This window comes from Pseudonocardia sp. D17, from assembly GCF_036984265.1.
GTDB lineage: Bacteria > Actinomycetota > Actinomycetes > Mycobacteriales > Pseudonocardiaceae > Pseudonocardia > Pseudonocardia benzenivorans.
This window is the reverse complement of the sequence record NZ_BPRG01000216.1, coordinates 1-53354: the sequence shown is the minus strand read 5'-3', so window position 1 is coordinate 53354 and position 53354 is coordinate 1. Positions and strand designations below refer to the sequence as shown.

Sequence of the window (53354 nt, the reverse complement as noted above, 5' to 3'; positions counted from 1 at the left end):
TTCCGGCGTGACCTGCGCGTCCGGGACCAGCCGATCTTCCTCGCCGCGGCCGACAGCGGTCCCGCGGCCCTCGCGCTGTTCGTCCTCGACCCTGCGCTGCTGGACCCGTCCGGTCCCGCCCGCCGCACGTTCCTCTATGGCTGCCTGCGCGCGCTGGACGATGCGCTCGGGGGCCGGCTGCTCGTCGTGCGCGGCGATCCCGCCGACGTCGTGCCCCGCGTCGCCGCGGCCGTCGGCGCCGGCACCGTGCACGTCGCGGCCGACTTCGGGCCCTACGGGACCCGCCGCGACCAGGCGGTCGAGGAGGCGCTGGCCGTCGACGGCCGCGAGCTCGTCCGCACCGGGTCGCCCTACGCCGTCGCGCCCGGCCGCGTCACCAAGGACGACGGGGACCCCTTCAGGGTCTTCACCCCGTTCCGCCGGACCTGGTCCCGGCAACGCCGGCGGGGCCCCGCCGACACCTCCGCCGCGACCGTCCGGTGGATCGACCCCTCCGACGAGGGCTCCGGCCCCCGCGCGGTGCGCATCCCCGACGACGAGCCCCTCGACGCCGCCCTGCCCGACCCCGGCGAGGACGCCGCGCACCGGCAGTGGAAGGCGTTCCTGTCCGACGCCGTCGACCGCTACGGCGAGGACCGCAACCGGCCCGACGTCGAGGGCACCTCGCGGATGTCGGTGTACCTGAAATGGGGCTGCATCCACCCGCGGACGATGCTGCACGACCTGTCCCGCCACCGGTCCGGCTCCGCCGAGACGTACCGCACCGAGCTGGCGTGGCGCGAGTTCTACGCCGACGTCCTGTTCCGGCGGCCCGACTCCGCCCGCCACAACTACGACCGGGCGTTCGACGCGCTGCCCAGCGCCTCCGGGAAGCGGGCCGACGAGCTGTTCGCGGCCTGGCGCGAGGGGCGAACGGGCTTCCCGATCGTCGACGCCGGGATGCGACAGCTGCGCGCACAGGCGTGGATGCACAACCGGCTGCGGATGATCGTCGCGAGCTTCCTGGTCAAGGACCTGCACCTACCGTGGTGGTGGGGCGCCCGGCACTTCATGCAGTTGCTGGTCGACGGTGATCTGGCATCCAACCAGCACGGTTGGCAGTGGACGGCCGGCAGCGGCACCGATCCCGCGCCGTACTTCCGGATCTTCAACCCGGTCACGCAGGGGGAACGCTTCGACCCCGACGGCGATTACGTCCGACGCTTCGTCCCGGAGCTCGCCGACGTCCCCGGCAGGGCCGTCCACCAGCCGTGGAAGCTGCCCGACGGGATTCCCGACGGCTATCCCGAGCCCATCGTCGACCACCGGGCCGAGCGCGACGAGGCTCTCGCCCGCTACGAGCGGGTCAAAGCCGCGCGCCGCTGAAGGAGCCGATCACCGCCCCTTTAGGCTCGGGTGACGTCCGGAACGGAGGCACCCATGGCCGACGAGTCGAACCGGCGCCGACGCCGGTGGATCATTCCCGCGTTGTTGATCGGTGCCGGCGGCGGCTGGCTGGCGTACCGACGTTTCTCGACGACGACCCCCGCCCCGCCGAACCCCGGCGACGGCGTGGCCGCCACGGCCTCCGGTGCTCCGTCCCCGGCCGGTCTGCTGCCACCCGAGCCCACGTCGCGGGCGGCGTCCGAGAACGCGGCCACACCGCTGCGCGCGACCTCGGCGGTGCCGACCGCGACGGCACCGGCCGCGGACCGACGCACCGGGGACCAGCACACCGACGGAGCCGCGCACGAGACGGCGTCGGGAGCGCCGGCCGCGGGGGAGTCGGTCGGGGAAGGGCCGGCGCCCGAGGAGTCGGCCGCTGGAAAGACGGCGGCCGCGGAGAAGACGGCCGCGGAGAAGACGGCCGGGGAGAAGACGGCCGCGGAGAAGACGGCTGCCGACAGGGCGGCCGAGCAGGCCGCGGTGCAGAAGGCCGCGGCGGCGGAGAAGGCCGCGGAGACGACGGCCGTGGAGCCGACGGCGGCGGAGAAGACGGCCGCGGAGAAGGCGGCCGAGCAGGCCGCCGTGAAGAAGGCTGCGGCGGCGGAGACGGCGGCCGCTGACGACGGCGTCGCGAAGAGTGCCGCTCCCGCGGCTGCCGCGTCCCGGACGCCGGAGCCCGCCTCCGACCGCGGTTCCGCCGCCAAGGGTCCGTCCGGCAGGGCTGCGTCCGGCACGCGTGCTTCTGACAAGGCCGCGTCCGGCACAGCGGGGTCCGGCACGGCGGGGTCCGGCACGGCGGGGTCCGGCACGGCGGGGTCTGGCACGGCGGGGTCCGGCACGGCGGGGTCCGGCACGGCGGGGTCCGGCACGGCGGGGTCCGGCACGGGCGCGTCGAGCACGGCTGCTGCCGGCAGGGCCGCGTCGGGCAAGGCCGCCCCGGACGACACCGCGTCCGGCACGGGTGCATCCGGTGCGGCCGCTTCCGAGACGTCGGCGTCCGGCAGGGCCCCGTCCGGCAGGGCCGGGTCGGGCAAGGCGACCTCCGCGCCGACCCGACGCGGCAAGGGCGCGCGCACGGCTGCGGCGCAGCCTCTCGCCTCGGCGCCGGTCGCGGTGCAGGAGGCCGAGTCCGCACCCGGGGCCCCCTACGGACCGGGCTCGGCGGCGCCGCTGCCCGACGGCTCCGCGCCGGGCCCCGAGTACACGATCAAGGGCAACGCCGGGTCGATGCTCTTCCACACCCCGGAGAGCCCGTACTACGGCCGGACCAAGGCCGAGGCCTGGTTCTCCTCGCCGGAGGCCGCGACCCGGGCGGGCTTCACCGAGTGGAAGCCCAAGCGTCGCAAGGGATGACCCCTTCGTCGGGCAGCCGCCGGCCGATCGCCTGGGCCCTGCGCCGCGCTGCGGCTCCGCGGCCGGCCGAGCCGTGCGCCGTCGTCGGCCGGGTACACGAGCGCCTCGACCCGTCGAGCGCGTCGGGGAGCAGCGCGTGCCCCGCCGTGCCCGGGAGCCGCGCGCTCCCGGACGACGCGCGCCCGACGTCGGTCACCCTCACGGTCGGCCGCCCACACGGCGTGCTGTCACAGGATCTCGAGCCTGCCGCGCTGCGACCGTCCTGTCCCCGCTCGCATCGGTGAGCGCGCGGACGAGCACGCGGCTCCGGCGCGATCCCGGCCGGACCCCGGCGCTCACGACGAGGGGCGGGCGAACGGCGCGCAGCCCCCTTCGAGCAGGTCGTAGGCCTGCTGGGTCTCGGCGATCGCGGTGGGCACGACGTCCTCGGTGCTCGCGCCCGCGAGGATCCGGCGCTGCGACGTCTCACCGAGCACCCGCTCGGTCACGACGACCTGCGCGGCGACGACGGCGGCGACGGTGCGCCCGGCCTCGGGCGCCGCGTCGTGCAGTGCGGTGGTGAGGGCCGCCTCCGAGGCCTGGGTGTAGGCCACCATGCCGGCCAGCAGGGCGGGCGTGGCCTCGAGGAGCCGGTAGAACGCGACGACGCCCGGGTGGTCGTTCACCCCGGCCGCCGGGTCGCGGCGGTCGATCGCCGCGAGGCGGCGACGACGCAGGGCCGCCAGTGGGGACTCGCCGGGCGCCCGCTCGCGGACGGCGACGGCCGTGTCGTCGGCGTGGTCGGCGAAGCGGTGCAGGACGAGCGCGTCCTTGGTGGGGAAGTAGGCGAACAGGGTCCGCTTGGACACCTCGGCGGCGTCGGCGATCTCGGCGACGGAGACGTCGTCGTACCCGCGCTCGAGGAACAGCGCGATCGCCGCCTCGGAGATCGCCGTCCGCGTCCGGGCCTTCTTCCGCTCTCGGAGTCCGGGTTCCGCCACAGCCGAACTGTACCCGGTTGAATTCTGCACTCGGTTTACTTATCCTCCAGGTGTGGAAATCCTGGAGACGGACGTACTGATCGTCGGAGCCGGCCCGACCGGTCTGATGCTGGCGATCGAGCTGGGCATGCCGGGCGTTCAGGTCGAGATCATCGACCGGGCACCGCAGCCCCACGGGCAGTCCCGGGGCGGCGGGGTCAGCGCGCGGACGTGCGAAATCCTGGACATGCGTGGCCTGTACGCGCCCATGGAGGCGCGGGCACTCCCGCGCGAGGGCGCGACCGGCCACTTCGCGGGCCTACCGCTCGACCTCGACGTCGCCGCGTGGGCCACCCGGCACCCGGGCGGGCTGGCCATCCCGCAGGACCGGGTCGAGGCCGTTCTGGCCGAGCGGCTCGACGAGATGGGCGTCCGCGTACGCCGCGGCGCCGAGCTTGTCGCGCTCTCCGTCCAGGGCCCCGAGGGCGCCGCGGGCGTCGCCACGATCGGCGACCCCGACGGCACGACCACGACGGTCGCGGCGCGCTTCGTCGTCGGTGCCGACGGGGCGCACAGCCGGGTCCGGTCGCTCGCCGGGATCGACTTCCCCGGCCACCCGGCGACGATGTCCGCGGTGAGCGCCGACGTCGAGCTCGACGTCGTGCCCGACACGATCCCGCGCACCATCGGCCACATCGCCGGTCACACGCGGATCGCCGGCGGCTACTGGATGATGGCGAACTCGCTGATGGAGCCGGGCGCCGACGCGTTCCGGGTCGTCTTCGGCATCGCGGGTCCGGCCGTGGAGCCCGAGCGTGACCGGGCCGTCGACCCCGAGGAGGTGCGGGTCGCGCTGGCGGCGGTCCACGGGCCCGACGCGCGGCTCCGGCGCGTCCGGTGGGCCACCCGGTTCGGCGACGCGACGCGCATTGCCGCGACCTACCGGCGCGGGCCGGTCCTGCTCGCGGGCGACGCCGCGCACATCCACCCGCCGCTGGGCGGGCAAGGGCTCAACCTGGGCGTGCAGGACGCGATGAACCTCGGTTGGAAACTGGCGGCAGAGCTCACCCGGGCCGCGCCCGAGGGCCTGCTCGCCAGCTACGAGGCCGAGCGCCGCCCCGTCGCCGAGTCGGTGATCAGGTCGGTCCGCGCGCAGCGTCTGATCATGTCCCCGACGCCGGGCACGGACGCCGTCGACATGCGCGAGCTGTTCGCGCGCATCGCCGCGCTGCCCGAGGCCAACCGCTACCTGGCCGGCATGGTCAGCGGGCTCGACATCCGCTACCCGATCGAGGGCCCGCCGCCGGTCGGCTCCCGGATGCCGGATCTCGACCTGCGCACTCCGGACCACACGCGGGTCAGCGACCTGCAGCACGACGGGGCGGCCCTGCTGCTGGACCTCGGCGTCGCCGGGGACGCGGTGCCGGGGGCGCGCCACGTCGTCGCGACGACCGAGGACCCGCAGTTCACCGGCCGCCGTTTGCTCGTCCGCCCGGACGGCTACGTGGCGTGGGCGGGCCACTCCGGCAGCCACCCCCGGACCCTCGACGACGCCCTCGCGACGTGGTGCGCCCCCCACTCTCTCGCGAGTGGCAATGGTCGCCATGGCGACCGTTGCCCCTCACGGGGTCAGGCGCGGGTGCGCAGGGCCTCGCGCAGCCCGACACGGGAGCCGGTGCGCAGCACGGAGTTCTTGTAGATCCGTGCGGCCAGCAGCACGACGCCGACGATCGCCAGCACCGTCAGCGCGATCGCCACGAGCACCTGCCACATCGGCGCGACGCCCATCGCCGCGCGGGCCGGCATCAGCGTCGGCGAGAACAGCGGGATGAACGAGAGGATCGCGCCGAGGGTGTTGCGCGGGTCGTTGGGCAGCACGCTGACGGCGAAGATGAACGGGATGAACAGCGGGAACATGATCGGCGCGACCGTGGACTGCAGCTCCTCCTGCCGCGAGACGAGCGAGCCCGCGGCCGCGTAGATCGACGCGTAGAGGAAGAACCCCAGCAGGTACCACACGACGGCCGAGACGAGTGCGCCCGCCGCGGCGGTCGGGATCGTCAGGATGCCGACACCTAGCGCGCCGACCAGCCCGATCCCGCTGAGGATCAGCAGCTGCACGAGCCCGACGAGCCCCAGCCCGAGGACCTTGCCGCTCAAGAGGTGGACGGGTCGGATCGTCGACAGCAGCAGCTCGACGACGCGGCTGGACTTCTCCTCGACGACGCCCTGCGCGACCGCGTTGCCGTATCCGATCAGCGACATGAACAGCAGCACGGCGACGACGATGGCCAGCACGAGGCGTTGCCCGCGTTCGGGATCGACGGGCACCTGGGTGTCGATCGCGACGGCCCCGCGGGCCGCGACGGCAGCCGGATCCTGGCCGGCGGCGGTGAGCGCCTGGGTGAGCGTCGTCTGTTGCACGGCGGTGGAGACGAGCCGCTGCAGGTCGGAGTCGACGGTGTCCTTGCCCAGCAGCGAGTACGTGCCGGGCCCGCCGTCGAACAGCGCGTCGAGGTCACCGTCGGCGACCTGGGCCTCGCCCGCGGCGCGGTCGACCTGCGTGATCGTGAGCGTGCGGTCCTCGGCCCGGGCCGCGGCCTGCAGCGCGGGTTCGAGCGACACCGTCGACGAGGTGACGCCGAGGGTGTTGCTGGAGCTCTGGCTGCCGATGAAGCTGAACAGCGCGATGTAGATCGCGAAGATGACGATGGTGACGACGAGCCCGATCGCGAAGCTCTTCGACCGGATCTGGGTGGTGAACTCGCGGCGGGCGACGAGCAGGACGGCCCGGCCGGGCGTCAGCGGGGCGGTCACGACTGCTCCTCGGTGGCGACGGGCGCCGCGACGACGTCGCGGTACAGCTCGGTGAGCGGTGGCCGGAACGGGCCGAACTCGTGAACGGGCCCGGCGGCCAGCGCAGCCCGCAGGACGTCCTGGTCGGAGGCCCCGGTGAGCTCGACGCGGGTCGTCCCCGGCGCGGTGGCGACGACCCGCACCCCCGCGAGCCCGTCGGCCCACCCCGGCGGGGGACCGGTGACGTCGATCCGCTCGACGGAACCGGTGCGCAGCTCGTCGACGGTGCCGACGGCGACCATCCGGCCCCCGGCGATGATGCCGACGCGGTCGCACAGCCGCTCGACCAGGTCGAGCTGGTGGCTGGAGAAGATCACCGGCACCCCCGCGTCGGCCTTCTCGCGCAGCACGGCGCTCATCACCTCGACGGCGACGGGATCGAGCCCGGAGAAGGGCTCGTCGAGGACCAGGACCTCGGGATCGTGCACGAGCGCCGCCGAGAGCTGCACCCGTTGCTGGTTGCCCAGCGAGAGCTTCTGCACCTCGTCGCGGATTCGTGACTCGACGCCCAGCCGTGCCGTCCACCGCTCGACGGCGGCGCGCGCGTCGGCGGCGCCGAGGCCGTGCAGGCGGGCGAGGTACTCCAGCTGCTCACCCACCTTCATCTTCGGGTAGAGCCCGCGCTCCTCGGGCATGTAGCCGATCCGGCGACGCACGTCCGCGTCGATCGGTCTGCCCTTCCAGCGGACCTCCCCGGCGTCGGCGGAGAGCACGCCGAGCACGATCCGCATCGTCGTCGTCTTGCCGGCGCCGTTGCTCCCGACGAACCCGAAGAGCTCGCCCGGCTGTACCGCGAAGGTGACCCGGTCGAGCGCCTGGACCTGGCCGAACCTCTTGCTGATCCCCCCGATCTCCAGCATGCAGTCGACCTTAACGAGGGGAGGCGCCCGGTGCGGCCCGGGTGTCAGAGGCTCTGCCGGACCGTCCGGTCGAGCAGCGCGGGGAAGTGGTCGCGCCAGTACGAGCGGGCCTCGACCAGGTGCACGCGCATCGCCTCGGTCGCGGCGGCGGCGTCGCGGACCGCGATCGACTCCACGATCGCGTCGTGGGCGTGGCCGAGTGCCTGCCGACGTGACGCCGGGTAGTCCACGGTCAGGCTCGCGTCCTCGAGCAGTGACTTGACGGAGTCGATGAAGACGCGCAGCACGGCGTTGCCGGACAGGTCGGCGATCCGGGCGTGGAAGAAGGCGTTCTCCCGCAGCATCACGTCGTGGTCGTCGGGTGCCTCGAGGATGCGTGCCGCCGATCGCCGCAGCTCGTCGACCGCCTCGTCGGGGCGGCGCAGCGCCGCGAGCCCGGCCGCCGCCGGCTCGATCGCCTCACGGGCGACGAGGATGTCGTCGAGCGTCGCCCGCTGGAACGCCAGGACCAGCGCGAGCGGCGCCGCGAAGTCGGCCGTCCCGGGATGGCGGACGACCGGTCCACCGTTGCGGCCCAGGCGGATCTCCAGTACGCCCCGGTCCTCGAGCAGCCGCAGGGCCTCACGCAGGGCGGGCCGGCCGACACCGAGATCGTCCATCATCTCCCGCTCGGTGGGCAGCGGTGCCTCGGCGGGGAGCTCGCCGTCGAGGATCGAGAGGGTCAGCTCCCGGGCGACCACCTCGGCCACCTTCCGCCGCCGGGCCTCCGGCGCACGCCCGTCGGTCACCGCACGCCCTCCCTCGTCACCGCTCGACCGTAGCCGCGTGGACGTCGACGGGTCGGCGTCGCCGCGACAGCAGGACCACGGCCACGACGATCACGCCGGCGACCGCAGAGAGTATGACCGAGCGCAGCAGCACGAGGACGACCGGCGCGATCATCGTGACCCGTGCCCACGTCGGCAGCCGGCCGAGCAGCCAGCCCTGCGTCGCCGCGACGGTCGCCACCACGCCGACCACGGTCGACAGCACCGTCAGCCCGGTCTCCGCGAGGGAGAACGGTCCCTGCAGGACGAGCGTCGGGTAGAGGGCGAACAGCAGCGGGACGATGTAGGCGAACATGCCCACCCTCGTCGCCGTGAGCATCGTCTTCCACGGGTTCTCACCCGCGATCCCCGCGGACACGACGACGGTGACCGCGGTCGGCGGCGTGAGGTCGGCGAGCACCCCGTAGTAGAAGATGAAGAAGTGCGCCGCGAGCGGCGGGACGCCGAGCTCGATGAGCGCCGGCGCGAGCAGCACCACCAGCATGATGTAGGTCGGGACGGTGGGCAGCCCCGCGCCGAGGATGAGCGCGGCGACCATCGTGATGATCAGCAGGACGAGCAGGTTCCCGCCGGAGACGGCGACCAGCAGGCTCGCCAGGCGGTCTCCGATCCCGGTGAGGCTGAGCGCTCCGACGACGATGCCCGCCGTGGCGACCGCCGCGACGACCGGCAGTGTCAGCAGGCTCGTCGCCCGGCAGACGGCGAGCCCGAACCGCAGGACGTGCCGCCGGACCTCGGGCAGGGTCAGGGCCAGGACGATGGTCAGGCCCGCGGCGTAGAGCGCCGAGAGTCCGGCCGGGAGCTTCAGCACCGCGACGAGCAGGATGAGCACCAGGAGCGGGGTGACCCGGAACCAGTTCTGCGCCAACGTGTGCCGGGCCGTGCGGATCTCGTCGGTGCCGATCGGGGGGATGCCCTGGGCGCGGGCGTAGGAGTGCACGTAGAGGAACGTCGCGACGTAGTAGATCGCCGCCGGAATCGCGGCCGCCGCGATGATCTCCCCGTAGGGCTTGGCGAGCAGCTCGGCGATGATGAACGCGGTGGCGCCCATGACCGGCGGCACGAACTGGCCGCCGACGGAGGCCACGGACTCGATCGACGCGGCCACCCGGGGCCGGATGCCGGACCGGATCATCATGGGGATGGAGAACGGCCCGATGGACGCGGCGTTGGCCACGGACGAGCCCGAGATCGTCCCGTAGAGGCTCGAGCCCACCACCGCCACCTTCGCCGGGCCGCCGCGGAAGCGGCCGAAGGCGGCCGTCGCGAACGACGACAGCGCCGCCGACGCCCCGGCGCGCTCCAGCACGACCGCGAAGAACAGGAAGATGAACACGTAGTCCACGGAGGCGCCCGTCGGCGTCCCGAATATCCCGTCCGTGCCGAGGTACATGGTCGACACCGCGCGGTTGAGTGAGTACCCGCCGTGGCCGACGGCGCCGGGCAGGTAGTGGCCCAGGAAGATGTAGGCGAGTGCGAGGCCGCCCAGGATCGTGAGTCCCCAGCCGAGCACCCGACGGGTCCCCTCGAGCACGATCAGCACCGTGACGACGCCGAGGATCGCGTCGGTGCGGTCGACCAGACCCGTCTTCGTGAGCAGCCGCGACGCCGACTGGAACAGGTGGACGGCCTGGGCCACGGCGAAGACCGCGATGCACACGTCGAGGACGTCCAGCGCGGTACGCAGCGCGCGGCGGCGGCCGTCGACGGCGATCGGGAACCACAGGAACAGCAGCGCGAACCCGCCGCCGATGTGCAGCGCCCGGCGTTGGAAGGGCGCGGGCCAGCCCTTGTACGCGATCCACAGGTGGAACAGGGTGTATGGGACGGCCAGGGCCACGAACGCCACCTGCCGCCAGCGCGGCCGCTCGCGGGCGACCGCCTCGGCCGGGACGTCGTCGGCCCGCGTCTCGACGACGTCTGGTTCCGCGCTGCTCATGCTCGGCACTCCTGGTCGAGGAAGGTCGCGACGGTCGCGGCGAACTCGCCGGGCCGGTCGAGGTGGGACAGGTGCCCGCCGTCCACCGTCGTCACCCGGGCGTCGGGGAGCAGCGCGGCGAGGGCGTCGGTCGCCGCGGCCGGCACGCGGTCGTCGTGCCGGCCCGCCACGACGAGCGTGGGCCGCTCGATCCGCGCGGCGTCCGCTCGCAGGTCGACGGTGTAGACGGCGGCGGCGGCCTCGACGAACCGGGCCGGGTCCATCGCCGTGGCGGCCGCCACGAAGAGGTCGCGGCACTCCCGCGGTGCGTCCGGGCTCAGTACCGCGTCGGCCCGGGACGCGGCCCACACCGCCGGGTCCGGCAGCGCCGCGACCCGGCGCCGCTGGTCGGCGAGCCGGGCGTCGCCGGTCGGGAGGTACGCGAACGTGTGCGCGAGGACGAGCCGGCGGACGGCCGCGGGTACCCGGGTTGCGACGAGCTGCGCGACGACGCCGCCGAGCGACACCCCCAGCAGGTCGACCGGTCGCGCCTGCGAGGAGACCACGGCAGCGACGCGGGCCGCGGCGTCGGTGAGGTCGAACCCGTGGTCGGCGCCCGTGCCGCCGTGCCCGGGGAGGTCGAGTGCCAGGCAGCGGCGGCGCGTGGCGAGCACGCGCACGACCGGGGCGAACACGCGGCCGTCGAGGCCCAGGGAGTGCAGCAGGACGAGCGGGGGCGCGTCGTGGTCGGCGGCGGTCGTCCAGGCCGCCACGGCTCCGCCCGGTGCGTCGAGCCGGGTGCGTTCGGTGCGGGGGTCAGCCACGTCCACCGCGCAGGACCTCCGCGACCTCGCGCCGCAGCTGCTTGCCGGCGGCGGTCTTGGGCAGGCTCTCGACCAGCCGGATCTCGCGCGGGACCTTGTACGTGCTCAGCCGGTCACGGCAGTGCCGGAGCAGCTCGGTGAGGTCCGGCGTGCCACGCGGCACCACGGCGGCGACGACCCGGTCGCCCCACTCGGCGTCGGGGAGGCCGACCACCACCACCTCGGACACCCCGGGATGGGTGTAGAGCACCTCCTCCACCTCGCGCGGGTAGACGTTGTAGCCCCCGCAGATGATCACGTCCCGGCTGCGGTCGACCAGGTACAGGTACGACTCCGCGTCGAGGTAGCCGACGTCGCCGGTGCGGACGTACCCCGCGTCGTCGACGGGCGACCCGTCGCGTTCCCAGTACCGCGACATGGTCATCGGGCCCCGGACGCAGACCTCGCCCGTCTCGCCCGTGGGCAGCTCACGACCCTCGCCGTCGACGATGCGGACGTCGACGGTGCTGTACGGCCGGCCGGCCGAGCGCAGCAGGTGCCTCTCGCCGTTCATCGCGCGCCGGTGGTCCTCGACGGTCAGCGCGCTCACCGTCGCGGGTGCCTCGGTCTGCCCGTACGTCTGCGACAGGATCGGGCCGAACCGGTCGAGCGCGCGGGTCAGCACGACCTCCGGGATCGGCGCCGCGCCGTAGATGATCTGGCGCAGCGTCCCGAGTGCGGCCGGCTCCAGGTCGAGGTGGTCGAGGAGCCGGTGCAGCGCGGTCGGCACGCACTTGACGACGGTGACGCCGTGCTCCGCGATCGTGCGCACGACCTCGGCCGGGTCGAACCGCGGCAGCACGACCTGGGTGCTTCCGCGCATCACGCACGGGAGGACGAACACGTGGGCGCCGTGCGAGAGCGGCTGGGTGTGCAGCAGGACGTCGGACTCGCGGAGGTCGCAGAGGTCGAGCAGCACGTTGGTGGCCACCCAGAGCTGGTGGCCGTGGGTGCGCAGCGCTCCCTTCGGGCGGCCCGTCGTCCCGCCCGTGTAGCGCAGGGCGAGGACGTCCTCGTCACGGACGACGACCGCCTCCGCGCGCGGGCCGGTGGCCGACGGCAGCTCGTCGAGCACAACGCCGACGAGCCGGTCCAGGCCCGCCGCGGCGGCGCGGCGGGCGCTCGCACCGTCCGCGAGCAGCAGGGACGGGCGGCTGTCGCGCAGGACGAACGCGATCTCCTCGTCCGAGGAGCGGGGGTTGACCGAGACGCGGGTGACGCCGGCCAGCGCGCACCCGAAGTCGGTCACGACGCTCTCGACGCTGTTCTCGCGCAGGTCGGCCACCCGGTCCCCGACGCCGAGGCCGCGCGCCCGCAGCCCGGTGGCGAGTCCTTCGGCGCTCGCCAGCAGCCCGGCGAAGGTGACCGACGCGGACGGTGACACGACGGCCGTCCGCTCGGGCCAGCGGCGCGCCGCGCGGCGGAGGTAGTCCGCGTAGGTGATCACGTCGTCTCCGCGGGCAACGCGCTGCGTACCGCCGGGATGACCTCCGTCCCGAACAGCTCGACCGACCGGCGCACCTCCTCGTGGGGCGCGCCGCCGAAGTCCATCTGGGTGATGATCAGGTCGGTGTCCAGCGTCGCATGCAGCTTGACGACCCGCTCCGCGATCTCGTCCGGGGTGCCGAAGAGGGTGCGCTCGCGCAGCTCGGCGTCGGTCGGCTCGTCCTCGATCACGTCGGAGTGCACGATCCCGCGCTCGTACCGGACGGTGTCGCGACGCAGCCTGCGGGCGAGCCGGAAGGTGTAGCGGCACCGGTCGGCGAACACCCGCCAGGCCTCGTCGCGGTCCTCGCCCTGGGCCAGCACGCGCGTCTGCCGGTTCAGCGCGTAGCTCCAGCGGTCGTCGGAGCGCCCTGCGGCCCGGCGTTCCTGCAGGTAGAGCTCATGGTCGGAGAGGCCGCGCTGGTTGGTGACCCAGTTCGCCGAGCCGAACACGTGGAAGTCCGTGGTGGCGGCCCACCGGATGTTGTCGTCGCTGGTGACGGCCACCCAGATCGGCGGGTGGGGTCGCTGCACCGGCTTGGGCAGGACGTTGACGGCCTGCTGGGTGACCCAGGTCGGGCCGGCGAGCTGGAGCTCGTCGGTCGTCCATGCCCGGAGCAGGACGTCGAGCGACTCCTCGAAACGCGCCTGGCGGGTGTCGATGTCCACCCCCAGCCCGCGGAACGCGATGTGCTGGTACCCCTTGCCGATCCCGACGTCGAGCCGCCCGTTGCTGAAGATGTCGAGCAGCGCGAGGTCCTCGGCGAGCCGCACCGGGTTCCACAGCGGCAGCACGACGATGGACAGCCCGATGCGCACCCGGCGCGTCCGCTGCGCGGCGGCGGTCGCGATGAGCACCGGGTTGGGGGAGTAGCCGTAGTTGGTGAAGTGCTGCTCGGCGAACCAGATGCTGTCGAACCCGGCGTCCTCGCAGCCCGTGGCGAGGTCGAGGACCTGGTTGAGCCGCACGTCGTGGGGCATCGAGAAGTCGGGCGTCTGTTGCCAGAACAGGTGACCGAACTGCATGGCGCGTCCTTCCGTCAGTAGCCGGGGATTCCCTTGTCGCGGTAGAAGCGGGCCGCACCGGGATGCGTCGGCAGGACGTCGCTCATCGTGTTCGTCGCGGTGCCGGGGAGGCTGTAGTACGACGCGAGGGGGTGGACCTTCGAGAACTGGTCGAAGTGGGACTCCAGCGCCGTGAGGAACTGGTGGACGAGCTCCTCGCTGGTGTCCGCGCGGGTCACGAGCGTGCCGCCGGAGATCTCCACGGTCGGCACTTCGGCGGTCTGGCCGTCGTACGTGCCGGCCGGCAGCGTCGACGGCTTCCACCACGGGAACTGGGCACTCATCGCCGTGGCCTTGTCGGGGTCGATGCCGACGACGTGCGCCGTCGGCGACCCGGCGAACGCCTGGATCAGCACGGCCGCCCCGGGGCCACCGGCGTACCCGATGACGTCGATGTCGCCTGCCTTCATCCGGTCGGCGCACTCGGTCCACTCCAGGTTGGACAGCGAGAGGTCACCGACCGCCAGGCCGTACGGCGTCAGCAGTTCGCCGAGCATCGCGGTCTGGATCCCGGCGGCCGTGCAGACACGCTTGCCGCGCAGGTCGCCGATCGAGCGGATGTTCGGGTCCAGCGCGGTGACCTGGTACAGGCTCGGATAGCCGTTCATGACGAACCGCAGGTCCTCGGCCGGTGGCTCGTCGGCGAACTCGCCGGAGGCGCGCACCGCGGGATACACGACCCGTGGGTCGGTGAGCCCGAACGTCAGCTCGCCGTCGCGGACCAGCCGGGTGTTCTGCAGGCCTCCCGCGGTGGCCTCGGCGCGGGCGTTCACCCCCTGCAGGTTGGTGTTGACGATCTCGGCCATCCCGGTCGCCAGTACGCCGTAGATCGCTCCCGAGGCCCCGCCCCCGAAGCTGACGTTGCTCGGCAGCCCGCCGTCGGCACCGGTCGATCCGCCGCCGCAGGCCGTCAGCGCGGTCGCCGCCGCGACGGCCGCGATCGCGAGCCGGTACCGCGGTCTGGTCATGGTCTTCATCGAGTGGCCTCCAGGAGCGCCGATGGGGGACGGACGGACGGGCGTGTGCGGGTCGCCCGGGCGTGGGAGAGCGGACGTGGGAGAGCGGACGTGGCGGTGATGCGGGGAAACGGCGGGTCAGGACCGGGGACCGACGGAGATCAAGCGGCCGAGCCCGGGCACGTCCCGCGTCGTCACGCGAACCGTGTCGCCGATGGCGACCACAGCTCCGGGGGGCACCGGAGCCAGGACGAGCGGTCCGTCGTCGAGCTCGACGAGGGCCACCTGGTAGGGCGGTTCGAGGTCGAAGCCGGCGGGCGCGCGGTGCTGCGTCGTCACCGAGTGGACGCGGCCCACGCCGGACGTCTCCGCCCAGTCGGCCTCGCCGCGGGCACCGCACGCCGGACAGACCCACCGCAGGTAGGACGTGCGGTGCCCGCAGCTGCGGCAGCGGGGCGTCACGAGCCGGCCGTCCTGCAGCGCCGCCCAGTAGGGCCCGCCGCGCGGGTCGGCCAACCAGCCGTCGAGGTCGACCGCGCTCATGGCGCCCCCAGCACGAGCGTCGCCTGGGAACCGCCGAAGGCGCCGCCCCCTGCCGCGTGGCAGAGCGCCCAGTCGGCGTCGACCTGGCGGTCACCGGCCTCCCGCCGGAGCTGCCGGACCGCCTCGACGACGAGGAACAGCCCGTAGTAGCCGGGGTGGCAGTGCGACAGGGAGCCGCCCTGGGTGTTCATCGGCAGCCGCCCGCCGGGCAGGGTGACACCGTCGGCGAGCAGCTGACCACCCTTGCCCTTGGGGCAGAACCCGAGGTCCTCGAGCAGGACCAGCGGCAGGATGCTGAAGGCGTCGTAGAGCTGGACCAGGCCGACGTCGTCGACGTCGATGCCGGCCATGTCGAGGGCCGCCGGTCCGGTTCGCGCCGCGAGGGTGTGGGTGAGTCCGGCGGCGCCGAACAGCGAGTACTGCCGGTGTGCCTCGGCCCAGCCGGCGAGCGTGACCGGCCGGGCGTCGCGGCGTCCCGCCCGTTCGACGACGACCGCGGCCGCGCCGTCGGTGATCAGGCAGCAGTCGGCCCGCCGCAGGGGTTCGGCGATCGGGGGCGACGCGGCGATCTGCTCGGGCGTGAGCGGCTCCCGCCTGAGGGCGGCGGGGTTGCGCGTGGCCCACGACCGGTCGGAGTAGGCGACCATCCCGAGCTGGTCGAGCGTGGTGCCGAACTCGTACATGTGCCGGGCGGCGGCGAGCGCGTTGACGCCGATCGGCGAGAGCAGCCCGGCCGCGGCCTCCAGCTGCGCCGAGCGGTGGGCGGCGGGACGGGCGTGTCCCCCGAGGCGGCGCGACCGCGAGGAGGCCTGTGTGCTGGCGTAGACGACGAGCGCGGTGCGGCAGCGGCCGGCCGCGACGGCCTCGGCGGCGTGCATGATCTGCACGACCGGGGACGCGCCGCCGGCCAGCGTCGTGTCGGTCCGGTCCAGGGTCAGCCCGAGGTGCTCGGCGAGCTCCAAGGTCGGCCGGTCGGCCGGGACGAGATCGGCGCCCTTCGCGACGAGCAGCGCGTCGACGTCGGCCGCGGTGAGCCCGGCGTCGTCGAGGGCCTGCAAGGCCGTTTCGACGGCCAGGTCGATCGCCGCCATGCCGCAGTCGAAGGCGACACCGGCCTCCGCGGCACCGGTGATCACGGCACCTGCGGGGAAACCGTCCGAGCTCGGCCCAGGCATGTCCACCTCGTCGTGAGAAAGCCTGTGCAGACTTTAGAAGTCTGTACAGACTTTCGTCAACGCTCGGCGGTGCGCGCCCGGAATCGGATGAGCAGGACGTCTGACGGATCACTGGCCGCGGTCGGCGCCCGGGCGGCCCGTGGCCGCGTTGTCGCAGGGCCCGATCAGGCCCGGTGTGCCGACCCGGCGTTCGCCGTGCCACGAACCGCCCGGATCACCGAGCCCATCGACGGCGGTCCGTCGGACACTCGCTCAGCGGGAGTCGGCCAGCTGCGGCAGCGAGATGCCGTAGCCGCGGATCTTGCGATAGATGGTCGCGCGCGACATGCCGAGCTGGCGGGCCGCCTCGGCCTTGTTGCCGTCGGTGTCGAGCAGCGCGTCGACGATCGCGTCGCACTCGATCGCCTCGAGCGGGGTGAGGACGCGGCGGGTGATCGCGCGGGTCTCGGCCGGGAGGTCGGCCGGGGCGATCGTGCCGGACCGCTTGCGCGCCACGATCTTGCGCAGCACCTGGTAGAGCTGCTCGACGTTGCCGGGCCAGCGGTTGCGCATGAGGACGCGCATCGCCTCCGGGGAGCACGTGAGGTCCGAGCCGCGGGTCAGCCGCGCGATCAGGTGCGGAACGAGCTCGGCGACGTCCTCGATGTGGTGACGCAGCGGCGGCACCTCGATCGTGCGCGGGAACGAGTCCAGCAGCTCGATCATGTCCGCGGCGGTGTCCTCGCGGCCGCGGTCGACCGTCGCCACGAGCCACGGCCGCTCCGGGTCGGTCGACTCGCGGTGCGGCTCCAGCGCGTCGGCCAGCGCACGCATGGCGTCGGGCGGCAGCGTGTCGACGTGGCAGAGCACCAGGGTGCCGCCGTTGCCCGTCTCGAGCTCCTCGCGGACGTCGGCGAGCCAGCGCGGCCCGAAGTCCTGCGCGTCCATGACCCGCAGGTGGGCGGCCGGGTTGCGGAGCTGGTGGGTGGCGCGCGCCAGGGTGCGCTTGCCCGAGCCGGCCTCGCCCTCGAGGACGAGCCACTCCCGCGCCTGCAGGTGCCGGTCGACGGCCTGTACGCACTTGGTCCACAGCGGGCCGGAGCCGACGGCGGCCGGCAGCGCGGTGGGCGGCGGCAGGCTCAGCGACCGGGTCGGGGCCGCCTCCGCCGCGACGAGCTGGACGTGCAGGACGCCGCCGTGGACGCCGTGCTCACCCCAGCTCGGCCGGGTCTGGACGCGGGCGATCGCGCCGCTGGGCAGGTCGACGAGCAGCTGGCGACGGCGGCCGGTCGAGAGCGCCTCGGCGGCGTGCGACAACAGCGAGCTCTGGTCGGCCGGATCGACGAGCTGCCGGGCCTGGTCGTTCATCATCAGCAGGTCGTCGCCGATGGCGAACACCGCGCCGCGGTTGCGCTGGCAGGCGGCCAGGTAGTCGTGCAGCAGGGACAGCTCGCGCCGGCCGGAGTGGTCGAGCAGCGTCTCCTCGATGCGTCGCGCGATGTTGGTCGCGACGGCGACCATCATCCGGTTCGCCTCGCGCCGCCAGCAGGTCAGGTCGATGACGCCGAGCAGCTTGCCGCTGACGGGATGGCGGATCGGGGCCCCCGCGCAGGCGAAGTCCTCGAGGTGCTCGACGTAGTGCTCGTGGCCGAAGACCAGCGCCGGGCCGCGCCCCTCCAGGGCCGTGCCGATGCCGTTGGTGCCGACGTAGCGCTCGGCGTAGCTGAAGCCGGGGGCGAGCCAGATGCGGTCGAGCCCCTGGTTGAGCTTGGTGTCGGTGCTGCGCCGGTCGAGGACGACGCCGTCGTCGTCGCACAGGATGACGCTCACCGGCTCGGTCGCGAGCTGGTCGCTCATCTCGGCCAGGATCGGGCCGGCGGCGCGCGCGAGCAGCGAGTCGGAGTCGAACGCCGTCTCGTACGGCAGATCGAGGTGGTCGACGGGAACCTGGAAGTTCCGCGACCGCGTCCACGAGGCCAGGATGGGGGCGCGCACGACGCCCGGTTCGACGCTCTCGTCGGTCAGGAACGCCGACCGGGCCTCCGCCACACGCGCGGCGGCTGCGCCGACGGGCACCTTGGCTTCCTCGCTTCCGGCGTCCGTCGCCGGCTGCGAGGAGTGGGGGGTCGAGTGTTCCGTCGAGTGGACCAACCGGTTGCCCTCCTGGACGCAGCCACCCGCCACGTTCTTGTGGCAGGAGCCATCGATCCGGACGGTACCGCCCGGACGCCACGAACGATAGGGCCCCCCGAACTGCCCACCGTCTCATATTGAGACCGCAGGTCAGGCCCTGCGGGGGTGTGATTCCCGGCACGAGAGGCACTGCGTTCGGGGACCCGCGAACCCTGATCGCAACCGCTCGTGTCCGAGCCGCCACCGAGGGCGCCCGCGCTGTCTCCCGGTGAACGCCCGGGCTCGCGATCGCAGACGGCCCGCCGGCGCGTCCACGCCGGAAGGCCCGCAGGGGTTGCGAGGGCAGTGGGGTCAGTGCGGTCCACGCATCGAACCCTGAACACCCACCACGTGAGGAGACGACGTGAGTCGGCAGAGTCTGGCTAAGGCTCACCAGAAGATCCAGGAACTCTCCTGGGAGCCGCAGTACCACGAGCCGTACATGAAGTACGGAACCGACTACACCTTCCGCAAGGCCGCGAAGAAGGACCCGCTCAAGCAGGTCCTGCGGTCGTACTTCCCCATGCAGGAGGAGAAGGACCACCGCGTCTACGGCGCCTCCGACGGTGCCATCCGCGGCAACATGTTCCGCCAGGTGCAGGAGCGCTGGCTGGAGTGGCAGAAGCTGTTCCTGAGCATCATCCCGTTGCCCGAGGTCTCCGCGGCCCGGTCGATGCCGATGCTCTTCCACGTGGTTCCGAACCCGGAGCTGCACAACGGCCAGGCCATTCAGATGATCGACGAGGTGCGTCACTCGACGATCCAGCAGAACCTGAAGCGCCTGTACATGAACAACTACATCGACCCGGCGGGCTTCAACAACAGCCTGCGGAACTTCCACAGCGACTACTGCGGCACCATCGGCCGTCAGTTCGCCGAGGGGTTCATCACGGGTGACGCGATCACCGCGGCGTCGATCTACCTGACGATCGTGGCCGAGACGGCGTTCACCAACACGCTGTTCGTGGCCATGCCGGCCGAGGCGGCCGCCAACGGCGACTACCTGCTGCCGACGGTGTTCCACTCGGTGCAGTCCGACGAGTCGCGGCACATCTCCAACGGCTACGCCACGCTGCTCATGGCGCTGTCGGACGAGGACAACCGCCAGCTGCTCGAGCGCGACCTGCGCTACGCGTGGTGGAACAACCACCGTGTCGTCGACGCGGCCATCGGTACCTTCATCGAGTACGGCACGAAGGACCGCCGCAAGGACCGTGAGTCCTACGCGGAGATGTGGCGTCGCTGGATCTACGACGACTACTACCGTGCCTACCTGATCCCGCTCGAGAAGTACGGCCTGGTCATCCCGCACGACCTGATCGAAGAGTCGTGGAAGCAGATCTGGGAGAAGGGCTACGTCCACGAGGTCGCGCAGTTCTTCGCCACCGGTTGGCTCGCCAACTACTGGCGCATCGACGGCATGACCGACGAGGACTTCGAGTGGTTCGAGTACAAGTACCCGGGCTGGTACGACAAGTACGGCAAGTGGTGGGAGAACTACAACCGCCTCGCCACGCCGAACGGGCACAACCCGATCGTCTTCGAGGACGTGGACTACGTCTACCCGGCCCGCTGCTGGACCTGCATGGTCCCGTGTCTGGTCCGTGAGGACATGGTCATGGCCGACGTCGACGGGGTCACCCGTACGTACTGCCACGAGGTCTGCCGTTGGACGGACGTCGAGGCATTCCGCCCGACGTACCAGGGTCGCGAGACCCCGAACATGGGTCGCCTGGTCGGCCACCGCGAGTGGGAGACCCTGTACCACGGCTGGAACTGGGCCGATGTCGTGTCCGACATGGGCTTCGTTCGGGACGACGGCAAGACGATGACGGCGCAGCCGCATCTGAACCTCGACCCCAGCAAGATGTGGACTCTGGACCACATGCGGCGGTGTCCTCCGCTGCAGAGCCCCAACGTGTTGATCAACGAGATGGACGACGCCGGCAAGGCGGCGTTCCACGCTGACTACATCCGTCAGGGGCCCGCCGGACGTCCGGCACCTGAGAACGCCTGAGCGCGGGTCAGGTGAGGGGGAAGGGCCGGCGGCGCCACCGTCGGCCCTTCCTCTGCCAGGCCGAACTCAGTACATGAAGCAGGTCGACCGGTAAAGGAAGTCATGGGCAAAAAGCACATCGTGCGGTTCGAGCCGGTGGGCATCGAGATCGAGGTCGACGAGGACCAGAACATTCTTCGTGCCGCCGCCGAGCAGGGCGTCCAGCTCATGCACGGCTGCAAGGAAGGTCAGTGCGCCGCCTGCAAGTCCTTCGTGCTCGAGGGCGAGGACATCGACTACGACTCGTACTCGACGTTCGCGCTCCCGGACTACGAGAAGGAGGAGGGTTCGACCCTCCTGTGCCGGGCGCACGCGTACGAGGACCTCGTGATCGAACTCCTCAACTACGACGAGGAGATCATCCGGGGTGGCCTCCCGCTGCGGAAGGGTGTCGCGGAGGTGGTCTCCAACGAGGAGGTCACCCACGACATGCGGCACCTGGTTCTCAAGCTCGTCGAACCCGAGGAGATCAAGTTCTTCCCGGGGCAGTATCTCGATCTCATGGTGCCGGGCACCGAGGAGAGCCGCTCGTTCTCCATGGCTAACGTCCCGGGCCGCGAGGGCCACTTCGAGTTCGTCATCAAGATCTACCCCGATGGCCTGTTCTCGGAGTTCCTCGCAACCAAGGTCTCGGTCGGCGACCGGCTCGACGTGGAGGGCCCGTTCGGCACCTTCACGCTGCGCGAGAGCCGTTCCTCTCCGCTGATCTTCGTCGGCGGCGGGGCCGGACTGGCTCCGGTGCTCGGTTTGTTGCGATCGATGGCGGACCGTGGCGTCGAGCGTGAGGCCGTCTTCTACTACGGGGCCCGCGGCCAGCGGGACCTGTGCTTCGAGAAGGAACTGCGGGAGTTGGAGGAACGGCTTCCCAACTTCCGGTACGTCCCAGCCCTGTCGGAGCCGGCGGACGGCGACGACTGGAGCGGCGAGACCGGGCTGATCACCGACGTGGTGAAGCGGCTCGAGTCGGACCTCTCGGGCCGGGATGCCTATGTCTGTGGACCGCCGCCGATGGTGGACGCGGCGATCCCGGTGCTCACGGCACTCGGAGTGTCTGAGCAGAACATCTTCTACGACAAGTTCACCACCACCGGTGAACAAGGAGGCGAGGACGGCCAATGACGACCACTCAACGTCCGGAACGCAGTGTTCCGAAGCCTACTTTCACCGACGCCGAAGCCGGCGCCCAGGAATTCCCCGACTCCGGTGCGAGCGCCCGTCGCTACAACTACTACAAGCCGGCGAAGCGCAAGCAGACCCACTACGAGGACGTCACCGTCGACGTCCAGCCCGACCCGCGCCACTACCTGTCCCAGGGCTGGATCTACGGGTTCGCGGACGGCTCCCGCGGCTACCCGCTGACCTGGACCAAGCTCAAGGCCTGGGGCGTCGACGAGCCCGAGCCCGAGCGCGGCATCGGCTCCGGCGGACGTCACGTCGCGGACTGGCCGGCCCACGGCTGGCACGAGTTCCGTGACCCCAACGAAGAATGGGAGATGACGTTCTACCGTTACAACGCGAACGTCGTCCGCCAGGTCAACCAGAACATCGAGAACGCCCGGGTGCTGAAGGGCTTCGACAACTGGACCCCCAACTGGGTCAACTTCGTCGAGCGCAACGTCGGCGCCTGGATGCACGTCGAGCACATCCTCGGTCTGTACGTGTTCGCCGCCTGCAACCGCTCGGCGCCCACGAACATGCACAACACCGCGATCGCGGTGAACAGCATGCACAAGATCCGGTTCGCCCAGGACCTCGCGCTCTACAACCTGACCCTGAGCGAGGAGATCGACGGGTTCGACGGGAGCGCCCACCTCGACGCGTGGAACAACGACGACGTCTGGCAGGGCGTTCGCAAGGTGACCGAGGCCCTCACGGCCGTCGACGACGACTGGGGCGAGATGATGTTCGCCACGAACGTCGTCTTCGAGCCGCTGATCGGCGAGCTGTTCCGGTCGAACCTGGTCATGCAGGTCGCGGCCGGCAACGGTGACTTCGTCACCCCCACCGTCATGGGTGCCGCGGAGTACGACTACGCCCAGCGTGACCTGCGCTGGACCCAGGCCTGCTTCGGTCCGCTGGTTCAGGACCGCGAGTTCGCCGACCACAACAAGCAGCTCCTGCAGGGTTGGCTCGCCAAGTGGGTGCCGCAGGCACTCGAGGCGGCCCGGACCCTGCAGCCGATCTGGTCGCTGCCCGACGCCAAGCCCCCGCGATTCGAGGACAGCCTCGACCGCGCCAAGAGCCGGTTCGCCGGAATCGTCTCCGACCTCGGACTGGAAGCCCCGAAGGAGCTGAACCTGTGACCAGTTTCAAGACCGCAGAAAGCCCGTTCAAGGCCGACAACACCGCGTCCGGTAAGGCCGGCGTCACCCTGATGAACAACCAGGTCGGGGTCGTCGTCGCGGACGTGATGGCGAAGCAGGAGAACGTCACCGTGACGCACCTGCCGTCGATGATCCGGGTCGACTGCGTGGGCCGCATGGACTTCGTCTACGACGAGATCTCCGAGGCGCTCGGCGAGGAGCCCGGCTTCTACGACGCCGCCGAGTTCGAGGAGAACATGTCCACGCACTACGGCAAGATGATCCACATGGATGACCGGACCGTCATGTTCGGGAATCTGGAGGAGGCCGCCGAGTTCATCGGCGACATGCTCCCGCCCGAGGTGACCCGCTAGTCCAGCGGCGCCTCGCGTCACCATCCCCGGGTCGCCGACCGCGCACGCCGGTGCGGCCGGCGACCCGGGCCGCTCCACAACTTCTCTCACCCCGCGCAGACGTAGAGATCTGAGTCCAGGAGGGCCTAGTGGCCAAGGAACTGAAGTTCGGACAGGAAGCCCGCGACCTGTTGCAGGCAGGCGTCGACCAACTCGCCGAGGCCGTCAAGTCCACGCTGGGCCCCAAGGGGCGCAACGTCATCCTGGAGAAGATCACCGGGACGCCCGAGGTCACGAACGACGGTGTGACCATCGCGCGCGAGATCTACCTGCGTGACCCGTTCGAGAACATGGGCGCGCAGATCCTCAAGGAAGCCGCGATCAAGACCAACGACATCGTCGGCGACGGCACGACGACGGCGACGGTCATGGCGCAGGCCATCGTCCGCGAGGGTATGAAGGCCATCACCTCCGGCGGCAACCCGGTGCTCGTCAAGCGCGGCATCGACATGGCCGTCGCGGCGATCGTCGAGCACCTGTCGACGGTGGCGCACCCCGTCGACAGCCTGGAGCACCTCTCCCGCGTCGCCGCCATCTCGGCCAACGACGACGACACCATCGGCACGGTCATCGCGAAGACCCTCTACACCGTCGGCGACGACGGCGTGATCTCGGTCGACGACGGCAACGTCCTCGGCCTCGAGGTCAACTTCGTCGAGGACTTCGAGTTCGACAACGGCTACGTCTCGCCGTACCTGGTCACCGACCCCGGCCAGATGCTCGCCGTGCTCGACGACCCCTACATCCTGCTGTCGGCGGAGAAGATCACCGACGTCCGGCAGCTGATGCCGATGCTCGAGCGCGTCATGCGCGACCCGAAGCCGCTGGTCATCGTGGCCGAGAAGGTCGAGGGCACCGCGCTGCAGATGCTGGTGCACAACCACGTCAACGGCCACCTCAAGGTCACCGCCATCCAGGCCCCCGGCTTCGGTGAGAAGCGGATCCACCTGCTGGAGGACATGGCCGCGCTGACCGGCGCGAAGGTGCACTCGAAGGCGTCGTCGTTCTCGCTGGAGCAGATCACCGTCGAGCACCTCGGGCGGGCGACGCAGGTCCGCGCCGACAACGAGAACACCGCGATCATCGGCGGCCACGGGGCCAAGGAGGCGGTCGAGCGGCGCCTCTCGCAGCTGCGCGCCGAGCTCTCGCGCGCCACGATCGGTACCGACGAGGACTGGCTCTCCGACCGCATCGCCCGGCTGTCCGGGAAGGCCGCGATCATCTCCGTCGGCGCCCCGACCAACGCCGAGCTCAAGGAGATCCGTCACCGCGTCGACGACTCGCTGCAGGCGACCCGGGCCGCGATGGCCGAGGGCATCGTCGCGGGCGGTGGCTCGGCGCTGCTGCACTCCGAGGCCGCGCTCGACCGGCTGCAGGTCTCGGGCGACTACCAGATCGGCGTCGAGATCGTCCGGCGGGCGCTCACCGAGCCGGTGCACCTCATCGCCACGAACGCGGGCTACGACGGCGCCGACGTCGTCAAGCAGGTCTCGGACCTGGGCGTCGACGAGGGCTTCGACGCGCTCGAGGGCCGCTACGGGAACATGATCGAGCTGGGCGTCATCGACCCGCTGCGCGTCGTGCGGTCCGCGCTGCAGAACGGCGCCTCGGTCGCGGGCCTGATCCTCACCACCAACTCGCTGGTGGCCGAGGAGCAGACACCGTGGAACAAGGCGCTGATGACGGAGTACGGCCCGCTCGACGACGGCATCCCGCAGCCGTCGCCCGACTCCAGCACCCCGCAGTCGCTGGGACTCGGCCCGTCGATGGGCTGATCCGACCCCCGTCCCGCCCCGGACCTCACGACGGGGCGGGACGGGTCGCGCGACCACCGGAACGCCGGCGACCCGGAGCGGGAGGGGACCACGATGTATCGCAGCGCGACCGCCGACTACGTCGTGATCGACGCCCAGGTCCACGCCTGGGACGGCAGCCCGTCCAACCAGGCCGGTCCGTCCGGTGAGGCCTACGTCGCCGAGCTCTACCGGCGGCACCGGTTGCTCGACCGCCAGCCGCAGGCCGTCGACGTCGACGAGTTCGCCCGCGTCACCGGTGAGGGGCTGCTGGCGGACGTGATCGGCGGGCACGTCGACCGTGCCGTCCTCCAGCCGCTGACGCTCGACGACCTGTTCGTGCTGGGCTTCAGCCCGACCGCGTGGCACGCCGAGCTCGCGGAGGACCTCCCCGGGCGCTTCGTCCTCACCGGCGAGGTCGACCCGGCCATGGGATCGGCGGGCGCGCGGGGCCTCGCCGCCCGGGTCCGCAACGCCGACCTGCGCGGTCTGCATCTCGCGCCCGCGCACCGACCCGGAACCCGGATCCCCCTGGGCGAGCCGTGGCTGCGCCGCGTGCTCGCGCGCGCCGAGCAGTCGGGCGCGACCGTCGTGCACCTCGGCGTGGGACCGTCGACGCCCTCCTGGCCGGGGGTTCCCGGCTGGGCCATCCCGCGCCGGGCCGACGTCGCCGCCGCGGCGGCCCGGCCGCGGCGCTGGCCCGACTGGGCACATCCCGTCCGGGCGGGGTCGGCGCTGCCCGTGCGCTCGCCCGCTCGGTCCGCCGGCCAGGGCGGCTTCGATCCCGTCCAGCTGCGCGACCTCGCGGCCGCGCTGCCGCGCGTCCAGTTCGTCCTGGGCGCGGCCTGCATGCCCACCGCGAGCCTCTGCCGGCTCGCCCGGCTGCCCAACGTGCACGTCCTGCTCACCGAGCTGCTCGCCGGCCTGCGGCTGCACCGGGTCGACGCGGCCCGGGCGTTCGGGGCCCTGCTCGAGGCGTTCGGGGTGCACCGCATGCTGTTCGGCAGCGGCTACCCGCTGATCCGGCCCGCGCGGCTGGTGCGCGAGCTCGTCGAGTTCCGGTTCCCCGAGGAGCTGTGCGGCCGCTACGCCGACCTCGACGACCTGGGCAGGCACGCCATCCTCGGCGCCAACGCCGCCCGGCTCTACCGCATCCCGCTGCCCGCGGGTGCGATCCCGTCGGCGCCCGCCGCCCTGCGTCCCGGCGCCGGTTCCTGACCGGTTCCCCTGTGTGGGCCGGCCCCTGGCGGGTAGCCCCGTGGCTCGAGCCCGATCGCCGTCGTTCGCCCGGCCCGCTCCCGTGCTTCCGGTTGCGGGTCGAGATCACCGTGCCTAGCGTCGGGCGACTCTCGGGGGAGGTACGCCATGACGACGACCGGTGACGCGGAGCATCGGCAGGACGACCCGGACCACGGCGGCGCGGCGGGCACGCAGGTACAGAGCGGCACGCAGGTACAGAGCGGCACGCAGGTACAGAGCGGCACGCAGGTACAGAGCGAGGTGTCGGAGTCCACGGTCCGCCAGGCGGTGGGCGCGGCGGCGATGGGGAACCTGGTCGAGTGGTTCGACTACGGCATCTACAGCTACGTGACGGTCTACATCGCGGCCGCCATCCTGGGCGGTGACACCAGCTCGAACGTGGGTCTGGTGCTGGCGCTGTTCGCGGTCGCCTACCTGGTCCGGCCGTTCGGCGGGATCGTGCTGGGACCGCTCGGCGACCGGATCGGCCGCAAGAAGGTCCTGGCGATGACGATCGTCACGATGTCGGCGGCGAGCTTCCTGCTCGGCTGCCTGCCGACGTACTCCGTCGCGGGTTGGGGAGCCCCGGTGCTGCTCATCCTGATCAGGCTCGTCCAGGGCTTCGCGACGGGCGGGGAGTACGGCGGCGCCGCCGCGTTCATCGCCGAGTACGCGCCGGACAAGAAGCGCGGCTTCTACTGCAGCTTCCTGGAGTTCGGCACCACCGGCGGGTTCGTACTGGCCGCGGGCCTGGTCACGATCCTGCAGGTGTCGCTGTCCGACGCCGCGATGCACGCGTGGGGCTGGCGCATCCCGTTCCTGATCGCCGGTCCGCTCGGCCTGGTCGGGCTGTGGCTGCGGTCGCGGCTGGACGACACCCCCGCCTTCCGGGCGCTGGAGGAGCGGTCCGTGGTCTCGGCCTCGCCGCTCAAGGACGTCCTCACCCGGCACTGGCGCCCGATCCTGGTCTGCATCGGGCTGGTGCTGTTCTACAACGTCGCCGTCTACACGGTGCTGTTCTACATGCCGACCTACCTGCAGACCTCGCTCAAGCTGGCCGCGACACCGGCGCTGCTCTACGTCCTCGGCATGATGCTGGTGATCATGTTCGTCATCATCCCGGTGGGTGCGCTGTCCGACCGGATCGGCCGGAAGCCGCTGATCGTGACGTCGTGCATCGGGTTCATCGTGCTGTCGTACCCGGCGTTCATGCTGCTGGACACGGCGACGGCGTGGGGCACGGTCCTCGGCCTGGTCATCCTGGCGCTGCTGCTGGTCATGCTGCTGGGCACGATGTCGGCGACGCTGCCGGCGCTGTTCCACACCGAGGTGCGCTACGGCGGCTTCTCCATCGGCTACAACATCTCGACGTCGATCTTCGGCGGGACGGCGCCCGCGATCCTCGCGCTGCTCGTCGACAAGACCGGCAACAACGCGATCCCCGGCGCCTACCTCGCGGTGGCGGCGATCGTCTCGCTGGCCGCCGTCGTCATCGTGAAGGAGAGCTCGCGCAAGCCGCTCCCGGGCGCGGTGTCCAGCTCGGTGGCGGCGACCGGGTAGCAGTCGGCGACCGCGTAGCGGGCGGCGTCAGGGCGTCCGCGGCGGCAGCGTCGTCGCGACCACGCCGTCGCCGACCGCGGGGACGCCGGTGAGTGCCCGGGCCGCCTCCTGGGGGACGTCGGCGCACCGCACCATGGCGCCGTCGACGAGCAGCGGGCGCCGCGCCGGGGTTCCCCCCAGGTAGGCGAGGACGCCGTCGACGCGGGTCGGCCCGCTGCCGACGTCGCGGGTCCGGATCTCGCCGGTGTGCAGCCTCGCGAGGCGGTAGCGGCCGTCGCCGCCCGGTCCCGCGCCCTCGCAGGCGTCGAGGACGGCGACCTGCTCCGGCGTCGCCAGCCAGACGACGTGGTCCTCCTCGACGCCCGGCACCGCGGCCAGCACCGCAGGCCGGGCGCCGTCGCGGGTGCGCAGCCCGTACGCCCACACCGCGGCCAGCCCGCGGGTGCGCACCCGGAGCACGACGACAGGCTCCGCGCCGAGCCCGAGCGTCGCCCGCAGCCAGCTGATCTTCGAGGGGTTGCGGTTCGAGCCGTAGGCCAGCACCGGCAGCCGGCCCGTCGTCGGCGCCGCGCCGCGGGCCGCCAGCCAGCCGTCCAGCGGCTCGTCCTGCACCCGGCCGCGGACCAGCGCGTACCCCACGCCGTCGGCGTGCACGTACGACGTCGGTGGCACGGTGCCGGGATAGGGATCGGCCGGGAAGTCCTCGTCCGCGTAGGGCCCGGCCACGAGCGCGAGCCTAGGCTGTTGCGGTGTTACCCCCGACGATCTCCTGGGTCGACGACCACGTGGAGCTGCTCGACCAGACGGCGCTGCCCCGGCTGCGCACCGTGTCCGTGACGACCGTCGAGGGGATGGTCGACGCCATCCGCCGCCTCGTGGTCCGCGGCGCCCCCGCGCTGGGGGTGGCCGGGGCGATGGGGGTCGCGCTGGCCGCCCGCACCCTCGACGGCGACGCACTCGCCGACGCCGCCGCACGCATCGGAGCGGCCCGGCCGACCGCGGTCAACCTCTCCGTCGGCGTCCGCCGGGCGCTCGCCGCGGCCGACGGCGGACCCGACGCCGTGCTCGCCGCGGCGCTCGCCGTCCGCGACGAGGACGTCCGGTCCTGCCACGCCATCGGGGAGCGCGGCGCGACGCTGCTGCGCGAGCTGTGCGGCGGCGATCCGCTGCGGCTGCACACGCACTGCAACGCCGGTGCACTCGCCTGCGTCGAGTGGGGCACGGCCCTCGGCGTGGTGCGCTCGCTGCACGAACAGGGCCGGGTGGCCCACGTCGTCGTCGACGAGACCCGGCCGGTGCTGCAGGGCGCCCGGATCACGACGGTCGAGCTCGCCGCGATCGGCGTGCCGCACCGGCTGGTCGTCGACGGGGCCGCGGGCTCGATCATCGCCCGTGGCCTGGTCGACGCCGTCGTCGTCGGCGCGGACCGGATCGCCGCGAACGGCGACGTCGCCAACAAGGTCGGGACCTATCCGCTCGCGCTGGCCGCCGCCCGGGCGGGGATCCCGTTCGTCGTCGCCGCGCCGGAGTCGACCGTCGACACCGCCACCCCCGACGGCGCCGCCATCGAGATCGAGGAGCGCGACGCGGGCGAGGTGCTCGGCAAGGGCCTGACGCTGCCGGCGACGCAGGCGTGGAACCCGGCCTTCGACGTCACACCGAACGACCTGGTCACCGCGATCGTCACCGACCGGCGAACCTGGCGGCCCGCGGGGTGAGAGCCGGAATCGACGGCGCCGCCTTCCGGCTGCTGCTGGTCGCGACGGTCCTCGCCTTCGGCGGGTACTCGCTGCTGCTGCCGGTCGTCCCGCTGTGGGCGACGCGCGGTGGTGCGGGCCCGCTGGGCGCGGGCATCACGACGGGCGTGCTGATGGCCGTCACCGTCGCGACGCAGAGCGCGACGCCGTGGCTGCTGCGCCGCCTGGGGCACCGCTGGGTGCTCGGGGTAGGCATGGTGCTCATGGGGGCGCCGTCGCCGCTGTTCGCGCTCTCGGCCGCGCTCGGGCCGGTCCTCGCGGTGTCGACGCTGCGCGGCATCGGGTTCGGGCTGGTCACCGTCGCGGGCAGCGCGCTGGTCGCCGAGCTCGTCGCGCCGGCCGAGCACGCGCGCGCGGCGAGCCGGTTCGGGCTCGCCGTCGGGCTCCCGCTGCTGGTGCTGCTGCCGGCGGGTGTGGCCGTCGTCGAGGTCTTCGGGTTCACGGCGGTGTTCGTCGGCGGCGCGTTGCCGCTGCTCGGCGCCGCACTGATGCCGCTGCTGCGGGTCGGCCGCGTGCGCCCGGTCGCGGGTTCCGGGCCGGCGGAGGCGGTCGGGGCCGCGCCGCGGCGGCGGGGGGAGGCCGGCCCGTTCCTGGCGATGCTCGCGTGCTCCACGGCGCAGGGCGGGCTGATCACGTTCGTCCCGGTCACCGGCACCGCGACGGCCGCCACGATCGCGCTGTTCGCGACGGCCGCCGGCTCGCTCGGCGGTCGGTGGCTGGCCGGACGGCTCGCCGACGCCCGAGGGCTCGGTGGGCGGCTGCAACTGCCGGGGGTCGCGGTCGCGGCGGCCGGGATGGCGGCGGAGGTCGTCGCCGTGCTGCTCGGCGGCGCGCCGCTGCTGCTCGTCGCGGGTGCGGCGGCCGTCGGCGTCGGGTTCGGCCTGGTGCAGAACGACTCGCTCGTGCAGCTCTTCGCGCTCGGCGGGCCGGCCGGCTACGGCCGGGCCAGCGCGATCTGGAACATCGCCTACGACGCGGGCACGGGCCTCGGCGCGGTCGCTCTCGGAGCGGTGGCCGGTCCGTTCGGCTTCGGCGCGGCCTTCGCGGCAGGGACGGTGTTCCTGCTGCTCGTCGCGCCGCTGGCCCGGTCGCGACACGGACGGTGACGGTCGGAGAACGACCGGTCCGCCTGGCGTCGCACTTTCGAGCGCCAGGGCCTGCCGACGTGCGGAAACCTTCGTACGGTGATCGTCGTGACCCCTCGCGACCTGGCTTTCGCACTCGCCACACGGCTCGACGACGTCGTCCCGCCCGGGCTGCGCGTGCGTGCCGACGGCGGGCGGGTCGTCGTGCTGCGGGGCGACGCGGTCGTCGGCGGGTCGGCCGCGCCCCGGCTGCTCGACGGCGAGACCGGCGACCGGCAGGTCGCGACCGCCACCTACGCGACGATCAACGCGGTGCAGGAGGTGGTCGCGTACTGCGTCGCGTCGCCGTGGCCCGCGCGGGCGGGCGCCCGTCCGAAGCCGCAGGCCCGGCTCGACGGCCGGGTGCTGCGGGCCTGGTACGGGCCCGCGGCGCGGCCGGTGCTGGCGCTGGAACCGGTGCACCTGCTGTGACGGCCGTGAGTGGCGATGGTCGCCAGGGCGACCATCGCCACGCACGGTCACGAGCCGCGGGTGATCCACTCCTCGAGGTGCGGGAGCTCGGTGCCGATCGTCGTCGAGTCGCCGTGGCCGGTGCGCACGGCGGTGTCGCCGGGCAGCGTCAGCAGCCGGCCACGGATCGAGTCGATGATCGTGTCGAACGACGAGAACGAGCGGCCCGTCGCGCCCGGGCCGCCGGAGAACCGCGGGGGACCACAGCGGTACACATGCGCTAGCCTGTAGCGCATAGCGTCTCGGGTACGCCGAGACGCGGCACACGGGAGGCGACGCCCGATGATCGACCACAGCGACCGTGCCGGATGGCGGCGGTCCACCATCGCCCGCCAGACGGGCACCGAGATCGGCGTGTACCACGCAGCCGATGCCGGGATCGACGACGACCCGACGGCGCCGTGGGCAACGGTGTGCGAGACCCACTCGACGGTCGTCCTGCACCGGACCCGCCGTCTGGCCGACGGCCACGCGGCCGACCCGTGCGGCTGGTGCCAGTACTGCCGGGCCGCCGTCGACGGGTCCCCGCTGTGCGCCGACGACGGCGAACCGATGGACCGGCGCGGCGACGAGTGGGTCTGTCCCCAGTGCTACGCCCGGACCCCCGCCGGGGCGACCCGATGACCGCCCAGCGCGTCGCGGTCTACTGCCGCATTAGCCTGGACCCACGCCACAAGGAGGAGGGCGTCACGCGCCAGCGCGCGGACGGCCTGGCGCTGTCACAGGCCCGCGGCTGGGACGTCCAGGGCGTCTACACCGACAACGACGTCCAGGTGCTGCGGCCGGGCGCGGTGCGCCCCGAGTACGACCGGATGATGGCCGCGGTGGCCCGCGGTGAGGTGACCCGGATCGTCGCCTACGGCCTGTCGCGCCTCGTCCGCAACCGCCGCGAACGCGCGGAAATGATCGACTTCCTCGGCCAACACCGGGTGTCGATCACCCTCGTGAAGGGTGGGGAGATCGACCTCGGGTCGGCGTTCGGCCGGACCACCGCGGGCCTCATGGGTGAGGTCGACACGATGGAGTCCGAACTGAAGGGCGAACGTGTCGCCCGCGCCGCGCTGGCCCGCGCCGAGGAGGGCCGCGCCTCGGGCCACGTGCTCTACGGCTGGCGCCGTGAGTACCAGCGCACCGACAGCGGCGCGGTCCTGTCCTGGCGGGACGTCGAGTGCGAGCAGACCGCGCCGGTGGTCCGCCGCATCGTCGCGGAGTTGCTGGAGGGCCGGTCTCTGCGCGACGTCGCGAACCGCCTCAACGCCGACGGCATTGCCCCGCCTCGGCGGCACCTGCGCCAGGTGAACGGCCTCGACGACCGCCCCGCCCTGAAGGTGGCCGAGACGTGGCAGACCGGCACCGTCCGCAAGATCGCGGTGCGCCCGGCGAACGTCGGCGTTCGGATGCGCGGACGCAAGGCGTTCGCCGACGCCGCCTGGCCCGCGATCGTCGACCGCGACCTCCACGACCGCGTGGTGGCGTTGCTGACCGCGCCGGGCCGGTCCAAGGTCAAGTCGGGCGCGCGGAGGCACCTTCTGACGTACGGGATCGGCGTGTGCGGCGTGTGCGGGTGCCCCCTGCGAATCCACTCGGCCCGGCGTAGCAACCGGCCGACTCACGCCGCACAGGTGATGTACCGCTGCGACCGGTCACACGCCGGGGGCGGCAGCGCGTGTGTCGGGCGCAACCAGGCCAAGGTCGACGAGTTCGTGACCGACGCCGTCCTGACCCGCCTGTCGCGGTCTGATGCGGTCGACCTGGCGACCCGCGACGCCGACGACACCGCGGCGGCCGAGGCCCGCGACCGCGCCGCCCACGCGCGGGCCAAGCTGGTCCAGCTTCAGGACGACCACGACGAGGACGTGATCGACCGCGACCAGTACCTCCGTGGCACCAAGCGCTGGCGCGCCGTCCTCGCCGAGGCCGAGACCGAGGCCACCCGCGCGGTCCAGAACGTCCCGCCCTCGGCGGTGGCGGCCCTCGGTAGCGACGCCATCCGCCAGGTGTGGGCGGAGATGAACGTGAGCCAGCGCCGGACGCTGATGATCGCGCTGGGCGTCGTCGTCACGATCAACCCGTCCGCGACCCGCGGAACCCAGTTCGACTACACGGCGATCGGTGTCGAGTTCGGCCGGGACGTCGACGCCCTCGGGATGCCGCGCCAGATAGCCTGACGCGCCGCCGTACCGCGGCAACGAAACGGCCCCCCGCCCACGGAGCGGGGGGCCGTTCGCGTTGTTTCCGAGACGCCCCGTCCGGGGCGACGTACCGGACGGGGCGCCCGGTCAGTGTGGCATGCGGGTTACGGGGGTCCGCCCCCGAGCGATTCGGCCACTCTCGACAGTGTGGCCCGGTCGGCGCTGTCGAGGCGTCGCCACAGTTTGATCAGCCGCGCCAGCTCCGGGTCGTCGACGGGCGGGCCGAGGGGGATGCCGGTGTCCTCGGCGAACGCCACGGCCACGTCCACGACGTCGCAGCCGATGGCCCGCGCGATGTCCTTCATGGCGGACACCTTGGGCATCTGGTCGATGTTCGTGGAGGGTTTCAGGTAGTACGCGATGCGGTTGGGGTCGAGGTCGGCGGCGAGGGTGAGCTGCCGGACGGTCACCCCAGGCCGCCGTTCACGGATCAACGCGCGTAGATGCTCAGCAGGCATTGGGTCAGCGCCTCGTCTCTCGGTAGCAGGCGAGACGGCTCTCCCGTCTCGGTCTCACGGTAGCGAGCCCCCTCGGAGTTCCGTGGCACCGTGTGGCGCCGTGTGTCACGCGTGTGTAAGCAAGTAGCACAGAGTAGCGCGATGTGCGCTATGAGTTGACACAACACGCCGAGGGCAGGCAATGTCTGCCGTGTTGCGACGCATGGCCTAGCGCCAGCCGCCGACTGGCCCAAACGTCGCGACACCGTTACCCCCCGTAGCGGACCGGCGGCCCCGAACCCCCGGCCCCGCGCGCGCTAGGAAGGCACTCCCCGTGACCGCTCCACTCGGCGCCACCCAGGCCGTGATCGACGACCTGAAGGCGTCCATGAACGCCACCTACACCGACCACCTCCTCACCTACGCCCAGGCATCCGACGTGCTGGGCATCAGCCGATACACCCTGTCGCGTCTCATCCGAGACAAGCGGCTGACACGGGCGATCCACGGCGGGCGCTACTTCATCACCCGCCAGTCGGTCGCGGACTACATCGCGGCGATCCGGCGTCCCTCGGCGGCTCCCCAGCCGACGGCCCCCGACCGCCGCACCGCGTAGCCCCATGTCCGCCGGAACGGGTGGCGTTACCCGTCGGCGTCCCGCGACGCGGCGCCTGACCGCGACCCAGGCCCAAGCGGAGCGGGACGCCTGTATCGCCGCCATCGTCGCGGCGGCCCCGCCGCTGACCGCCGCCCAACGTGAGGCCGTGGCCGCCATCTTCGGCGCCCACCGGCGCCGCCGACGCCCCGCCTCCTGACACCCAGAACCCCGCCCCCACGGGGGGTTTCCAAGACACCCGACACCCCACCCGAAGGGTTTCGTCATGTCCCGTCCCCACGTCCCGGCCGGTGCCTGATGGTGGACCGTCCGCTGTTCACCGACCCGGCGACCGGATTCGCCGACTGGTTCGAGGCCGCCTCGTCGGCCGTGACCCGCGCCCTCCACGACGCGACCCTCCCGCCACCGTCGATGGTGTGGGTCACCACGGACGCCGTCGGCGTCTACCCGTGGTCGATCTACGGCACCGCCTCGGCGCTCCTGGCCTGGGCCGAGCATCTGGCCGAGGTCACCTGGCGGACCGAGTCCGTCGACTACGGCACGAAGATCGTCGGCCGGGGCCGCCTGTACGGCGTGCCGTGCGAGCTGCAAGGCACCACACACCGGCACGTCCCCGCCGAGGTCGACGACGCCGAGGACGCCGTACGACACCTGGCCGCCGAGGAGGGCCGCGCGTGACCGCGGCGTACGTCGGCGCGCGGGAGGTCCTGGCCGTCGAGGACGTCCCGTCCCGGTGGGTCGACAAGGACACCGGCACCCCGCGGGTCTACCGGACCATCGTCCGGTTGCTGCTTGACGACGGGTCCGAGGTCTACGGGTGCACCAAGTGCACATACACCGCGGAGAAGGTCACCAGCGTGGCGTCGCACCAGCGCGCGCACGGCCCCCGCGACACCTCGACCGTCGTCGCGCCGACCCGGAAGAAGCCAGGCCCGGCCGCGGGCACACCCAAGATCACCCAGCGGCCCGGCGCCGGGACCCCGGCCGACCGCACGATCCAGGGCCGCCCCACACCCGGTGACCGCCAGCGCGCCGTCAAGGCCGAGGCCGCCCTGTACCGCATCCGCGACCTGATCGACGAGGTACTCCCGCGATGACCGAACGCCGGAACGTGATCGTCCTCGACACCGAGACCGACGGCCTCGACACCGAACTGAACCGGGCCGTCGAGGTCGGGTACCTGTCCTGGCCCGACGGCGACACCGGCCCCCGCGGACTGTTCATCCCGCCGCACACCCTCGACTACGCCACCCCCGAGGCGTTGCGGATCAACGGGTACCACCAGCGGATCGCGCACCGCCGCCGCGACTACGGGTACGCCCAGACCCGCGCCCTCCACGACGCCCTGTCAGGGAACACACTGGCCGGGGCGAACGTGGCGTTCGACGCCGCGATGTTGTCGCACCTGTTCCGAGAGGCGAACCTCCGCCCGTACGCGCCGTGGCATCACCGGCTGCTCGACATCGAGGCGTACGCGGGCGGCCTCCTCGGGTTCGCCCCCTGGGACCTGCCCGGCCTGACACGGCTGTGCGAGACGGTCGGCGTCCCGCCCGGCGACCACGGCGCCTGGGCCGACGCCGTGGCGGCCTGGCACGTCCTGTCCGCGGTCGCCGACCACGCCGAGGCCCTGGTGACGGCATGACCGCCGAACTGACCGTCGACCAGCAGGCCCAGCTAGCGGCCCGCCAGTTGGTCGCGAAGGTCCTCGCCGACGCGATCGCCGCCGAGGTCAAGGCCGCCCGCGCCGCGCTCGAACCCACCATCCGCCCCGGCGGGAAGGTCGTCGCGGTGTTGCCGACCGGCGAGGAGGTCGGCGACGTCCAGCGGACCAAGGTCGCCCTGTCCGCCGTCGTCACCGACGAGGACGCCCTGATGGCCTACGTCGAACGTGCGCGCCCCGACGAGATCGTCACCACCCGCGCCATCCGGCCGTCGTACCTGTCGGCGCTGCTGGCCGACGCGAAACGCCAGTTGGACGACCCCGACGGCGACGGCCTCGTGGTCGACGCCGACGGGGAGATCGTCCCCGGCATCGAGCTGCTGCCGGGGTCCTCGTCCTACCGCCCGACCGTGTCCCCAGCCGGGCGCAAGGTCATCCGCCAGAAGCTCGCCGACCTCCTCGGCCCGCTGGGCGACGTCCTCGAACTACCGGCGGCCGGGTCGTGATCGTCGTCGCCGCCAGCGCCCCCCAGTTCTGCCCGGTGTGTGGCGGGCGCCGGGTCGTCGAGGCCCGGCTGATGCCGGGCGTCCCCTCGGCCCCATCCCGCCCCGCCCGGTGCCCGCACTGCACCCCGGCCGCCTCGGCGGCCCCCATCCCGTACGTGATCCGACCGCGGAGGACCCCGTGACGACCAAGGCCAAGGCCACACCCACCACCGAGGCCGCGCCCGACGAGACCGCGCCCGCCGAGAACCCGTACGCCGACGGCGCCGAGGTGACGCACCCGTCGCTGGTCGCGGCCCTGGCCGGGTTCCACCGCGAGCTGCCCCGCGTCGGGAAGGACAACACCGCACAGGTCAAGTCCGACAAGGGGTCATACACCTACCGGTACGCCGACCTGTCCGAGATCAGCCCCGTGGTGCTGCCCCTCCTGGGCCGCCACGGCCTGGCCTGGTCCACGACCCCGACCATCGACGACGACGGCCGGTTCGTCCTGGCCTACGAACTGGCCCACACCTCGGGCGACCGCAAGGCGGGCATGTGGCCGCTGCCGGACCCGCGGTCCACCCCGCAGGTCCTCGGGTCCGCCCTCACCTACGCCCGCCGCTACACGCTGTGCGCGGTGACCGGGATCGCGCCCGGACAGGACGACGACGACGCCCAGGCCGCCAGCCAGCGCACCACCGAACGCCCCGCACCCCAGGCCCGCCAGGACCGCACCCGCGCCGCCCAGGCGGCCACGGCCCAGGCCGACGAGGGCCAGCCGACCAGCCGGTCCGCGGAGGCCGCCCTCGAACTACTGGCCCGCACGTGCGCCGACAAGGGATGGGACCGGACCAAGGTCGCCGAGCGGTACCAGCGGGAGACCGGCCGCGCCCTGGCCCGCGCCGCGATGCGCGACACCGAGGAGTACCGGAAGAAGCTCCTCGCCCTACCGGACGCCGACCTGGCCGACATCCGCCTGACCCCGCCCGACGGCGATGTGCCCCCGCCGGACGAGGCCCCGCCCGCCGAGGGGGACTGATGGCCGGGGAACCCACCCACCGATGCCCCGGCGGATGCGGCCGGGCCGACGTCTCCGCCGACCTGTTCGCCTGCTCCGCGTGCTGGTACCGCCTCCCCACCGCGATCCGTGACGCCCTCGTGGAGGGCACCCAGGACGCCGTCGAGCAGGCCCACGAGGCGTTCGCGCGGATCGCCGCCGAGGACGCCGCCCGCCGCGTCGGCACCATCCGGTACGAGGCCGCCAGCGGCGCGTACTACCAGTGGATCGGCCAGTCCTGGCGCCTCGTCACCCCCGGCGAACTGGACGTCGCCGCCTGGGAGTCGTCCCGGCGCGGCACGCCGAACCCGTTCGTCGAGGCCCGCCGGGGTGACGTGTCGTGAGCCTCGAACCGGTCGGCGGGGCCATCGCCCACGCCCTCCCGGAACCGCCCGAGGGGTGGCGCCAGCCGACCCCCAACTCCATCGTGTTCCACCTCGTCGACCTGTCGATGGAACTGGACCGGGTCCGGGCCGACGCCGAGCGGTACGCCCGCGACTGGATCGACGCGAAACAGGCGTACGAGGTCGCGTACTCCCGCGCCATCCTCTCGTCCGGCCAGTCCTCGGCCGACCGGCGCAAGGCCGAGGCCGTCGTCGCGACCGCCGACCTGAAGCTCCACATGGAGATCACCCACGAACTGATGCGGTCCGCGAAGGAGGCCGCCGACACGATCAAAGAGCAGATCAGGGTGGGCCAGTCCCTCGGCGCCGCCGCCCGCGCCGAGTGGGCCGTGTCGTTCGGGCCGAACCCATGACCGGCGACTACTACGCCCGCACCTCGGCGACCCACCTCGACGGAACGCCGATGTTCGCCACCGCCGAGGACACCCGCAATGAGGACCAGGTCGCGGCCCTCGTCGAACGCGCCTGGCGGTGCCGCCTCCACCGGTTCGGCACTCTGGCCGCCGTCGACTGGTTCGCCACCCGCGACGGCCGCCCCGTCGGCGTCCTCGAACTGAAATCCCGCACCCACCCCAGCGGCCAGTACCCGACGGTGTTCCTCAACGTCCGCAAGTGGCTGGCGCTGCACCTGGCCGCCGCCGGGATGGGCGTCCCCGCCCTGTTCGTCGTCCGGTTCACCGACGCCATCCGCTGGATCACCCTGGCCGACGTCGCTGCCGGGGCCGTCCGGATCGGCGGCACCCGCCGCCCCGTCAAGTCCCGTTCGGACGTGGAACCGGTGATCGACGTCCCGGTGGCCTCGATGACGGTCCTGGGTGGCCTGCCGTGAGGACCTGGACCGAGGCCCGCGGGAAACGGGTCGTCGCCCGCCGGTCCGGCGGCTGGTGCGAGACGTGCGACCTCCAACAGGCCCACGACTGGCACCACCGCCTCAACCGGTCCCAGGGCGGCACCTGGGCGCCCTCGAACGGCCTGCACGTGTGCCGCCCGTGCCACGACTGGATCGGCCTGTGGCCCGTCTCGGCGCTCGAACGCGGCTGGCACCTCGAACCCCACGAGGACCCGCGCCGGGCGCGGGTCTGGCTGGCCCGGCACGGCTGGTCCCTGCTCCACGACAGCGGCGACGTCGACCGCCTCGACGTCGCCCACACACACCATTGGTAGAGGAGAGACTCCACATGGCCGGGGAGACCCTGGTAACGATCGTCGGCAACCTCACCGCCGACCCCGAACTACGGTTCACGCCCTCGGGCGCCGCGGTCGCCAACTTCACCGTGGCCTCGACGCCCCGCCAGTACGACCGCCAGTCCGGCGAGTGGCGCGACCTCGACGCCCTGTTCATGCGCTGCAACATCTGGCGCCAGGCCGCGGAGAACGTCGCCGAGTCGTGCAAGCGCGGCATGAGGGTGGTCGTCACCGGCCGATTGCGCCAGCGGTCGTTCGAGACCCGCGAGGGGGAGAAGCGCACCGTCGTCGAGTTGGAGGCCGACGAGGTCGCCGTGTCCCTGAGGTACGCGACCGCCACCGTCGAGAAGACCACCCGCGGCGGCGGTGGCGGGTTCGGCGGCGGGGCCTCGGCCGGTGGCTGGGGCGCCTCGTCCAGCGACGACCCGTGGGGGTCCGCGCCGCCCGCCGGTGAGTACCGGCCCGACGACGAACCCCCGTTCTGATGGGCGCCGTCGGCGCCGCCGGGGCCTACCGGGACGCGTTCAACGGCGTGGCCGAGTACGCCACCCAGTGGGCCCGCGAGCACCCCCGCGCCTCGGCCGCGGAACTGGCCGCCCGCCTCACCGCCCAGGCGGCGGCGTTGAACGCGATCCGGCGGGGCCGGTGCCCCCGCTGCGGCGCGCCCGCCCACATGCGGTTCGGGTCGGCCCAGTGGGTGCACAGCAACGGGAAGCGCGGGTGCCCCTCGTGACCCGGCCGCCCACGCCGTTCGCGAACGGCACGGAGGTCGACTGGTGGCGATCCGGCCGCTGCGACCGGTGCACCCACGACCACGACGAGGGCGGCGGCTGCGACCCGTTCGTGTACGGCGTCCTCATCGATTGCGGCTGGGCCACCGACGGCCGCCTGTACCCCGTCCCCAAGACCGCGTCGAACCCGCTGGGCGTCGAGTGCCACGAGTTCACGCCCACCCACCCCGATCAACCAACCGAGGAGGACACCCGTGGCTGACGCCACCGAACCCCAGACCGACGACCCCCAGTCGTTCGCCGCGTTCCTCGTCCAGCACGCCCGCGGCCGATCCGAACGCGAACTGTCCGAGAAGCTCCGCGACCTCGTCCAGGCCGTCGAGGACACCGGCAAGGGCGGATCGATCACCTACACCCTGTCGATCAAGCCCCAGGCCAACGCGGAGCACGCCGTCCTAGTCCAGGACGACATCAAGGTCAAGACACCCACCCTCGACCGGCCCGCGTCGATCTTCTTCGCCGACGAGGCGTACCGCCTCGTCCGGTCCGACCCCCGCCAGATGACCATCGACGGCCTCATCCCCCAGGAGCGCTGACCCGTGCCCACCAAGACCACCGAGACCGTCGACGACTTCCCGGCGCGCACCGTCGAGCGGCTGGCCCGCGACGCCGAACGCGCCGCCGCCATCCCGTTCGAGGACATCGAGGGCGGCCTGTTCGCCCGCGTCCTCGACGAGGGCGAACGCGTCGAGGTCGTCAACCTGGAACACACGCTGGCCGCGCCCCGCGCACCCCGCGGCGACGCGACCCTGTGGGACCCAGCCGACTTCGTCTCCTACGTCAACCGGCTGGCGTCGGCGTCAACGACGCTGTGGGCCGACCCCGAGGCCGCCCGCATCACGGCGGTGTTCGACGACCACACCGACGCCCAGACCGCCGGGTGGCGCCGACACCGCGCCACCCTCGACGTCCGCCGCGACCCCGAATGGCAGGCATGGGTCAACCGGTCCGGGCACCTCGGCACCCAGGAGGAGTTCGCCGAACACCTCGAAGACCACTACGCCGCCGTCGTCAACCCCGACGCCGCGACCATGCTGGAAGTCGCGACCACGTTCCAGGCCCACCGCAACAGCGCGTTCGAACGCGGAACCCGCCTCCAGTCCGGCGACGTCCAGCTCCGCTACAGCGACACCACCTCGGCCAGCGCCGGAGCACGCGGCCACCTCGAAGTCCCCGAGACGTTCACCATCAGCGTCGCCCCGTTCCTCGGCGTCGCCCCCGTCGAGATCACCGCCCGGCTCCGCTACCGCATCGCCGACGGCCGGTTGCGCATCGGCTACGTCCTCCACCGCCCCGACCTGGCCGAGCGGGAGGCGTTCGACCGCATCCGCGCCACCGTCATCGACGGCGTCTCCGCCGACGCCCACCTCGGCGCCGCACCCGGCCAGCTCCACCGCGACCGCAACGCCGACCGCCGCATGTGACCCACCGGCCGGGGGCGGACCCAACCGCCCCCGGCCGGACGGCCCCCACCACCGAGAGGAGGTGACACCCATGGCCCGCATCCGTCAGGTCAAACCCGACTTCTTCACGTCCGAGGCCATCGCCGCGATCCAGCCCCACCGGACCCGCCTGACGTTCGTCGGCCTCTGGACCCACGCCGACGACAACGGCCGCTGCCGGGATAACGCCAAGCTGATCAAGGCCGCCGTCTGGCCCCTCGACGACGACGTGACCGTGGCCGACGTCGAGGCCGACCTGACCGAACTGGCCCGCCTCGGCCGCATCACCCGCTACCAGTCCGACGTCGGCCCCCTCATCGCCGTGACCAACTTCCGCGAACACCAACACGTCAACCGCCGGTCCAAGACCACCCTCCCACCACCCCCCGGCGAGACCGACGACGACGACCCAGAACCGCCACCCGCCGCCACACGGCCCCACACCCGTCGTGCCGCCCGCCACGCCCCTGTCACGCCGACAGAACCCGTGCCACACAGCGGTGTCCCTGAGCACTCAGTGAGCACTCACGGAGCCCTCACTGCACACGTTGCGACCTGCGGAAACAACGTGATCCACGGTCAATTCAGTGAGGACTCAGTGAGCACTCACGGAGCACTCAGTGAGGACTCACGCCCGGTATGGGGTATGGGGTATGGGTATGGGTATGGGGGAGGGGGCGCGCGCGACGGCGTGACGGCTCACGCCGACAGCGGCGCGGCCCCCGCCGCTGACGCGGCGCCCCCCCGATGCCGACGGCATCGAGACCTGCCCGTCGACGACCCCGGTCCGGCGTGCGTCGGGTGCCGGTCGGTCCGGCTCGCCCGCAACCGCGCCGCCGAGGCCGCCGAACGGCAGCGGGCCGAAGACGCCAGACGGGGGCGCATTGACGCCCAGTTGGCCGCCAGACGCGCTGACGGCCCCATCGCGTCCGCCAGTGGCCGCCAGGCCGCCCGAGAGGCGTACAGGGCCTCTCAGGCCCGAAAGCGGGGGACGGCGTGAACGTCCTCGGCATCGACACGTCCCTGACGTCGACCGGCATGGCCTGGATCGGCCCGGACGGCGTCCCCCAACCGCACACCTCGGCGACCAAGTCCGACGGCAAGGCGGGCACCAGTCGCAAGCTCGCCCGGCTCCGCCACCAGGTCGGCGCGGTGATGGAGGTCGCCGCCCGCGCCGACCTGGTCCTGATCGAGGGCCTGTCGTTCGGGTCCCGCGGGTCGGCGACGCGGGACCTGGCTGGCCTGTGGTGGCTGATCGTCGACGAGTTGTCGGCCCTCGACGTCCCCGTGGCCGTCGTCGTCCCGGCGGTCCTGAAGAAGTGGGCGACCGGCAAGGGCAACGCCGACAAGTTCGCCGTGGGCCAGGCGATCGGCCGCCGGTGGCCCGCGGTCGACCTGGCCAACAGCGACGAGGCCGACGCGCTGGTGTTGGCCTCGATGGGCCTGCACCACGCCGGGACGCTCCCGTGGACGCCGACGGCGGTTCAGGCCCAGGCGTTAACCGCCATCGACTGGCTGGCGGCGGCGTGATCGACCTGTGGCACTACACGTGCGGCGACCACGGCGCGCCCGGCATCGCCGCAACCCGGTGCCTGCTCCCCAACCGGCACCCCTGGCTGCCGTACCCGCTGGTGTGGCTGACCGACCTGGACGTCCCGATGCGCGGCCCGCTGGGCCTCACCTCGAACACGCTGGGGTGCGACCGCACCCAGTACCGGGTGCGCGTCGCCGGGGACGGTGCCGTCCCGTGGTCGCGGTACCGGCGGGTCATCGGTCGCCACCTGGCCTACCCGTTCGAGTCGACGCCCGGCGCGATGCCCCGGCACTGGTGGGTGTCGACCCAGCGCGTCCCGATCCTGTCCGACCCCGAGGAGACCCGCTGTGCCCCATGACCTGACCGCCGCCTACGCCCAGACCCAGCACGGTCCCGACGACCCGGACCCGCGCGCCGCGGTCGTCGTCGCCTCGTTCGCCCGCGACGTCGAGGACGCCCGGCTCCTCCTCGACGCCCTCGGCCTCGACCGCGCGGCCGTCGCCACGTCCTCGGCCCTGCTGAAGCTCGCCCGCCGGACCGCCGACCCGGCGGCCTGACCGAACGGAGACCCCATGTCCGACTACATCAGCGACACCGTCCACACGTTGGCGCGCAAGGTGTTGGCGACCCCGCTGCCCCCGCTGTTCAGTCCTCGGCCCGAGGGGTTCGACGACGTCCAGCGCCGGGCCGTGTGCCTGACGCTGGCCCGCAAGGCGCTGGCCGACGGGTCCTCGACCTACGACCTGATCGCCGCCGCCGACTACCTCGACCGCGGGTACCTCGACGACGAGGCTGGCCCCGTCGTGGACGAGGACATGCGCGCGGCGGAGGCCGCCGACGAGGAGGGCGCCGCACACCCGTGGGCCAGCCTCGACAACCTCGACGGCAAGGCCGCTGAGAAGACCGGCTACGCCCCGACCGACCTGCGCGGATGAGCCCCCAGGGATTGCGGTCGTGCCTCGTGGTCGTCCTCGTCGACGTCGCGCTGGTCGCCGCCGTCCTGTGGTGGGCCCTGTTCCGCTGACCCGAGAGGAGACCCCGATGCCCTGGTGGGGATGGCTGATCGCCGCCGTTGTCGCGGCCGTGTTGCTGTCGTGGCTGTTCGTGAACGTGTTCATCGTGTCGACCATGCGCGGCGTGATCCGCGACGACCTGGCCGACGGCGTGGACCGACGCCTGGGACGCCGCCACAGAGTCACCCGACCCGACCGCCGGTGAACCCCCGAGAACTGGTCGACGAGATCGACCGGCGGCTGGCGGCCGACGAGGAGGTCCCGCTGAACATGGCGGCGAACCTCCTGGCCGCGATGCCTCGGGCCGAACGGGAACGGTGGTTGCGGACCCTCGTCGAACTGGCGTGGCGACCGGACAACATCGACCCGTAGCAACAGCGACGCCCCCGGTCGGAGTGCCTGCCCCGGCCGGGGGCGATCACCGTCAGCACAGCGGGACCAACGTCGATCGCGGGTCGGCCGCAGAGTACCCCGACCTCGTGGAGGCCCCGCCGTGGATCGCTACGCCCTCACCTGTTCCTGCACCTGTCACGGCCGAGGCCCGTCCGCGCCGTGCGACCCCGAGTACCCGGCCGGATGCGGCGCCGACCACGTCCGCCAGCACACGGCCGCGACGACCTGCCCCGGCTGCCACCGGCCCGTCGCCGACGGCGCACTGTGCCGCGGGTGCACCACCGCGCTACGCGACGACCTGGCCGAGGTCGCGGGCCTGTCCGGCGAACTGGACACCTGGCGGGCCAAGCTCGACCGCATCGGGTCCCGCGCGCCCCGCGGCGGCCAGAACATCCCGTTGGGGTACCGGCCCGCCGCCGTCGAGGTCGCCGACGTGCTGCACATGACCCTGGCCGGGTGGGCCCGCGACGTCGCCGAGCACACCGGCGACCCCGACATCCCGACCGACCCGCACGCGCCCGCGCTGGCGTCGTGGCTGGCCGACCGGTTGGAGGCCGCCCGTCACCTGACGTTCGCCGGGGTCCTGGCGGACGAGGTCGGGTACGCGGTGCGCACCGCCCGACGGGCGATCGACCGACCGGCCGACCGCACGTACGCCGGGCCGTGCGACGTCGAGCTGCCCGACGGCGCCCGGTGCGACGCCGACCTGTACGCGTTCCCCGGCGCCGACCACGTGGTGTGTCGGGCGTGCGGCGCCCGCTACCTGATGGCCGAACGCCGCGCCTGGCTCCTCGACGGCGTCCGGGAGCACCTGGCGACCGCGGCCGAGATCAGCGCCGGGGTGGGGGAGCTGTACGGCCAGCCGATCAACCGCCGAACGATCACGACCTGGCACCACCGCAACCGGTTGCCCGAGCGTGGCCGGACCGCCCAGGGCTATCCGCTGTACCGGATCGGCGACGTCCTGGACCTGGCGGCCTCGTCGATCACCCGTCCGGTTGGCGGCCCGCGCGCCAAGTTGACCTCCGCCGCGGGAGCGTGAAACCGTCCCTGATGTAGACAGGCACCCGTGACCCAAGATCACGAGTGATCGGATGACCGAGCGGCCCACCCGCCGGGCCGATGCCGGAGCCGATCGCCTGTCACACATGCCGCGTCACCGGGTCCGATCCGGTCTGCCCGTGCAAGCCGGGCGCGCGGCTCCAAACGCAGGAACGGCCCCAGCGCTCCCCTCGAACGCGCTGGGGCCGTTCGGGTTTCCCCCGACGATCAGCGGCACGGCCCCAGACGCGGGTCGTCCGGGTCGAGGCCGTTCGCCACGGCCATCGCCCGGTAGTCCTCGTGGAGTTCGTGCCCGCCGTCGTGGACCCGGTCGAGGTCGATCCGCCCCGCCGCCAGCCGCCTCCGCACCGACAGGTTGTGATCGGCCCCGCGCAGCAGGAACCCGGCGCACGTGGCCGGGTGTTCGGCGCCGGACTCGTGGCACGCGAAAGTCTCCTGGGCCATGTCGTACGCGGTGTTCGCGCTGTGCCCGAACGCCTCGGCCGGGAACTGGCCGGTCTGGTCGACCCGCCACGGGCATCCGCCGCACGGCTGGCGCCGGTAGGCCCCGGTGCCGCCCTCGACCCGCACGACCTGATGATCAGGCCCGGCGGCCCGGACCTTGGTCACCCGGCCCTTCACCGGTCGGCCTCGTCGAGGCTGGCGGTCCAGGTGTACCCGGCCCGCGTCGGCCGCCGGGTGAACCGCACCGCGCGGCGCCCGTCGACGTGCGCGCACAGCGGGCACTCAACGCCCCCAGGGCCGACCGAGGGATGGCGGACGTCGGACAGGCACGCCGGACAGCGCCACCTCGACAGCGTGGCCGACAGACGTCGCAGCGCCCGCATCTGACCCGCCGACACCCGCGCCCCGTCCGCGAACCGCCAGTCGACGTCGAACGAGTGGCGCCCGACGTCGAGGAGCCCCGCGATCAGGTCGCGCACCTCGGCGTCGAGGTCGGCGAACCGCTCGACGTCGGTCGCGCTGTTCATCCCCGCGGGTAGCCCGTCGACGACCGCCACCCAGAGATCGTTCTCATGGGTCACGGTGACGTGGTACGTCGCCGTCACGGGGTGACCGCCTCGACCGGGGCGTGGTGGTGGCTGTCGAGGCCAGCCGGGTTCGCGATGCCCTGGCCGTAGGCGTCGACCCACCGGCCCGCGGCGCCGTCGTTCCAGTGCCGCCCGGCCTCGTCGAACGGCACCCACGTGATCCGCGTCGAGCACACCCCGCACCGTGCCACCGTCCCGGCCGCCAGGCCGCCGTCGACGCGCGCGGGCGCCTCGTCGGCCACCTGGGCCGCGTCGGGGTCGCGCCGGTCCCAGTCGCCCACGAGGGCGGCCCGGATCACGCCGAGCGGTAGCGCTACCTCGGTCGCGTCGGGCAGCGCCTCGTACATCCGCACGATCGTCCGCACGTGCTCCCGCGCGGTCGCGCCGCGGTGCCAGGTCGGCGGGGTCACCGGATCACCGCCAGACGGCGCGGCGCCTCGACGACGGCGTGGACCGGACAGCGGTCGTCGTTGTGCGGGCCGCTACCCCAGCCGAGGTCGGCCGCGCGCCGCCGGGTCGCGGCCAGGCGTTCGCCGACCCGGCCGGGAAACTCGGCGCCGCAGTCGTCGGCGTCGCACACCAGCGCCAGGTTCACCCACTGACTCACGCGGTCACCTCCTCCGTCTGGGCGTCCTCGACGCCGAGGGCGTACGGGCGGGCCGCTGTCGCGGCGACGCCGAACAACTTGGCCACTCTGGGCCACCTCCTGGTGATCGCGACCCGCATCCGGCGCACGTCGTCAGCGACGGACGGCAGGTCTGTTCTCGTCGGCTGGTCGGACCACATGCGGTTCACGCGGCCCACCCCCCTGTGATCACTCGGCCACCGAGCGTGGCCGAGTGAAGCAATTTACTCCCGTCGCGCTACGTGACAACACAGACCCGCCGTCTGGTGCCACATCGCGCCACACAACATCATCCGGAGGATGCCGTGCCGACCCGACCCCCGCGGGTGTGCCCGCGGTGCGGCGACGCCGTATCCGGCCGGTGCACCAAGTGCCGCCCCGACGACACCGGCCCCCGCGCCTGGGTCCGCAAGCCCGAATCATGGAAGGGCGGATCGACCCGCGCCTGGCGCCGGTTCCGCGCCGCCTGGCTCGCCGAGCACCCGCTGTGCGTCGGCTACGGCCACCGATGCGGCCGAGTCGCCAACCACGTCGACCACATCCGGTCGCTGGGCACGTTCGCCGCCGGACCCGCCCGAGAGGCCGCCCGGTTCGACCCCGGCAACGTGCAGAGCCTGTGCGTCGACTGCCACCACGCCAAGACCACCCAGGAGTCCATCGACGCCCGCCGGGCCCGCAAGACGCCCGAGGCGTACCCCGACTCACTCTGGTGACCGGTCGTCCTCGGCCAGCCAGTCGTACAGCGCCCGCCGGGTAACCCCGGTGATCCGCTCCAACTGGGTCGGCATCAGGCCGAGGCTGACGGCCTCACGGACCAGCGGGCGCATCGCGACGCTGGCCTCCGCGGCGGTCTGCATCGCCTCCTGGCGCGTGTGGCCCAGCGCGGTCAGCATGTCGACGAGGGCGGCCCGTCGCGCGGTCCGTGCGGCGTCCTCGGTGTTCTCGGTCATCGGGGGGTCCCTCTCGTTCTGTGGGAGCGCCAACGGCCCGACCGTGGACGGCCGGGCCATTGTGGGGTGGCGGATGGTTACAGGCCCACGGACGTCGCGCCGTGCGCGGCCTGCTCCGCGGTGAACCCCTCGAACTGGAGCTGCTTGATCAGTCCGGACCGGGAGAACGCCGAGTAATCCATGTACTCGCGTGCCTTCTTGTCGGCCTGTTCGGTCCAGTCCACGGTGACGTGGTCGACCGCGTACGTCGCGTCAGCCTTGCTGAACCCCTCGAACTGGAGCTGCTTGATCAGCCCGGACCGGGAGAACGCGGTGTACGCCAGGTAGCTCTCGGCCTGCCGGACCGCGTTGGCCTGGGACGTCGTCATGGCCGGGGTCGCGGGCGCCGCGGGCACCTCGACCGCGGGCACGGTGGTGGCGGCCGGGACGGCCGGGACGGCCGGGGCGGCGGGCGCCTGGGCGACCGTCGTCGGCGCGGGCGTCGTGGTGGCGGTCCCGCAGCCAGCCGCGCCGATCGCGATACCCACGACCACGGCGGCGACGGCCCACGGCCAGCGCCGGGCCTTGCGCGTCTTGGCCGGGCGACCGGACAGGGCCGACGGCCACGGGTCAGGGGTGGGCGTGGTGTTGGGCGTGACGTTCATGGTGGTTCCCCTCGGGTGAGTGGTGGTGTCGCCGAACCGGCGGCCCGGTGTTCGGGGCGTCCCGAACACCAGACGGCCGGTTCGGATCACGCCAGGCGGTAGGTGCGCGGGGCGGCCGAGGTCTGGACGGCGTGCCCGTCGGCGACCAACCGGTTGAGCCCCTTCAAGATCGCGCCCGAGGACCGGCCGCCCATGATCCGCGCCAACTTGGCCGGGGTGATCTCGGTGCCGGGGTTCTCGGTCAGCCAGGCCAGCACGTCGGCCCGCAGGTCGCCGCGCCCCTTCAGCGGCAGTTTGGTCGGGCGCGGGGCCTTGACCGGCGCGGCCTCGGCGTCGGGCCCGTCGAGGATCGCGGCGTACTCGTCGCGGGCGACGTAGACCCACAGGTCGCGGCCCAGCGTGTTGTCGCTGCGGTACTGGCCGGTGGTGCCCATCGCGCGCCCCTCGGCGGCGGCGGCCCGGCGCATCGTGGCGACGTGCGCGGCCACGGCCTCGTCGACCATCGCGAGTTCGGCGGTGGCCTGGACGGCGGCGTCGCGGTCGATGTTGGCGTTCGGGGCGTCGATGACCCGGACGTACCGCGGGTCGGCGTTGCGCAGCTTGCGGATGACGGTGTGCATCGCCTGCCGCTCACCCCGGCCGCGGATGCCCGACAGGGTGGCCTCGGCGGCGGCCAAGACCTCGGCGACGGTGCCGCGCAGGATCGCCCACGACGGGCCGCTGGCGGTCACCAGTCCCGTCGCCTGGGCGGCCCGGACGTTGAACGTGGAGATCGACGACAGCTTGACCGAGGGCGAGTCGGCGGGCGCGGCCTCGGCGACCGGCTGGGCCTCGGCGTGGCGGGCGTCCAGCCAGGCGGCGGCCTCGGCGTCGGCGGTGTCGGCCTCGTCGGCGACGAGGGTCCAGGCGCCGTCGGCCTTGACGGCCTGGCCCTCGGCGGCCATGACGGCCAGCGTCTTGCCGACGGTCGAGTACCCGGCCTCGATGGCGGTGGCGATGTCGCGGGCGGTGCGGGCCTGGCCGTCGGCCAGGAGGTCGGCGATGCGGGTCCGGACGGGGGCGGTGGTGGTGGCGGTCATGGGGTCCTCCTGGGCGCGGGGGCCGGTCGTTCCGGCCTTGCGTAAACCACTTTACTCCATCACCGATGGCGATGTGTAGTGGTACACGGATGCGCACTGTGCTCCGCCCCACACCGGACGGTCAAATGACCGGCCTCGTCCTGACGATCGGCCTCGACCGCATCACCGCGCCCCCCGCGGCCCGGCCCCTCGACGCGGCCCACATCGTCGCCCTGGCCCGAGGCCAACGCGCCGACACCCGGCCCGTGATCGTGCGGCTCCTCCCGCACACCCGGCCGCAACTGTTCGAACTACTCGGCGGCCACGACCGCTACATCGCCGCCCAGCTCCGACGAGACCCGGCGATCGAGTGCCAGGTACTCCCGCCGTGACACACCCCAGGGAGACCCGATGTCCCTCACCTCCGACCCGAACGACCCGCGCCTGACCCACGGCCCCGACAGCGAACCCGTCGACCAGGCCGCCGCGTACCTCGTCCTGTCCGACGAGGACCGCGCCGCCGGGTACATCCGCCCCGTCCGCGCCACCTACGTCCACGAGGTCTGCGGCACCTCGACCACGATGGCGCGCCCGATCGCCGAGACCTACGCCCGCGACCCTGGGTTCTACGGCTCCACCTACTGCGTGGCGTGCCGGATGCATCGCCCCGTCGGCGCCGACGGGGAGTTCGTGTGGGACGACGGGACCAAGGTCGGGACCTGATGGCCCGCCAGGTCCGCGGCTGGGATGAACAGGACGCGTTCACCGGCTGGCGCCGCGTCCTGTTCTGGCAGCGCGGGGAGCTGCGCCGCACCAAGGCCCGCGCGAACCGCCGCGACCGACGCCGCTCCCGCTGGGCGCACCGCGCCGACGGCGGCGTGGTCCCGCCCCCCGGCTACGCCGACGAGACCGACCGCGTCCCGGTGATCCTGTCGCCCGGCGAACTGTGGCCCGCCTGCTGCCCCGGCGTGACCCTCGTCGACCACGACGGCATCGGGCCCTCGGCCCTCCTCATCGAGCACTACCGCCAGGCACACGGCCGCACCATCGCCTGGCGCACAGACACCCCGGCGCACGGCACCCCCACCGGACCGTCCGGCAAGGGGGATCGGGGGCCAAGCGTCGGGGGCTGACTGACGTCGAGACGGGCGCAACTCGGACCCGCCCGTCTCGACGTCGTCCACCCACCGCGGGGGAGAACACGCGATGGACATCCGCCAGGCGTTCCACAACCCCAAGACCTGGCGCCGGGTCCACGCCGCCCTGACCGTCGCCTGGTTCGCCGCGGTCGTGCCCACACTCCTGGTGTGGTCCGACTCGGTCCTGTGGGTCGCGCTGATGTCCTGTTGGGCCAACGCCGCCGCCCACTTCTCCGCGTGGCAAGGCGCCCGCGCCGAGGAGGGCGAACAGTCTGGGGGGTGATCCGCCGCCCGGCACTATGACCCGTCACCCCAGAACAGCGGTGGCGGTTCCCAGTCCTCGACCGTGGTGCACGTGATCTCCCACCCGCCGCGCCCGTCTGGTGTCGCATCGGTGACCGTGGCCGTCCACGTCGACCCGTCCGGGCCCCGGAACGCGATCCGCGCCCCCGGCCGGATGTCCAGCACCTCGGGCGGCCAGCCACCCACGGGCATCGCCCACACCTGACCCCGCGGTACCCGCGGGTCCGAGTACACGTCGATCCCCAGCCGCGCCGACGTCACCGGCTCCAGCCGGGGCCACGGCCCGTCGTCCTCGGCGTGCGGGTCGTCCAGGTCGTCAGCCACGATCCCCCCAGTACCCGCCGACGTACGCCGCGTCCCAGGCCCGCCGGTCCACACACACCGACCCCGTGTCGTCGCCGTCCCGCAGGTCCAGGCGCCAGCACTCCGGTTCGGTGTCGACCACCGGGTAACACGGGCACCCGCCGATAGTCATGATCGTCGTGTACGTGGCCGCCGGGTCGTACCCCTTCCCGACGATGCGGCCCCGGTCCACGCCGCACCCCGCGCCCAACACGGCGACACCGAGGACCACGCCGACCCAGACCGCGCGCCTCACGACGGGTACGCCTCACGGTGCCCGAGCACGTACAGCACCCGGCCCACGAGGTCGGCCGCCGTCTCGACGGCCACAGCGTCGGCGTCACCCGGTGACGCATCGGCCCGCCGCACCGCGGGCACCTCGGCCACCACCCGGCCACTCACGTACACCTCGACGATCGCGCGCCCCGCGTCCTCGACGTACACCACGTCGAGGGTCACCGCCGCCACGGCCGCCGCCCACCAGGACGGGGGACCCCGTCGACCAGGGGGCCGGGGTCAACCACCGGGGGGCCAGGGTCAACGACCGGGGGGGCCGGGGGCCGCAACCAGGGGGGCGGGGGGTCAACACGGGGGACCGGGGGCAACGCCCGCGCCAACCCCGGCAGACTCGCCGCGTCCACCTCGAACGCCGCGAACATCCCCATCGGCTCCGCATCCTCACCGATCGGCACCACGAGACCAGGCCCGACGACCAACGCACGCGACGCCGTAATCGTCGACGACCACAGACACGACACCGGCCCACCCTGACGCGTGTACCTCCGCACATCAGGGTGACCCAGCAACTCAGCCACACCCACAGCCAACGGCGCCACCAACCACGACGCACACGCCAACCGAACACCAGGCACAGACTCGGTCACCATCGCCTCGCCTCGATCGCACACAGCACTAGCGATCACACACACGCTCCGACCAACCACCGAGAACCGCCACGGCCGCGCCGCCGGGACCGGCACCTCCCCCAGGACCCCCGGCCCCCTCACCCCGCCACCCCCACCAGCCGCACCCCGACCAAGGGGAAGGGGCGTCGAAATCGCTGGCGCACAACGGCGGGCCACCGCCGCAGGTGGTGATTCTTTCGCCGTGCCAGGTTTCGGCACTGGAGTCCGGACAGGAGGTCGTCGTGCCGTGGATCGGCCGTGACCGGATGGAGTCGTACCCGCGCTGGCAGCTCGCCGCGATCGTCGTGGGCCTGGCGCTGTTGGCGTTGCCGGTCCCGGTGGTGGTGGACCTGGTGTGCGGCGGGTTCGTGGCTGTCGCGTTCGTGCGGGCCCTTCGGCCCGTCCGCCGTCGCTGACCCCGAGGAGGTCGTGATGCTGGCTCTGATCGTTGCCGCGTTGATCGTGTGGGTGGTCCTGGCCGTCCTGGGGTTCACCATCAAGGGCCTCCTGTGGCTGGCGGTCATCGCGTGCGTTCTGTTCGTGATCACGGGTGCGCTGGGCGCGTTGCGTTCCCGTCGGTGACGTGGGGGCTGGCGTGGTGGTACGCGGCGGTGTCGGCGGTCATCGTGTGGTGCGCGCTGGCCGTGGGGATGCTCGCCGCGCTGGCGATCAAGGCCGCGCGGTGGGTGCGCCGTCGTTGGTGATCGGCCTGCTGGTCGAGGTCGTCCGCTGGTTGCGTCGCCGGTAGGTCCGGCGGAGCGCGCGGCAGTCGCGGCACACCCACCACAGCGGCCCGTTCGCGACGACGGCGTGGTGCCACGCGCTGTTATCGCGGTAGCGGCGCCAGCGGGTCAGCCGTCGGCGCCTCACCCCTGATCCACCGGTGTGGGTCGGTGGGTGAGCGTGGCGTAGAACGAGAATGCCCTCCTGAGCA

General features: G+C 72.8%; 70 protein-coding genes and 1 pseudogene (1 of these 71 running past the window's edge). 46 read left to right on the top strand and 25 right to left on the bottom strand.

Features of this window, described 5'->3' with window-relative positions; genetic code table 11:
* On the top strand, positions 1 to 1365 hold the 3' portion of the coding sequence (locus PSD17_RS29230) for a cryptochrome/photolyase family protein (protein ID WP_339125630.1). The gene continues 24 nt to the left of window position 1, outside the view; 1365 of the gene's 1389 nt are visible here — the last part of the coding sequence; its start codon lies off the left edge, out of view; the stop codon is at positions 1363 to 1365.
* 54 nt (positions 1366 to 1419) lie between these two features.
* Entirely contained in the window at positions 1420 to 2778 is a 1359-nt protein-coding gene (locus PSD17_RS29225; RefSeq protein WP_339125628.1) for a sunset domain-containing protein, read from the top strand.
* Positions 2779 to 3113: 335 nt separating this feature from the next.
* On the opposite strand, the gene PSD17_RS29220 is transcribed toward PSD17_RS29225, so the two are convergent.
* The gene (locus PSD17_RS29220; RefSeq protein ID WP_339125626.1) at positions 3114 to 3758 is read right to left on the bottom strand and encodes a TetR/AcrR family transcriptional regulator; all 645 of its coding nucleotides are present in this window, start codon (positions 3756 to 3758) and stop codon (positions 3114 to 3116) included.
* A 52-nt stretch (positions 3759 to 3810) separates the two neighbouring features.
* On the opposite strand from PSD17_RS29220, the gene PSD17_RS29215 reads away from it, so the two are divergent.
* Positions 3811 to 5436: an FAD-dependent monooxygenase gene (locus PSD17_RS29215; protein WP_339125624.1), complete on the top strand. Its 1626-nt coding sequence runs from the start codon at positions 3811 to 3813 to the stop codon at positions 5434 to 5436.
* Here PSD17_RS29215 and PSD17_RS29210 read toward each other — a convergent pair.
* From PSD17_RS29210 to PSD17_RS29160, 11 genes are all read right to left on the bottom strand, one after another.
* Positions 5367 to 6554, bottom strand: coding sequence for an ABC transporter permease (locus tag PSD17_RS29210; RefSeq protein WP_013672822.1), 1188 nt, complete (start codon positions 6552 to 6554; stop codon positions 5367 to 5369). The genes PSD17_RS29215 and PSD17_RS29210 overlap by 70 nt on opposite strands.
* Positions 6551 to 7453, bottom strand: coding sequence for an ABC transporter ATP-binding protein (locus tag PSD17_RS29205; protein WP_103380721.1), 903 nt, complete (start codon positions 7451 to 7453; stop codon positions 6551 to 6553). Before PSD17_RS29205 ends, PSD17_RS29210 begins: the two co-directional genes overlap by 4 nt.
* Before the next feature lie 44 nt (positions 7454 to 7497).
* Positions 7498 to 8241 carry a FadR/GntR family transcriptional regulator gene (locus PSD17_RS29200; protein WP_013672824.1) on the bottom strand — a complete coding sequence of 248 codons (744 nt, stop codon included), beginning with the start codon at positions 8239 to 8241 and terminating at the stop codon, positions 7498 to 7500.
* Between the two features lie 16 nt (positions 8242 to 8257).
* Complete coding sequence (locus PSD17_RS29195) at positions 8258 to 10219, bottom strand: TRAP transporter permease (protein ID WP_339125620.1); 1962 nt, start codon at positions 10217 to 10219, stop codon at positions 8258 to 8260.
* Entirely contained in the window at positions 10216 to 11028 is an 813-nt protein-coding gene (locus PSD17_RS29190) for an alpha/beta fold hydrolase (RefSeq protein ID WP_339125618.1), read from the bottom strand. The genes PSD17_RS29195 and PSD17_RS29190 overlap by 4 nt, the downstream gene beginning before the upstream one ends.
* Complete coding sequence (locus tag PSD17_RS29185) at positions 11015 to 12508, bottom strand: AMP-binding protein (RefSeq protein WP_339125616.1); 1494 nt, start codon at positions 12506 to 12508, stop codon at positions 11015 to 11017. The genes PSD17_RS29190 and PSD17_RS29185 overlap by 14 nt, the downstream gene beginning before the upstream one ends.
* A complete protein-coding gene (locus PSD17_RS29180; RefSeq protein WP_339125614.1) occupies positions 12505 to 13572 on the bottom strand; it encodes an LLM class flavin-dependent oxidoreductase in 1068 nt (355 codons plus the stop codon). Before PSD17_RS29180 ends, PSD17_RS29185 begins: the two co-directional genes overlap by 4 nt.
* A 14-nt stretch (positions 13573 to 13586) precedes the next feature.
* On the bottom strand, positions 13587 to 14579 hold the full coding sequence (locus PSD17_RS29175; protein ID WP_339125613.1) for a TAXI family TRAP transporter solute-binding subunit: 993 nt from the start codon (positions 14577 to 14579) through the stop codon (positions 13587 to 13589).
* 126 nt (positions 14580 to 14705) lie between these two features.
* The gene (locus PSD17_RS29170) at positions 14706 to 15110 is read right to left on the bottom strand and encodes a Zn-ribbon domain-containing OB-fold protein (RefSeq protein WP_013672830.1); all 405 of its coding nucleotides are present in this window, start codon (positions 15108 to 15110) and stop codon (positions 14706 to 14708) included.
* Positions 15107 to 16285 carry a thiolase C-terminal domain-containing protein gene (locus tag PSD17_RS29165; protein WP_339125610.1) on the bottom strand — a complete coding sequence of 393 codons (1179 nt, stop codon included), beginning with the start codon at positions 16283 to 16285 and terminating at the stop codon, positions 15107 to 15109. Before PSD17_RS29165 ends, PSD17_RS29170 begins: the two co-directional genes overlap by 4 nt.
* 252 nt (positions 16286 to 16537) lie before the next feature.
* On the bottom strand, positions 16538 to 18340 hold the full coding sequence (locus PSD17_RS29160) for a sigma-54-dependent Fis family transcriptional regulator (RefSeq protein WP_041760376.1): 1803 nt from the start codon (positions 18338 to 18340) through the stop codon (positions 16538 to 16540).
* 475 nt (positions 18341 to 18815) lie between these two features.
* Here PSD17_RS29160 and PSD17_RS29155 point away from each other — a divergent pair, with 475 nt between their 5' ends.
* From PSD17_RS29155 to PSD17_RS29125, 7 genes are all read left to right on the top strand, one after another.
* Entirely contained in the window at positions 18816 to 20453 is a 1638-nt protein-coding gene (locus PSD17_RS29155) for a methane monooxygenase (protein WP_041760377.1), read from the top strand.
* A 102-nt stretch (positions 20454 to 20555) separates the two neighbouring features.
* Complete coding sequence (locus PSD17_RS29150) at positions 20556 to 21611, top strand: FAD-binding oxidoreductase (RefSeq protein WP_013672834.1); 1056 nt, start codon at positions 20556 to 20558, stop codon at positions 21609 to 21611.
* On the top strand, positions 21608 to 22795 hold the full coding sequence (locus PSD17_RS29145; protein WP_013672835.1) for an aromatic/alkene monooxygenase hydroxylase subunit beta: 1188 nt from the start codon (positions 21608 to 21610) through the stop codon (positions 22793 to 22795). Before PSD17_RS29150 ends, PSD17_RS29145 begins: the two co-directional genes overlap by 4 nt.
* Positions 22792 to 23169 carry a propane 2-monooxygenase effector subunit MimD gene (mimD, locus tag PSD17_RS29140; protein ID WP_013672836.1) on the top strand — a complete coding sequence of 126 codons (378 nt, stop codon included), beginning with the start codon at positions 22792 to 22794 and terminating at the stop codon, positions 23167 to 23169. Before PSD17_RS29145 ends, mimD begins: the two co-directional genes overlap by 4 nt.
* Positions 23170 to 23297: 128 nt before the next feature.
* Positions 23298 to 24983 carry a chaperonin GroEL gene (gene groL, locus PSD17_RS29135; RefSeq protein WP_013672837.1) on the top strand — a complete coding sequence of 562 codons (1686 nt, stop codon included), beginning with the start codon at positions 23298 to 23300 and terminating at the stop codon, positions 24981 to 24983.
* Positions 24984 to 25076: 93 nt separating this feature from the next.
* On the top strand, positions 25077 to 26219 hold the full coding sequence (locus tag PSD17_RS29130) for an amidohydrolase family protein (protein WP_339125606.1): 1143 nt from the start codon (positions 25077 to 25079) through the stop codon (positions 26217 to 26219).
* A 147-nt stretch (positions 26220 to 26366) separates the two neighbouring features.
* Positions 26367 to 27800 (top strand): MFS transporter, encoded by a 1434-nt coding sequence (locus PSD17_RS29125; protein WP_339125605.1) that lies wholly within the window; start codon positions 26367 to 26369, stop codon positions 27798 to 27800.
* A gap of 27 nt (positions 27801 to 27827) precedes the next feature.
* Here PSD17_RS29125 and PSD17_RS29120 read toward each other — a convergent pair whose 3' ends face one another.
* Entirely contained in the window at positions 27828 to 28526 is a 699-nt protein-coding gene (locus tag PSD17_RS29120) for a gamma-glutamylcyclotransferase (RefSeq protein ID WP_339125603.1), read from the bottom strand.
* A gap of 23 nt (positions 28527 to 28549) precedes the next feature.
* Here PSD17_RS29120 and mtnA point away from each other — a divergent pair, with 23 nt between their 5' ends.
* From mtnA to PSD17_RS29105, 3 genes are all read left to right on the top strand, one after another.
* A complete protein-coding gene (gene mtnA / locus PSD17_RS29115) occupies positions 28550 to 29518 on the top strand; it encodes an S-methyl-5-thioribose-1-phosphate isomerase (protein ID WP_013672841.1) in 969 nt (322 codons plus the stop codon).
* Complete coding sequence (locus PSD17_RS29110; RefSeq protein WP_339125601.1) at positions 29515 to 30663, top strand: MFS transporter; 1149 nt, start codon at positions 29515 to 29517, stop codon at positions 30661 to 30663. The genes mtnA and PSD17_RS29110 overlap by 4 nt, the downstream gene beginning before the upstream one ends.
* Positions 30664 to 30750: 87 nt before the next feature.
* The gene (locus PSD17_RS29105; RefSeq protein WP_339125599.1) at positions 30751 to 31113 is read left to right on the top strand and encodes a hypothetical protein; all 363 of its coding nucleotides are present in this window, start codon (positions 30751 to 30753) and stop codon (positions 31111 to 31113) included.
* 47 nt (positions 31114 to 31160) lie between these two features.
* Here PSD17_RS29105 and PSD17_RS29100 read toward each other — a convergent pair.
* Positions 31161 to 31355 (bottom strand): annotated as a pseudogene (locus PSD17_RS29100) (MBL fold metallo-hydrolase); the annotation flags it as partial.
* Positions 31356 to 31434: 79 nt separating this feature from the next.
* Between PSD17_RS29100 and PSD17_RS29095 the strand changes: the two are divergent.
* Positions 31435 to 31776, top strand: coding sequence for a hypothetical protein (locus PSD17_RS29095; RefSeq protein ID WP_339125597.1), 342 nt, complete (start codon positions 31435 to 31437; stop codon positions 31774 to 31776).
* Positions 31773 to 33320: a recombinase family protein gene (locus PSD17_RS29090; RefSeq protein ID WP_339125595.1), complete on the top strand. Its 1548-nt coding sequence runs from the start codon at positions 31773 to 31775 to the stop codon at positions 33318 to 33320. The genes PSD17_RS29095 and PSD17_RS29090 overlap by 4 nt, the downstream gene beginning before the upstream one ends.
* A 128-nt stretch (positions 33321 to 33448) precedes the next feature.
* Here PSD17_RS29090 and PSD17_RS29085 read toward each other — a convergent pair whose 3' ends face one another.
* Entirely contained in the window at positions 33449 to 33754 is a 306-nt protein-coding gene (locus tag PSD17_RS29085; protein WP_339125593.1) for a hypothetical protein, read from the bottom strand.
* A 361-nt stretch (positions 33755 to 34115) separates the two neighbouring features.
* On the opposite strand from PSD17_RS29085, the gene PSD17_RS29080 reads away from it, so the two are divergent.
* The 23 genes from PSD17_RS29080 to PSD17_RS28970 all read left to right on the top strand — a co-directional run bounded on the left by PSD17_RS29080 (position 34116) and on the right by PSD17_RS28970 (position 45403).
* Entirely contained in the window at positions 34116 to 34397 is a 282-nt protein-coding gene (locus tag PSD17_RS29080; protein WP_339125592.1) for a helix-turn-helix domain-containing protein, read from the top strand.
* 297 nt (positions 34398 to 34694) lie between these two features.
* On the top strand, positions 34695 to 35075 hold the full coding sequence (locus PSD17_RS29075) for a hypothetical protein (RefSeq protein WP_339125591.1): 381 nt from the start codon (positions 34695 to 34697) through the stop codon (positions 35073 to 35075).
* A complete protein-coding gene (locus tag PSD17_RS29070) occupies positions 35072 to 35494 on the top strand; it encodes a hypothetical protein (protein WP_339125589.1) in 423 nt (140 codons plus the stop codon). The genes PSD17_RS29075 and PSD17_RS29070 overlap by 4 nt, the downstream gene beginning before the upstream one ends.
* Positions 35491 to 36039 (top strand): 3'-5' exonuclease, encoded by a 549-nt coding sequence (locus PSD17_RS29065; RefSeq protein WP_339125587.1) that lies wholly within the window; start codon positions 35491 to 35493, stop codon positions 36037 to 36039. The genes PSD17_RS29070 and PSD17_RS29065 overlap by 4 nt, the downstream gene beginning before the upstream one ends.
* A complete protein-coding gene (locus tag PSD17_RS29060; RefSeq protein WP_339125586.1) occupies positions 36036 to 36563 on the top strand; it encodes a hypothetical protein in 528 nt (175 codons plus the stop codon). The genes PSD17_RS29065 and PSD17_RS29060 overlap by 4 nt, the downstream gene beginning before the upstream one ends.
* A gap of 178 nt (positions 36564 to 36741) precedes the next feature.
* Positions 36742 to 37581 carry an ERF family protein gene (locus PSD17_RS29055; protein ID WP_339125584.1) on the top strand — a complete coding sequence of 280 codons (840 nt, stop codon included), beginning with the start codon at positions 36742 to 36744 and terminating at the stop codon, positions 37579 to 37581.
* Positions 37581 to 37943 (top strand): hypothetical protein, encoded by a 363-nt coding sequence (locus tag PSD17_RS29050; RefSeq protein ID WP_339125582.1) that lies wholly within the window; start codon positions 37581 to 37583, stop codon positions 37941 to 37943. The genes PSD17_RS29055 and PSD17_RS29050 overlap by 1 nt, the downstream gene beginning before the upstream one ends.
* On the top strand, positions 37940 to 38356 hold the full coding sequence (locus PSD17_RS29045) for a hypothetical protein (RefSeq protein ID WP_339125580.1): 417 nt from the start codon (positions 37940 to 37942) through the stop codon (positions 38354 to 38356). The genes PSD17_RS29050 and PSD17_RS29045 overlap by 4 nt, the downstream gene beginning before the upstream one ends.
* Positions 38353 to 38832 carry a hypothetical protein gene (locus PSD17_RS29040; RefSeq protein WP_339125578.1) on the top strand — a complete coding sequence of 160 codons (480 nt, stop codon included), beginning with the start codon at positions 38353 to 38355 and terminating at the stop codon, positions 38830 to 38832. The genes PSD17_RS29045 and PSD17_RS29040 overlap by 4 nt, the downstream gene beginning before the upstream one ends.
* Positions 38829 to 39167, top strand: coding sequence for a hypothetical protein (locus PSD17_RS29035; protein WP_339125576.1), 339 nt, complete (start codon positions 38829 to 38831; stop codon positions 39165 to 39167). Before PSD17_RS29040 ends, PSD17_RS29035 begins: the two co-directional genes overlap by 4 nt.
* Positions 39168 to 39181: 14 nt before the next feature.
* The gene (locus PSD17_RS29030; RefSeq protein WP_339125574.1) at positions 39182 to 39673 is read left to right on the top strand and encodes a single-stranded DNA-binding protein; all 492 of its coding nucleotides are present in this window, start codon (positions 39182 to 39184) and stop codon (positions 39671 to 39673) included.
* Positions 39673 to 39921 carry a hypothetical protein gene (locus PSD17_RS29025; RefSeq protein WP_339125572.1) on the top strand — a complete coding sequence of 83 codons (249 nt, stop codon included), beginning with the start codon at positions 39673 to 39675 and terminating at the stop codon, positions 39919 to 39921. Before PSD17_RS29030 ends, PSD17_RS29025 begins: the two co-directional genes overlap by 1 nt.
* Positions 39918 to 40181 carry a hypothetical protein gene (locus PSD17_RS29020; protein WP_339125570.1) on the top strand — a complete coding sequence of 88 codons (264 nt, stop codon included), beginning with the start codon at positions 39918 to 39920 and terminating at the stop codon, positions 40179 to 40181. Before PSD17_RS29025 ends, PSD17_RS29020 begins: the two co-directional genes overlap by 4 nt.
* Positions 40174 to 40515 carry a hypothetical protein gene (locus PSD17_RS29015; RefSeq protein ID WP_339125568.1) on the top strand — a complete coding sequence of 114 codons (342 nt, stop codon included), beginning with the start codon at positions 40174 to 40176 and terminating at the stop codon, positions 40513 to 40515. The genes PSD17_RS29020 and PSD17_RS29015 overlap by 8 nt, the downstream gene beginning before the upstream one ends.
* Positions 40516 to 40518: 3 nt before the next feature.
* On the top strand, positions 40519 to 41403 hold the full coding sequence (locus PSD17_RS29010) for a DUF2303 family protein (RefSeq protein WP_339125566.1): 885 nt from the start codon (positions 40519 to 40521) through the stop codon (positions 41401 to 41403).
* A gap of 70 nt (positions 41404 to 41473) precedes the next feature.
* On the top strand, positions 41474 to 42421 hold the full coding sequence (locus PSD17_RS29005) for a hypothetical protein (protein WP_339125564.1): 948 nt from the start codon (positions 41474 to 41476) through the stop codon (positions 42419 to 42421).
* A complete protein-coding gene (locus PSD17_RS29000) occupies positions 42418 to 42951 on the top strand; it encodes a hypothetical protein (protein ID WP_339125562.1) in 534 nt (177 codons plus the stop codon). The genes PSD17_RS29005 and PSD17_RS29000 overlap by 4 nt, the downstream gene beginning before the upstream one ends.
* Positions 42948 to 43313 carry a hypothetical protein gene (locus PSD17_RS28995; protein ID WP_339125560.1) on the top strand — a complete coding sequence of 122 codons (366 nt, stop codon included), beginning with the start codon at positions 42948 to 42950 and terminating at the stop codon, positions 43311 to 43313. The genes PSD17_RS29000 and PSD17_RS28995 overlap by 4 nt, the downstream gene beginning before the upstream one ends.
* Positions 43303 to 43512: a hypothetical protein gene (locus tag PSD17_RS28990; protein WP_339125559.1), complete on the top strand. Its 210-nt coding sequence runs from the start codon at positions 43303 to 43305 to the stop codon at positions 43510 to 43512. Before PSD17_RS28995 ends, PSD17_RS28990 begins: the two co-directional genes overlap by 11 nt.
* Positions 43513 to 43527: 15 nt before the next feature.
* Positions 43528 to 43890: a hypothetical protein gene (locus tag PSD17_RS28985; protein WP_339125556.1), complete on the top strand. Its 363-nt coding sequence runs from the start codon at positions 43528 to 43530 to the stop codon at positions 43888 to 43890.
* 106 nt (positions 43891 to 43996) lie between these two features.
* On the top strand, positions 43997 to 44173 hold the full coding sequence (locus PSD17_RS28980) for a hypothetical protein (RefSeq protein WP_339125554.1): 177 nt from the start codon (positions 43997 to 43999) through the stop codon (positions 44171 to 44173).
* Positions 44170 to 44340 carry a hypothetical protein gene (locus PSD17_RS28975; protein WP_339125552.1) on the top strand — a complete coding sequence of 57 codons (171 nt, stop codon included), beginning with the start codon at positions 44170 to 44172 and terminating at the stop codon, positions 44338 to 44340. Before PSD17_RS28980 ends, PSD17_RS28975 begins: the two co-directional genes overlap by 4 nt.
* Positions 44341 to 44461: 121 nt before the next feature.
* Positions 44462 to 45403, top strand: a complete 942-nt coding sequence (locus PSD17_RS28970) for a hypothetical protein (RefSeq protein WP_339125550.1) — start codon at positions 44462 to 44464, stop codon at positions 45401 to 45403.
* A 227-nt stretch (positions 45404 to 45630) separates the two neighbouring features.
* Here PSD17_RS28970 and PSD17_RS28965 read toward each other — a convergent pair whose 3' ends face one another.
* From PSD17_RS28965 to PSD17_RS28950, 4 genes are read right to left on the bottom strand one after another with little or no spacing between them, the layout of a single operon-like run.
* Positions 45631 to 46044 (bottom strand): DUF6283 family protein, encoded by a 414-nt coding sequence (locus PSD17_RS28965; protein ID WP_339125548.1) that lies wholly within the window; start codon positions 46042 to 46044, stop codon positions 45631 to 45633.
* Positions 46041 to 46448 (bottom strand): hypothetical protein, encoded by a 408-nt coding sequence (locus PSD17_RS28960; protein ID WP_339125547.1) that lies wholly within the window; start codon positions 46446 to 46448, stop codon positions 46041 to 46043. Before PSD17_RS28960 ends, PSD17_RS28965 begins: the two co-directional genes overlap by 4 nt.
* Positions 46449 to 46468: 20 nt before the next feature.
* Positions 46469 to 46864 (bottom strand): hypothetical protein, encoded by a 396-nt coding sequence (locus PSD17_RS28955; RefSeq protein ID WP_339125546.1) that lies wholly within the window; start codon positions 46862 to 46864, stop codon positions 46469 to 46471.
* The gene (locus tag PSD17_RS28950) at positions 46861 to 47061 is read right to left on the bottom strand and encodes a hypothetical protein (RefSeq protein ID WP_339125544.1); all 201 of its coding nucleotides are present in this window, start codon (positions 47059 to 47061) and stop codon (positions 46861 to 46863) included. The genes PSD17_RS28955 and PSD17_RS28950 overlap by 4 nt, the downstream gene beginning before the upstream one ends.
* Positions 47062 to 47384: 323 nt before the next feature.
* On the opposite strand from PSD17_RS28950, the gene PSD17_RS28945 reads away from it, so the two are divergent.
* Entirely contained in the window at positions 47385 to 47792 is a 408-nt protein-coding gene (locus tag PSD17_RS28945; protein ID WP_339125543.1) for an HNH endonuclease signature motif containing protein, read from the top strand.
* Here PSD17_RS28945 and PSD17_RS28940 read toward each other — a convergent pair.
* From PSD17_RS28940 to PSD17_RS28930, 3 genes are all read right to left on the bottom strand, one after another.
* Positions 47781 to 48029, bottom strand: coding sequence for a hypothetical protein (locus tag PSD17_RS28940; protein WP_339125541.1), 249 nt, complete (start codon positions 48027 to 48029; stop codon positions 47781 to 47783). The two genes, PSD17_RS28945 and PSD17_RS28940, sit on opposite strands and share 12 nt — an antisense overlap.
* A gap of 77 nt (positions 48030 to 48106) precedes the next feature.
* The gene (locus PSD17_RS28935) at positions 48107 to 48673 is read right to left on the bottom strand and encodes an Ltp family lipoprotein (RefSeq protein ID WP_339125539.1); all 567 of its coding nucleotides are present in this window, start codon (positions 48671 to 48673) and stop codon (positions 48107 to 48109) included.
* 86 nt (positions 48674 to 48759) lie between these two features.
* Positions 48760 to 49752 carry a helix-turn-helix transcriptional regulator gene (locus PSD17_RS28930; RefSeq protein ID WP_339125537.1) on the bottom strand — a complete coding sequence of 331 codons (993 nt, stop codon included), beginning with the start codon at positions 49750 to 49752 and terminating at the stop codon, positions 48760 to 48762.
* 125 nt (positions 49753 to 49877) lie between these two features.
* Between PSD17_RS28930 and PSD17_RS28925 the strand changes: the two genes are divergently transcribed.
* The 4 genes from PSD17_RS28925 to PSD17_RS28910 all read left to right on the top strand — a co-directional run bounded on the left by PSD17_RS28925 (position 49878) and on the right by PSD17_RS28910 (position 51153).
* Positions 49878 to 50123 carry a hypothetical protein gene (locus tag PSD17_RS28925; protein ID WP_339125535.1) on the top strand — a complete coding sequence of 82 codons (246 nt, stop codon included), beginning with the start codon at positions 49878 to 49880 and terminating at the stop codon, positions 50121 to 50123.
* Positions 50124 to 50142: 19 nt separating this feature from the next.
* Positions 50143 to 50454 carry a hypothetical protein gene (locus PSD17_RS28920; RefSeq protein WP_339125534.1) on the top strand — a complete coding sequence of 104 codons (312 nt, stop codon included), beginning with the start codon at positions 50143 to 50145 and terminating at the stop codon, positions 50452 to 50454.
* Complete coding sequence (locus PSD17_RS28915; protein WP_339125532.1) at positions 50454 to 50864, top strand: hypothetical protein; 411 nt, start codon at positions 50454 to 50456, stop codon at positions 50862 to 50864. Before PSD17_RS28920 ends, PSD17_RS28915 begins: the two co-directional genes overlap by 1 nt.
* Before the next feature lie 73 nt (positions 50865 to 50937).
* Positions 50938 to 51153 (top strand): hypothetical protein, encoded by a 216-nt coding sequence (locus PSD17_RS28910; protein ID WP_339125530.1) that lies wholly within the window; start codon positions 50938 to 50940, stop codon positions 51151 to 51153.
* Between the two features lie 14 nt (positions 51154 to 51167).
* Here the strand turns inward: PSD17_RS28910 and PSD17_RS28905 are convergent, their stop codons facing one another.
* Genes PSD17_RS28905 through PSD17_RS28895 form a run of 3 tightly spaced genes read right to left on the bottom strand, consistent with a single transcriptional unit; the run spans position 51168 to position 51974 of the window.
* Positions 51168 to 51497 (bottom strand): hypothetical protein, encoded by a 330-nt coding sequence (locus PSD17_RS28905; protein ID WP_339125528.1) that lies wholly within the window; start codon positions 51495 to 51497, stop codon positions 51168 to 51170.
* Entirely contained in the window at positions 51490 to 51771 is a 282-nt protein-coding gene (locus PSD17_RS28900) for a hypothetical protein (protein ID WP_339125526.1), read from the bottom strand. The genes PSD17_RS28905 and PSD17_RS28900 overlap by 8 nt, the downstream gene beginning before the upstream one ends.
* Entirely contained in the window at positions 51768 to 51974 is a 207-nt protein-coding gene (locus PSD17_RS28895; protein ID WP_339125524.1) for a hypothetical protein, read from the bottom strand. The genes PSD17_RS28900 and PSD17_RS28895 overlap by 4 nt, the downstream gene beginning before the upstream one ends.
* 688 nt (positions 51975 to 52662) lie before the next feature.
* On the opposite strand from PSD17_RS28895, the gene PSD17_RS28890 reads away from it, so the two are divergent.
* The 3 genes from PSD17_RS28890 to PSD17_RS28880 are packed head-to-tail and all read left to right on the top strand — an operon-like array spanning position 52663 to position 53124.
* Entirely contained in the window at positions 52663 to 52836 is a 174-nt protein-coding gene (locus tag PSD17_RS28890) for a hypothetical protein (protein WP_339125522.1), read from the top strand.
* Positions 52837 to 52852: 16 nt separating this feature from the next.
* Entirely contained in the window at positions 52853 to 53002 is a 150-nt protein-coding gene (locus tag PSD17_RS28885; protein WP_339125520.1) for a hypothetical protein, read from the top strand.
* Positions 52999 to 53124 carry a hypothetical protein gene (locus PSD17_RS28880; protein WP_339125518.1) on the top strand — a complete coding sequence of 42 codons (126 nt, stop codon included), beginning with the start codon at positions 52999 to 53001 and terminating at the stop codon, positions 53122 to 53124. The genes PSD17_RS28885 and PSD17_RS28880 overlap by 4 nt, the downstream gene beginning before the upstream one ends.
* Positions 53125 to 53354: the final 230 nt, after the last annotated feature.

What these genes read in the sequence shown, in the direction of transcription:
- PSD17_RS29025 (WP_339125572.1), top strand. Translation starts at nt 39,673, where the DNA reads ATGGGCGCCGTCGGCGCCGCCGGGGCCTACCGGGACGCGTTCAACGGC.
- PSD17_RS28920 (WP_339125534.1), top strand. Translation starts at nt 50,143, where the DNA reads ATGTCCCTCACCTCCGACCCGAACGACCCGCGCCTGACCCACGGCCCC.
- PSD17_RS29225 (WP_339125628.1), top strand. Translation starts at nt 1,420, where the DNA reads ATGGCCGACGAGTCGAACCGGCGCCGACGCCGGTGGATCATTCCCGCG.
- PSD17_RS29075 (WP_339125591.1), top strand. Translation starts at nt 34,695, where the DNA reads ATGGTGGACCGTCCGCTGTTCACCGACCCGGCGACCGGATTCGCCGAC.
- PSD17_RS29125 (WP_339125605.1), top strand. Translation starts at nt 26,367, where the DNA reads ATGACGACGACCGGTGACGCGGAGCATCGGCAGGACGACCCGGACCAC.
- PSD17_RS29165 (WP_339125610.1), bottom strand. Translation starts at nt 16,285, where the DNA reads ATGCCTGGGCCGAGCTCGGACGGTTTCCCCGCAGGTGCCGTGATCACC.
- PSD17_RS29170 (WP_013672830.1), bottom strand. Translation starts at nt 15,110, where the DNA reads ATGAGCGCGGTCGACCTCGACGGCTGGTTGGCCGACCCGCGCGGCGGG.
- PSD17_RS29130 (WP_339125606.1), top strand. Translation starts at nt 25,077, where the DNA reads ATGTATCGCAGCGCGACCGCCGACTACGTCGTGATCGACGCCCAGGTC.
- PSD17_RS28940 (WP_339125541.1), bottom strand. Translation starts at nt 48,029, where the DNA reads ATGACCGAGAACACCGAGGACGCCGCACGGACCGCGCGACGGGCCGCC.
- PSD17_RS29205 (WP_103380721.1), bottom strand. Translation starts at nt 7,453, where the DNA reads ATGCTGGAGATCGGGGGGATCAGCAAGAGGTTCGGCCAGGTCCAGGCG.
- PSD17_RS29090 (WP_339125595.1), top strand. Translation starts at nt 31,773, where the DNA reads ATGACCGCCCAGCGCGTCGCGGTCTACTGCCGCATTAGCCTGGACCCA.
- PSD17_RS29095 (WP_339125597.1), top strand. Translation starts at nt 31,435, where the DNA reads ATGATCGACCACAGCGACCGTGCCGGATGGCGGCGGTCCACCATCGCC.
- PSD17_RS29180 (WP_339125614.1), bottom strand. Translation starts at nt 13,572, where the DNA reads ATGCAGTTCGGTCACCTGTTCTGGCAACAGACGCCCGACTTCTCGATG.
- PSD17_RS28980 (WP_339125554.1), top strand. Translation starts at nt 43,997, where the DNA reads ATGCCCTGGTGGGGATGGCTGATCGCCGCCGTTGTCGCGGCCGTGTTG.
- PSD17_RS28985 (WP_339125556.1), top strand. Translation starts at nt 43,528, where the DNA reads ATGTCCGACTACATCAGCGACACCGTCCACACGTTGGCGCGCAAGGTG.
- PSD17_RS29060 (WP_339125586.1), top strand. Translation starts at nt 36,036, where the DNA reads ATGACCGCCGAACTGACCGTCGACCAGCAGGCCCAGCTAGCGGCCCGC.
- PSD17_RS28910 (WP_339125530.1), top strand. Translation starts at nt 50,938, where the DNA reads ATGGACATCCGCCAGGCGTTCCACAACCCCAAGACCTGGCGCCGGGTC.
- PSD17_RS29065 (WP_339125587.1), top strand. Translation starts at nt 35,491, where the DNA reads ATGACCGAACGCCGGAACGTGATCGTCCTCGACACCGAGACCGACGGC.
- PSD17_RS29195 (WP_339125620.1), bottom strand. Translation starts at nt 10,219, where the DNA reads ATGAGCAGCGCGGAACCAGACGTCGTCGAGACGCGGGCCGACGACGTC.
- PSD17_RS28930 (WP_339125537.1), bottom strand. Translation starts at nt 49,752, where the DNA reads ATGACCGCCACCACCACCGCCCCCGTCCGGACCCGCATCGCCGACCTC.
- PSD17_RS29175 (WP_339125613.1), bottom strand. Translation starts at nt 14,579, where the DNA reads ATGACCAGACCGCGGTACCGGCTCGCGATCGCGGCCGTCGCGGCGGCG.
- PSD17_RS29145 (WP_013672835.1), top strand. Translation starts at nt 21,608, where the DNA reads ATGACGACCACTCAACGTCCGGAACGCAGTGTTCCGAAGCCTACTTTC.
- PSD17_RS28915 (WP_339125532.1), top strand. Translation starts at nt 50,454, where the DNA reads ATGGCCCGCCAGGTCCGCGGCTGGGATGAACAGGACGCGTTCACCGGC.
- PSD17_RS29050 (WP_339125582.1), top strand. Translation starts at nt 37,581, where the DNA reads ATGGCCGGGGAACCCACCCACCGATGCCCCGGCGGATGCGGCCGGGCC.
- PSD17_RS28925 (WP_339125535.1), top strand. Translation starts at nt 49,878, where the DNA reads ATGACCGGCCTCGTCCTGACGATCGGCCTCGACCGCATCACCGCGCCC.
- PSD17_RS28885 (WP_339125520.1), top strand. Translation starts at nt 52,853, where the DNA reads ATGCTGGCTCTGATCGTTGCCGCGTTGATCGTGTGGGTGGTCCTGGCC.
- PSD17_RS28935 (WP_339125539.1), bottom strand. Translation starts at nt 48,673, where the DNA reads ATGAACGTCACGCCCAACACCACGCCCACCCCTGACCCGTGGCCGTCG.
- PSD17_RS29040 (WP_339125578.1), top strand. Translation starts at nt 38,353, where the DNA reads ATGACCGGCGACTACTACGCCCGCACCTCGGCGACCCACCTCGACGGA.
- PSD17_RS29030 (WP_339125574.1), top strand. Translation starts at nt 39,182, where the DNA reads ATGGCCGGGGAGACCCTGGTAACGATCGTCGGCAACCTCACCGCCGAC.
- PSD17_RS29005 (WP_339125564.1), top strand. Translation starts at nt 41,474, where the DNA reads ATGGCCCGCATCCGTCAGGTCAAACCCGACTTCTTCACGTCCGAGGCC.
- PSD17_RS29150 (WP_013672834.1), top strand. Translation starts at nt 20,556, where the DNA reads ATGGGCAAAAAGCACATCGTGCGGTTCGAGCCGGTGGGCATCGAGATC.